Raw genomic sequence first — 55,641 nt, forward strand, 5'->3', positions numbered from 1 at the left:
GACCTACTGCTTAGGAGGCAGTCGCTCTATCCACCTGAGCTATGAGGGCGGTGGGTGTTTCAGTGTCCCAAAGATTGTTTGGGCACGTTTTGGGAACACGTCCGAAGTGGTGCTCTAACCGTTTCCGAACACGAGACGGCCTATTGTCGCCAAGGTCCGAACGGAGAGCAATACGCTGAAACAGCAATGGGAACGGACAACCGAAGCGGCTACCTCTCACGGTGCGCTTCGGTCCACTCCCGCGATAAGCGCTGGGCCTCCGCGATTTGGTAGTGGACGTAGCTTCGGGCCAGCCCTACTGCTGCCAAGAAAACATCATAGCCCACCCTTTCCGCCCCAGCAGTTACTGACGCGTGGGCTGATTTGAAGTTTCGAACGAAAGAGACCCGTCCCCGCCATTGGTGGGACCGGGGTTTTTCGGCAAGCAAGACATGTGCGCATCTGGTCGAGCTGGATCGCTGGGCGTGGCTGGGTGCCGGGTGTTCAGGTCCCTCCTCTGCCAAGGGCCTTTTTCGTTCTCTCTTGCAGCCACCTTCCTGACCGACATCTCAGGTAGAAGCCCAACGCCCCCCGATCGATTCGACCGGGGGGCGTTGTTCCAGCGTGACAGGGCTACCGGTAAATGCTGGGAGCCCCCTTTACGTCATGGATGGCCAGTCACTAGTTGATGTTGTCATGCACGGTGTGGCTTCGGAACAGCATGCGGTCACCACAGTTCGTCACGGGTGCATCCTCAGGAGTCCCTGCGGCCCCAGCTGTTCTTGAGTCGAGATAACTGGCCAGCGCGCCTCCGTTTTCTCCAATGATTCTGATGCCGACCCCGGAGTTCATCTCGGCATCGGCTCTCGGCCCCAGCCACCTCTGAGAGAAACCGCGATGGTTTCGATCGCCCTCCGCTCGAGCTCCCGCGTTTATGTTGGCGAGCGTGTTGAAGAGGTCTTCGACCGTGTTTCCAGGTTTCAGTTCGCAGGCTCGGTACGTGGACAGCGTCGAGTCAATCATCCCGCCCTCGTATGGGTTACCCTGATCATCGATCGCCCAGTCTCTCATGAAGCTTCGATTGCCGTCGTCACAGTCTAGCATCTGAGCGAGAAGAACCGACGCATTCGAATCCCTGTCGCGAACATACCTCTCCCAGTGGGCGAGATTCTCCCACCTTACCACTCGCACCACTTGGTTCGGCTCCATTTCGCCGTTCCCGGCGACAGGCACACGGTAACCGATCCATCGAGGCGCGTCCGAGCCGTCGTACGACATTGAGCGCGCCACCTCCAGCACGTCGTCCATCGAATACCCGTGGGCCACGGAGCACCACGTGTTGACGATCAGTGTAGGGGTAGGCATAGACTGTGCGAGTAGCGCCGGGGCGGTCAGCCCCAGCAGTACAATGGTCAAGGTGGCATTCCATCCTGATCGCATGCTATCTCTCCAAAGTATAGGTGTCCGCATGTTCGGCAGCATATCTGCCGTTCTAGGATCGCCGAGTATTCGTCGGAGCTTCTTCGCAGTCAAGCCCCGTGGGTGCTCTCGGTGAAGGGCCGGGCAGGGCTACTGTCGCGGCCCGTGGGACGAAGGACTGCGTCTACTGGAAGGTCGATCTCAGCGCTGATCTCGAAGCCGCGGACGCACCCCAGATCTGGTTCGACATCCCCGCTCGATACGGCGCCTGTGAGGGTGGACTCGACATCGCAAGTGACGGAGTCCTCCTGGCCATAGAGGCATTCGACGAAGACATAATGGCTCCTGACGTTCCCAAGGAAGTCAGGGGGGTCTAGCACCTACTCCGGCAAGGCCTAGCCGGAGTATATTGCCGGCCTCTCGTAACTCATTCGGATGGGTATCATGCTCGGCACTTTCCTGTTGGCCACGGTTCTTCAGTTCGTCCCCCAGTCGCAAGAACTCGCGCCGGGCACACGATACGATCCGTCGATCCCGACGCTCGAATCCGTCGTAGGGCACGACGTCCGGGAGGAGATCACTCCGCCTGACCAGGTCGTACGCTACTTCGAGACTTTAGCCGATGCCGCGGCAGACCGGACGCACCTGATCCGGTACGCGGAGAGCTGGGAAGGACGACCGCTCATCGTCCTGGTAATTGGCTCACCTGAGCGAATTGCGGCCCTCGACGACGTGAAGGCAGGCCTGACCCGACTCGCCCATCCGGCAGGCCTCTCCGACGCGGATGCCGAGGCCCTCATCGCAGAGCTTCCCGTGGTCACAGCGCTGATGCACGGAGTACACGGCAACGAGATCAGCTCGAGCGGTGCGGCGATGGCCGAGGCGTATCACCTGCTGGCTGCAATGGACGATCCGGCGGTCGATCTGATTCTGCAGGAGTCACTAGTCCTTATCGACCCGGTAGAAAATCCGGACGGGCGAGCTCGTTTCGTACAGCAGAACAGGATGGCGAGGGCTCGCTGGCCAAACGAGGCGTCTTATTCGGCCGAGCACGACGAGCCGTGGCCCGGCGGCCGAGTGAACCACTACCTCTTCGACCTGAACCGCGACCTGTTCATCCAGAGTCAGCCGGAAACTCAGGGAAAGGTCGATGTCTTTCTGGCCTATTGGCCGCACATCGTGGCTGACCTGCACGAAATGGGTGGAAACTCCACGTACTTCTTCCCCCCCACTGCCCCACCCTCGAATCCATGGTACGGCGAGCGCCAGGTGGCCCTGATGGACGTGTTCGGCCGGGCCAACGCTACGGCGTTCGACCAGCGCGGCTTCGCGTACTTCAACCGCGACGTGTACGACCTGTTCTATCCGGGCTACGTGGATATGTGGCCCATGAGCCACGGGGCTCTTGGAATGACGTACGAGCAGGCTTCGGCACGCGCACAGGTGCTGCGGCGGTCAGACGGTGATCTGCTCACCTATGGAGACGGCGTCCTGCATCACTTCACCGCGGCGATCACTACTGCCGAGACCTCCGCGAGGAACCGCGAACAGATCCTCCTTGATTACTTGGCATTCCGGCGCGACGGCATTGAGCGGGGACAGGACGGCCCAGCGGAATACGTGCTGCACTCTGCGCACGACCCGGGGATGGCCCGGCGTCTCGCCGCCATGCTCGTGCAGAACGGGATCGATGTCCGAGAGGCAACAGGCCCCGTGACGCTAGACGGACGACAGCTGTCCCCCGAAGGCACGTTCATCGTGCCCATGGCTCAGCCAGCTCACCGTTTCGTCAGGAACCTCCTCGACGCGCACGTCCCCATGGATGACGCGTTCATCCAAAAGCAGATCGATCGTCGGGCGCGCCGCCAATCCGACCAGATATACGACCTGACTGCCTGGAGCCAATCGCTGCTCTGGGACGTCGAGGTCATCGTTGCAGACGATCCAACCGGGGCAGCTGGCGCGGCCTTCGAAGAGACCAGCACACCTTCCAGTGTCGTTCTGCCTGAGGCCGTTGTTGGATACCTCATGCCGTGGGGGACGAGCGCAGCGAGTGCTGTGGCCGAAGCGCTTCGGGACGGCATCCGGGTTCGGGCCGCTGGGGCCAGCTTCACACTTGGCGGACGGGAGTACCCCGTCGGCACGGCGATCGTCCGGACTGCTGAGAACGACTCGGACCTTCGGCAACGTCTCGGTAGCATCGCCGCCTCCCACGGAGCCGAGGTAGTGGCTGTAGATGATTCCTATGTCCAAGAAGGCGCATCGCTTGGCAGCAACAGTGTGAGGGCCCTGAGGGCGCCACGCGTACTCCTGGTCTACGATTCGCCTGGCAGCACCAACTCCGTCGGCTTCGCGAGATACGTCTTAGAGCAGCGCTACGCGCAGCCTACGGTTGCCGTCCGGGCTTCGAGCCTGGGACGTGCAAACCTCTCCGACTACGATGTCATCGTCTTCCCGAGCGGCAACTACTCTGGAGCCGTAGGCGCCGGATTGGTCGCCGAACTGCGGAACTGGATGTCCAACGGCGGAACGATGATCACGATGGCGGGATCGAGCGCTTGGGCAATCCGCGCGGGCCTCCTCTCGACCACGACCGAACGACGAGGAGGACGCGCACAGGGCGAAGACCCACCTAAGGGCAGCACCCCGGATCAGCCCATCGAGTACCTGGAGGAGATCGTACCGGACGACGAGAGCCCTGAATCCGTCCCTGGTGTCATCTTGCGCACCATACTGGACACTGAGCACTGGATGTCTTCCGGGACGGACGGGGAGATCGGTGTTCTTGTCCAAGGCAATCGCGTCTTTACACCAATGACGCTCGACAACGGATCCAACGTTGGCCGCTACGCCGAACTCGACGACCTGGTCCTAAGTGGTGTCGTTTGGGACGAGGCCCGTCCGCAGCTCGCGAGCAAAGCATTCTTGATGATCGAGTCTTATGGCAGCGGACAGATCGTGTCGTTTGCGGAGGACCCAAACTTCCGCGCGTACACGGAGGCCACTCAACTCCTCTTCATGAACGCGGTACTCCTCGGGCCGGGACGGTAGGGCCGAGCGACCTCCTAGAAATCCGCCCCTGAGGCATCGTCCTCAACCCGACGCCCGGCCAGGTAGCCGACACAGTATCCGCGCAGGGTCGTTTCGAACTTGTCCATATCCGGCGACGACCTGAGCCCTGCCTCTCCCTTGCCCTTCAAGGCCTCGGCGAGCTTCCCGACCTTTTGGGCGAGATCCATGACATAAGGGTCTCCTCCCATGACGAGTTCTTCCGGCTCTATATGCTCGTCGTCACCCATTCCGGTTACGACACCGCCCGCCGATTCGAATTCAGGAAGTCCTGACTCGTCTTCGACCGGATCACGATGAGGAATGGGCTCATCGGGGGAGATGAACGCGTCATCTACTTGATCGTGGCGCTCTGGCATGGGCTCGTCCGGGGAAATAAAGCCTTCGCCCAGCGCATCAGCAGACGACTGATTCCAGTCGTTGTCCCTCGCTTGCTTGCGGGACCCCGGCGGAAACGCCGGCGGCGGAAGCCTGCTCCCCATACTCTTGTCGCTCATTCGCTCGACCCCCATCAAGGGATACCACAGTTGTGCCCTCCGAATATACGGCCGGGGCGCGCGGCAAACAGGGTTTGGCCTAGAGCACCATCTTGATCAAGACGAAGCCAGCCACCAGTAACACGCCAAAGACCGTCACAAGCCAATTGAAATAACGATCAATGAACCCAGCGATCGGCGTCCCGAACTTGTAGATCAGCGCAGCCAGAATGAAGAAGCGCAGGCCACGGCTCAGTACCGAGGCGATCAAGAAGATCCCGAAGTTGATCGAGAAGACACCAGCAGACAGCGTGAAGACCTTGTACGGGATCGGTGTTAATCCAGCGAAGAAAATCGCCCAGAAATCCCAACGGTCATAAAGCGCTTGGACACGGTCAAACGCATGCGAACTCACCCCGGGCACGTATTGGAAAAAGAACGGCTCGAGAACCTGCCAACCTCCTGCCCCGATGCCGTACCCGATCACACCTCCGATCACCGACGCCGCTGTCGCAATCGCAGCGAAACGCAGGGACTTCGTGGCCGCGCCTAGACACAGCGCAATGAGGAGCGGATCTGGCGGAATCGGGAAAAACGACGATTCGGCCATCGCAAGTAGGAACAACGCCCCTACCCCGTAGGGAGTCTCAGCCCAGTGCAACACCCAGTCGTACAGGCGCCGGACTAGGCCCGGACGCGTAGCGTCTTCGCTCACCCCGCCTCCGACTTCCAAGCGAATTGCCCCAACAAGGGCACAAATGTGACCGTATCCTTTACGACGTCTTCCGTCACGAGAAAGCCCGTCTTCTGCACATGGACAAGTTCTTGGCCGTCCCGAGAGCCGACGGGAATGAGCATGCGCCCGCCGTCTGCGAGTTGATCCACCAGCGCGCCAGGGATCGATGGCCCACCGGCCGACACAACGATGACGTCGAATGGCTGATACTTCCGCCAACCAATCGTCCCGTCTCCGACGAGGAGCGCGACGTTCTGCACGCTCATCACGTCGAGCGCCTTCCGCGCCCGCGAGGACAACTCCCTGATTCGCTCTACCGAATAGACCCGGTCCGAACAAAGAGCGAGTAGCGCGGTGAGAAATCCGCTTCCGGTTCCGACCTCGAGGACCTTCTCGGTAGCCGTCGGCTTCAGCAGTGACAGGTAGTACGCCTGTAGGGACGGCTGCGATGCAGTCTGTCCGAACCCGATGGGGATCGGCGCGTCTTCATACGCCCGCGGCCAAACACCCTCCGGCAAGAACACGTGCCTGGGCACCATATCGAAGTACTGAAGCGTCTCGAGATCGTCGATGCCGCGCGCACGAATATCTTCGATCAGCTTCCGTCGATATCCGACGAAGCGATGGTCATCGATCGGGTCTATAGATCGAGGTTCCAAGCGCGGATCTCCTCGAGAAGCTTGTAGTTGGTTAGGTCCAAGTGCAGTGGCGTGACTGAAACATAGCCGTCTTCCACCGCTTGAAAGTCAGAGTCGGCATCCCCTCTCCAGATGACATCCCCACCACCGATCCAGAAGTACTCTTTGCCGCTCGGATCGTTGGCACGCGTGATGGAATCCGCATATCGGCGTCGGCCGAGCGAAGTCACCTTCATCCCCTTTACCTCGGATGGGTCAACACTCGGCAGGTTCACGTTGAAGAGCGTGTCTTCCGGGAATCGGTCCTGACGGAGAATCGACTCCAGCACGGAGCGGACCACCGGCTCCCAGCCGGCCAACTCCTCGTGCTTGCGGCCCACGTAAGAGAGAGCGATCGCGGGGATCCCGATCACGGTCGCCTCCATGGCCGCGGCCACGGTGCCCGAATAGAGCACGTCTTCGCCCAAGTTCGGGCCATGGTTCACGCCCGATACACAGACGTCCGGGCGGTCCTCGAGGAGTTCGTTCACAGCGAGAATCACACAGTCGGTCGGCGTACCGTCTACGACATAGGCGCCGTCAGGAGTGCGCCGCGCGCGCAGCGGGTTGTGCAGGGTGAGCGAATGGCTCGTGGCGCTTTGCTCACGATCGGGAGCCACGACGGTCACGACTCCGAGCGACGATGCAGCCGACGCGAGGACACCGATGCCGGTGGCGAGGTACCCGTCGTCGTTCGTGCAGAGGATCTTCATGGACACGGATTATTCGTCTTCGAGGACGGAACCCGGTGTGAGCACGTTCTTCAGCGCCTCCAACTCGGACTTCATACTCAAGAGGAACTCGGGCCGGAGGACCTCTTGGCGCTCTTCGGCCAGCTCGCCGGACTTCCGCATCTCGATCAGTCGCTTGTTCGCACCTTCGATCGTGTACTTCTCGTCGTAGAGAAGGTGCTTCACGAGGAGAATCACCTCGATGTCTTTCGATCGATATACGCGATTGCCGGCCCTGTTCTTGGTCGGATTCAGGACGTCGAACTGAGACTCCCAATACCGGAGCACGTGGGGCTTGAGCCCCGAAAGGCCACAGACTTCTCCGATCGAGTAGTACACCTTCTTCGCGATCAACTCGTTCATCACGACTCCTCTGGGGCTACGCCAACGGATCTTCTTCATCTGTGGATCCCACGCCGCAATCACTGGGCGTAGGGACTGTTCTTGTTCACTCATGACCACTTTTCCGGTCTCGGCGCTCGAAGCATCAGGTCCGTAAGCGCCTCCGCGGGGCTCTTTCCTTCGTGTACGATCTGGTAGACCTGCTCCGCGATCGGCATCTCAACGCCGTGCTGCTTGGACAGGTCATGTACCGCCTCGGCTGCCTTCAGGCCCTCGGCCACCGCGGTCATGTCACCGAGGATCGCTTCCAAGGGCTCTCCCTGGCCGAGCCGGAACCCAACGGTACGATTTCGGCTCAGGGATCCGGTGCACGTCAGCACTAGATCCCCCATTCCGGCCAGTCCTGAGAAAGTACTCACCTCAGCGCCCATAGCGACCCCGAGTCGAGTCGTCTCGGCGAGTCCTCTCGTGATCAGGGCAGCCATCGTGTTGTGGCCGTACCCCAAGCCCGCTGTAATGCCCGCTGCGACCGCCATCACGTTCTTCAGCGCACCACCCAACTCAACGCCGACGACGTCTGTGTTGGTGTATACCCGAAAATACGGGGTCTGGAACGCCAACTGAGCGACCGCGGCTGCCTCTGCACTGCGACCAGCAATGACAACGGCGGTTGGCGACTCGGATACCACCTCTGTGGCAAAACTCGGACCGGAGAGCACACAGAAGCGATCCATGACTTGAGCAGGGAGAATCTCATCCAACACTTGGTCCATCCTCAGGAGCGTCGACAACTCGATGCCCTTTGAAGCGCTGACCACAAGTGCCTCGTCCGACATGTACTTCGCTGCCCCCGTCATGACATCTCGGACGAAATGAGACGGGCTAACCGAGAGAACGAGCGTCGCCCCGTCCATGGCCTTGGCGAGGTCGGTGGTCGCTCGAAGGGTCTCGGGAAGCACCGCCTGGCCGAGGTAGGGATTGATGTGCTCGGTATTGATGGCTTCAGCCACACCAGCCTCGTACGACCACATCGTTACATCGTGCCCGCACTTGGAGAGCAGCGCTGCGAGTGCGGTCCCCCAGGCTCCAGCCCCCAGAACCGCAACCTTATGCAGGCTACTCATTAGTCTGCACCTGCCGCTTTCTTTGAACCAAATCGATTCTCCGTGCCTTTGAAGAGGCGTTTCACGTTCGATCTGTGCGCCCAGATCACGAAGAGTCCCAGCGCGGCCGTGAACCACAGCACGGAAACACCGCCTCGGTGTGGTACAAGCGCCACAAAAATCGGAAGGGTCGCGGCTGCACCGATGCTGCCGAGGGACACATACCCGGTCGGAATCGTCAGGAGAATCCACACGACGAACGATCCAAGCACAGCCCAGGGCGCGATTGCCAAGAAGACGCCAGCGCTCGCGGCGACTCCCTTCCCTCCCTTGAATCCGACCCACATCGAGAAGATGTGCCCGAAGATCGCGGCGGTCCCGAAAGCGAGTGTCCAGTTGAACCCAACACCAGCGATGTCCGCGAAGAACCAAACCGGGACGAACCCCTTAGCCACATCGACGATTACCACCGGAAGCGCCCATCTCGCGCCCATCACGCGGAACGCGTTGGTCGCGCCGAGATTGCCCGAGCCCTTTTCGCGCAGATCAATGCCGTGGAACGCCCGCCCGACCCAATAGCTGGTCGGCGTGGCGCCGAGCAGGTAGGAGAGGGCTAGGAGCGCATAGGTCATCAAATCTGTCTATTCCTTGTCGTGGCGGTCCTTACCGGCGCGGGGACGCAAGCGGATCGGGGTCCCCATGAACGACCAAGCGTGCCGGAACCCGCTTTGAAGGAAGCGAATGTAGCTGTCTGGCAACGCCTTCGGGTAGTTCGTGAAAATCGCGAAGGTCGGCGGACGAACAGTCACCTGCGTACCGTACTTGATCTTCACCCGATGCCCACGGTGAAGCGGCGGCGGCTGACGGAACAGGAGCTTCTCGAGCACCCGGTTCACTTCGGACGTGTCAATCCTCCGATGCCGCTCCTCGTGCACCTCGAGAATCATGTCGAGACACTTCCTGACGCGCTGCCCAGAAAGCGCCGACACGAACACGATCGGAACCCATTTGAGGAAGGGAACTCGCGCCTGGATCTTCTTCGAGAAATCGATCGACGTCATCGTGTCCTTCTCCACAAGATCCCACTTGTTTGCCAAGAGGATCACCGCTTTCCCAGCCTCCCACGCGGTCCGAATGATCTTGACGTCCTGGGCGTGTAGTTCCTCGTCACTGGAGTCGATCAACACGACGCACACATCAGACCCGTACACCACGCGCTCGGTCCGGATGGTCGAGTAGTACTCGACGTTGTCCTTCACCTTGGACTGTCGCCGAAGACCCGCCGTATCCACGAAGACCATGTTCTTACCGTGGTATTTGAACGGCGTATCGATCGGGTCCCGCGTGGTGCCGGCCACCTCGGACACGACGACCCGTTCTTCCCCGATGAGCCGATTCACAAAACTCGACTTCCCAACGTTCGGCTTCCCGACCACCGCGACACGGATCGTGTCTTCCTCGTAAACCTCAGCGGCTCCCTCAGGGATGGCCTCGAGCACCAAGTCCAGCAGATCTCCAGACCCCTTACCAGACAGGGCGCTCACCGGAATCGGCTCACCGATCCCGAGCGACCAGAACTCCTGGTGGTCCTGGTTGTAGGGGAGGTTGTCCGCCTTGTTGGCCACGAGCAGAACGGGCGTCTGTGTCTTGCGCAGGACCTCGGCCAGCTTTTGGTCGAGCGGCTGCACGCCTTCTTTCGTATCGACCAAGAAAAGGATCACGTCGGCTTCAGCCACCGCCAGCATCGCCTGCTGGCGGATCGCCTTGTCCATGGTCTCGTCACTGTCTTCCACAATCCCGCCGGTGTCGACAATGAAGAAGTGATGCCCGGCCCAGTCGGCCTTGGAGAAGTTCCGGTCGCGCGTGACACCAGGCTGATCGTCCACGATCGCAACCCGCGATCCAACCACCCGATTGAAGAAAGTCGATTTGCCCACATTAGGGCGACCAACAACTGCGATTACAGGGAGCCGCTCGCTCATGACGCGCCTAATGCCTCGGTGATTTCGTATCCGGGGATGACATGCGCCGGCCCCATCGCTGCCTTAAAGTCCAACATGGTCACATTGTCGATGAAGGCATTGTCGGCGTTTAATGCTTCGGCGGGCAGGACCACGACGTCACCCTCGTTCGAGTCTCCGAGCGCGCCGAGGATATCCTGGCCTCCCAGCAGTCCTGCGATCGACACGCTCTCTCCGAAATAGTCGTTCCGTACCACGACCACTTCCACCTCGGCCCCGGTTGCCTCCGCCAGCGCCACGGAACGTTCCTGAATGAACGGCGCCATCGATCGCCCCGTTACCAGCCGAATCCTCTTCCCGGCATAGCTGGGCACGTTCGGGAGTCCGGCGGCGAATCGGTCGACGAAGTGGCGAACCGCACCAACCCCGTTCTCATAGAGCGCACCGTCATCGTAGTACTTCACGTCGGGAATGGTGCGACCCGCAATGAGGTACATCTCATCTGCGGAATAGCACCAACCCGAGTCTCTCTCACTGAAGCCGCGCTCGCGAGCGCGATCGACTTGGTCGATCGACTGCCCTGCTTCCTCCGCCGTCAGATGTCGGACCGGCCGATTCACGTTGTACTTCGTGAGACCCACGGGGACGACGGAAAGTGAAGTAATCGCTTCACCGAGGCCCCAGAGGTCTTCGATCGTACGATCGAGATGATCTCCGTTATTCCACTCCGGACATAGAACGATCTGAGTGTGAACCTCCAAGCCGCCAGCAATCAGTTGGCGTAGCTGTTCCATGATCAGTCCGGCACGCTGGTTGACGAGCAAGCGTTCTCGGACCTCGGGCTCAGTCGCGTGCACGCTGACATAGAGCGGGGAGAGCTGCTGGTCGATCAGCCGCTGGAGTCCCTTCGGCCCAAGATTCGTGAGTGTGACGTAACTGCCATAGGTGAACGACAACCTGAAATCGTCGTCACGAAGCCACAGCGTGGGCCGTGCGTCCTTCGGATTCCCATCGATGAAGCAGAAGACACACTTGTTGGCACACTCGCGAATCGCATCAGGAGCCGGGACGATTCCCATGGGGGAGCCCGGGTCCCGCTCGATGTCGTAGATCACGGTCTCTCCCTCCGGGGAGAGAGTCTCCATTTCGAAATCAGTGTCCGAGAGAAGGAACGTCAGATCAATGCCGTCACGTACCCGCTCGCCATTAATGCGAACAATACGCGTGCCGATCTCGAGACTGAGCTCGTCGGCAATACTGCCAGCTTCGATTTCGGCGATTCGTACCACGATTGGGCACTCTCAGGGGAGAAATATTTGGCGCATACGGCGGGCCGGAAACCTAACCGAGCCCAGTACGCCCTACAATTTCCGCCTTGACCACCTACGCAGGGTCTCGTCAGCTTCGGGGCGGAGCAATGCGGAGCGATCCCACATAGAGGGAACGGATGCACGAACAAGACCGATGGTATTCGGGGGGGTGGTGACGAGGCCGATGCGTGGACGGATCGCGAGGGCGACTGCCGCCCTATTGGCGCTGACCTATGTGGCGGCGTGTGAAGAGGTCGAGCAGGTACAAGACCGCTTCCGCGAGCATACGCCGCATGAGGAATATCGGGCGTCGCTCGCCGACGCTGGGCTCGACCAATCCGCCTTAGGGCGCGACTGGGTCCTGGCGGGTCGCCAATCCATCGAAGATGCTGCGGTGGTGTCTCTTCCCTTCCAGGAAGAGGGCTTCATCACCGCCGAAGAACCGGGCGCGATGGCGTACCGGATCACGATCGGGCATGGCCAGAAGCTGTCGGTGGAAGTGGCCCTGTCGACGGACGAGGAAACTCGGCTCTTTGTCGACTTCTTCCGAGTACCCGAAAACGAGAACGATCCCCTTAGGCCGGTCGTGTCCACAGACTCGATCCCTGGCAGCTTCGTGCACGAGCCGCAGCGCGAGGGGGACTACATCCTACGCATTCAGCCGGAACTCCTGCGGGGCGGTAGCTACAACGTCACCCTGAGGCTGGGCGCTCAGCTGTCCTTCCCCATCGAGGGGTACAACATGCGAGCCGTTCAGAGTCTCTGGGGTGTAGACAGAGACGGAGGCAGAAGGACACACGAAGGAGTAGACATCTTCGCACGCCGAGGAACTCCGGTTCTTGCCGCCTCCGCAGGCGTGGCGAATCGGGTGGCTGTGACCAATCTCGGCGGAAGGGTCGTCTGGGTCCGCGACAACGTACGGAATGCCAACATCTACTACGCCCACTTGGATCAGCAGAACGTGCGGAACGGCCAACAAGTGGAGGTCGGAGACACAATCGGTTTTGTGGGCAATACCGGGAATGCCCGCACAACTCCGCCCCACCTCCATTTTGGGGTATACCGCCGCGGTGAAGGTGCTGTAAACCCGTACCCGTTCATCCTTCCGCCTCGAGGCACTCTCGCCGAATTGACCGCGGATCTCGACCAGCTCGGCGGATGGGTACGTTTGCGAAATGACGGTATCCGGTTGCGCGCCGCCCCAGGGAGCCGAGGCGAGGTAATTCGGGAGCTTGGGCAGTACACACCGCTCCGTGTGTTGGGCGGGTCCGGCGAGTTCTTCCGCGTGCGCCTGCCTGATGGCGAATCCGGCTATGTGGCTGCTCGGCTCACAGAGCCGGCAGACTCACCCCTCATGTCTCAGGTCGCGTCCGCATTGACCCCTGTCTTCCTTATCCCGAACGACACGGCGTTGATCATCGACCAGTTGGGGGCGGGCGCTGAGGTGCCCGTGTTAGGCCGCTATGAGGGATTCCTGTACGTCAGGACACCAGCCGGCCACGTCGGGTGGCTGGGCGCCCAGGATCAACAGCAGTAGATCTCGAAGTCGGCAGTTGACCGCCACGCTTCGTAAGCTGCGCTTTGTGACAGCCTCGTCGGATTCGTCCGAGAGCCTGCAGATCACGACGGCAAGACCACTCGATGGGCGGGTCAATGGCAAGAACATCGTGCTGCGCGCAGACGGAACCGTGAATCTCGGCGGAGACACGCCAGCCAGTAACGTCTACCAGAGGTACAAGGCGATTGATCTGCACGATTGGACCAACCCACAAATCACGTTTTACGCAAACGGTGTCGGCACACCCAAGAACAAGTATTGGCGTGCCGTGTCCGGCGCCGTCGGCTTCGGGTTCTGACAAAACTTTTCGACATCTACGAATTCTTGGCGCGTGAGTATGAGCCCGACGACAAGGTTTTCATCTTCGGGTTCAGCCGCGGGGCGGCGAGCGTTATCGCCCTCGCAGATGTTCGTCGATAAACGCCAGGCTCTGGTCGATGGCATCGGACAACACGTCGAAACCAACGCCACTCAATCCGTGCCCCGCACCCTCCACGGTGACGAGTTGGTGGACGACGCCGTGGCGCAATAACTCGGCGGCGAGACCAGCGGACTCCGCGTACGCCACGTCCTCGTCGTTGGTGCCGTGCACGAGAACGGTCGGCGGGAAGTCGCCATCTACATTGCGCACGGAGGCGAACGAATCGAGCTCACGCTGTTGGGTGAGGGGATCGAGACCGCTGACTTCCTCGAGCCACAAGCCCTGCTGTCGCAGGTAGAGATAGTACGGCCAGCGGCCGTCCATGCCCGGGCCGGTTGCGGTGAGCACCTCGCCGCCAACTGCGGCGAATGCATCGGCTCGATTGACCAACGGCGATGTCGAGCGGTAGAACTCCGACGGCTCGGACTCAAAAGGCGCGTCGGCCGCCCCGTAACCCCAGAACGACGCGATAGCGGTGGGCCGTGGCGTCACACGGAAGCCGCTCAGCAGTGCCAGGTAGCCACCCGCCGAAGCGCCGGCCACTACCAGCTTGTCGGGATCGGAGCCGAAGAGTTCGGGCCCTTCGTGGCGGATCCAGCGGATCGCGTCCTCTACGTCGCCGACGATCTCGGGGAGCTTCACCTCAGGCGCGAGGCGGTGATCGATCGACACCAAGACGTAGCCGCTCGTCTCGGCGAAAGCCTTCATCTGCGGCGGCGTGCCGGATCGGCTGCCGAAGATCAGCGCACCACCGTGGATCCAAAGGATCACCGGACGCGCGGTATCATCGTCGGCCCGGTAAACGTCGGCCTCTATTCGCGTTTCACCCACCACCTTGTAGGTCAGTGTGCGCTGGATGAACTCGGCTTGGGGCAGGGCGGCGATCGACGTCACCGGAGCCACAAGTCCTGCAGCAAGACACAGTGTCAGAAGCAGGGCACTTCGGATTGAGACTCGTTTCATAACCTCCTCCTCGCGACGGCGATCGTTACGCAATTCGAACTCGAGCGCTGGGAACCCGGTTGCCGGTGTCCATCAGATGCTCCCCTCGATCAGGGCGGTGACCCCATCCATGCGGTCCGTCAATCGACGAATCGCCTCTAAATAGCGTGTCTCCCACTCGGGCACGTCAGCGGGATCGTCCGTCTCGATTTCGTAACGCAGACCTGGGAGCATCCACGAGGCGTACCCGCTGAATGGATCGGGGGACACGTACAGCGACCGGCTCCATGGACGATCCTGAAGACCACGGTCATCCAGCCATGCCTTTTCGAGCCCAATGAATGCCGCGTTGATCCGCTCGGCTTCCACCGACGGGACCGGACCCAGGGCGACTCGAGTACTTCGTGCCGCATCGAGAGCGGTCGCGGCGCGTGCCAAGTCCGTAGTCGCCGTGACTAATCGACTCAGATCGACCTCGATCCGCCGGTACTCAGCGACCTCGAGTAGCGTGTTCACATGCATCCGCGTGTCGACGGCATATCGAGTCACGTCGTACGGAAGGAGATCAGCGTTCGCGAGCCGAAGCGACAAGAGGCCGTCTACCGTCGCTACCATGGGGCCGTAAATCCACTCGGGATCTCCGAAGCGTTCGAACCAAGAAAAGTTGTCGTAGTTGGAGTGGGCAACTCCACTGCGTCCCCCTGCCCCCGAGGTGATCCCCGCAGACGGGATGCCAGCATGGGTGTAAAAGGCGATGTGATCCGAGCCTCCGCCGAGGTCCCCGAGGACGGGTGTGCCGCCCTCTGAACGTTCGGCCCACCAGTCGTAAACGCTACGGCCTTCCTTGGGATAGGGAGTGTCGCGGATCGCATCCAAGATCGGCTGCTTTAGCGAGGGAGATGCCGAACCGCCGAAGAAACCACCCGAGACCGCGGCGTCAGCGTTGATGTAGGCGACTGCACCTGTCGTGAGCGGCTCGAGGAACTCTTCGACCCATTCAGTGGAGCCAATGACGCCGTACTCTTCGGCATCCCAGTGCGCGATCAGAATCGAGCGGCGGGGCCGGCACCCCTCTTCTGCTAGCTCTCCGAGTGCCTCGGCGAGCGTGAGAAGCATTGCCGTGCCACCGTTGGGATCGACCGCACCAAAACCCCACGGGTCGTAGTGCGCACCCAGAATCATCCACTCGTCGGGGAAGTCGCTACCCTCGAGCGTCCCCACCACCATCGTGGCCCGAGTCAGCGCCTTTGGCTGGTTTACGCGGACACGGACGGTGAGTTCGTCCCCACCCGTTAGGCGGTAAGGCATGGGCAGGCCACCCTGCCACTCGCCTGGCGCCATTTCGCCCGTCATCCTGGACAGGATCTCGGACGTGGCCGTGTACCCCAACGGAAGCACGGGGATGGTATGCAGCCCCACATCGTCTGGATCGAGTCGATTCACCTGAACGGGGCCATCGACTGGTAACGCAGGTTCGAACGGCGTAAGCGGGTCACCCGTCCAAGCGAGGGTCAGTACCGAGCCACGCTGGATGATCTCGCCATTCAGCATGGGGCCCTGGGGATAGGGATCTTCCTCCACTGCCGGGGCGTCATTGAACATGATGACCCCGGCCGCCCCACGCTCCTCCGCGAAGAGGACTTTGAATCCGCGAAAATTCCCGCCGTAACGTGCAACGACAATCTTCCCCTCGAGTGAGATGCCCATGGAGTCCAAAGCCCTATAGTCGGCTCGGGTTCCGTAGTTCGCGTAGACCACTTCACCGGTCACGTCTCCGCTTCCGGAAAAGGCATTCCACCCGTTCAGCAAGTCGGGGTGCCCGGAGAATCGATCCTCGGGCAAAGCGGGCTCGCGGTTGTTCAGCCGCATCGAGACCGGCGTGACGATCTGGGCTTCGACATCGTCCGTGAGTTGTGGCAGATACACGTCGTACGGATGGTCGCGCACGCTGAGACCGGCGGCCCTCATGACGCGACTCAGATAGTGGCCAACCTCCACCTGTTCGGGGGAGCCAGTCGGATGCGGATTTGCTGTGATGATCCGCAGGTGTTCCCGAAAGGAGTCGCCTGAAGGCAGGCCGACGAACTTCGCCTCGCAATACGATTGTCGCGCTGCGCTCTCGGCAGTGAAGCCGACAGGGGCGCTGATTTCCACCGAATTCTGTGCGGATGCGGCCTGGACCACACCGGGCAAGACACGCGCCGCAGTGAGGGCGAGGAATAGGAAGAGCGAACGCGAAACGAGCGAAGGCATTCGAAGCTGCGACTCCATTGGATTTCCTCTGAGTTTTCTGGCCGGCTTGAAGATGCTCGCCCCACGCAGGGACGAGTAGGGACAACCAGCGTGTGGCACCGAAACGCAGGGTAGGATAGGGTACGCGGGGCAGCAAGAAGTGGGTCGATATCCCGTGGATGACCGGCGCCCCCCTCCCCGCCCGAAACCGCGGCCCTGACACCACCGGAGACATGAGTCCCCTCCGACCAACGAACCCCACCTCCCGGAACAAGGGGATGGTCACGGCCATCGTCTCTGCAGCAAAAACGACGAGAAGCCCCGCAACGCCGAAAGACGTTGCGGGGCTTCCTGTTCCTCAAAAGCGGGAGACCGGGTTCGAACCGGCGACCCTCAGCTTGGGAAGCTGATGCTCTACCAACTGAGCTACTCCCGCGAAGAGTGCAAATCTAGCCGAGGCATCAGGTCGGTCAAGAAAGAGCCCACGTCCCCGGGGCAAACCACCGCAAACCCCTGAACGACGAAGCGGGCGGCCCCCGAAGGAACCGCCCGCCGCGTTGTCAAAACCAGCTTGGCACTGGAAATCAGCCACCCGTGAGGGTGTAGCCGTAACCGCCGACCTGGTCCATCGAGCTGAACTCGACCTGGAAGATCTCGGTCATGTTCTCGCCGGCCACGGAGACCGTGTGGGCGACCGTGCCCATCGCATCACCAGCGGCGGTATAGAACGTGAAGTTGAGCGTGACGTTGGTGCCCTGGGCCAGAGACTTGTTCGTGACCGAGCCACTCAGAATCGCGCCGCCCGCGCCCATGCGGGTGATCTGCATGTCTTTCACATCAACCGTAAGAGCGTCGATCGCCCCAATCATCTCCCGGGCTCCGTCCTCATCTCCGTTGATGTTCAGGGCCTGAGCGGACACCAGATATGCGTTCTGGTTATAAGGATCGAGTTCGATCCACCGGGCTGTAACCTCTGGAATTGCCGCATAGGCAGAGTCCAACTGGAGCGAACGCGCCCACATCTCGATCGCGTCACGATCTTTCGTGTTAATCTCAACCGCACCGGAGAAAGCCGCGATGGCACGCCCGTACTCGCTACCGGTGTAGAAGCCCACTCCGATCGTGTAGAAGTCCGCCGCGTCGAGTCCTGGGCGGGCCAAGATCTCATCATACACGTCGAAGGCTTCAGCCTCATTCCCCATCCGTATGAGGACGCCAGCCAGGTTGCGCATGGCTAGGACGTCATCAGGATTGGCATCGGAGATCGCGCGGAAGCCCACCGCCGCTTCTTCGAAGCGACCCGCGCCGGCAAATACCTGAGCCTTCAGCATCGGGAGATCGGCTGCCTGCTGCGTCCACGTCGCCGCCGTCGCCGAATCCATCTCGTTGATCTTCTCGGAGCCGATGATCGCAAGCGCGCGATCCGCGTTTTCGATGGCAGCGTCATGGTTACCGAGCTGGGCGTGGAGCTGTGCCAGAGTAACCATCGCCTCAGGGCGTTCGTCGTAGATCGCGTTGGCGTCCTCGAAGTGGCCGACCGCGGTCTCGTAGTCACCCCCATTCACCGCAGGGATAGCCAGCCCGTAGAGCTCGATCCACGCGCGCTCGCGGATCCCTATATCCTCGAACTCGTAAATCGGACGTAGGCCGGACGCATGATCAAAATGCGCGCCGGCGGCCGTGTAGTCCTCGAGCGCGAGGTTGATCAGCGCCGCCTGGCGGTGTGCCAGCGGATTGCGACCATCTTCGGCGATCGCGGCCATCGCGGCTTCGAGCGCCTGCTCATAATGCATCCGGGCCTCTGCGGGATCTTCCGCAGCATCGCCGGCGTCAATGTGCCGTTGCGCGGCACGGGTGTTCTCCGTCTGACGAGGGCGCTCACCTTGAGCGAGGGCCTCGCCGCCGGGCACCGAAGGGCGCGCACCCGAGGCCGAATCACCGCTCGCAGCACCACCGCTTGCACAACCGGCGGTACCGAGACCGAGAGCCAACATCAGGACGAGTCCGAAACGGATCTTCATCCGGGGATCCTCCATTGGGGTCAAACACTTCATTGGGTAGACCGAATAAACTAGAAGCGGGCAAAAAGCACGCCAAGGGGGTATCAGCGTTGATTCGAGTAGACAGTTTCCCCTTCAACCCGACTCCTTTGCCCTTGTCGGTGCAAGATACGCTGAAAACCAAGGTTCTTACAGACGTTTTTCCGACGCTTTTTGTGAATTCTGAATTTGGGTCACCGGCCGAGATAAGTCAGGATCCGGCTGGCCAGCGCCTGGGAAAACCCAGGGACCCTGGAGATCTCCTCTTTCGTCGCCTCCTTCACACCCTTGAGCGACCCGAATCGCCTCAAGAGCGTGCGCTGACGCTGTGGCCCGATGCCCGGAATCTCACCTAGGTCGCTACGGATCGTGTGCTTCTTTCGGAGTTTCCGGTTGTAGCGGACCGCAAAGCGGTGCGCCTCGTCCCGAATGCGCTGAAGGAGATGCAAAGCGCGGTTGCGCCGGTCGAGGAGAATCGGGTCCGACGAACCCGGCATGAAGACCTCCTCCTCTCTCTTCGCGAGCGCGATTACCGCCACGTCGCCCAGCCCCAACGAGGCCAAGGCTCCGACCGCCGCGCTCAACTGGCCCTTTCCACCGTCGACAACGGCGAGATCCGGCAGTGGCTTCTCTTCATCGCGCCGCCGCCGGAAGTACCGCTGGACGGCTTCCTCCATGGAGGCGTAGTCGTCGTTCCCCCATTCGCCTTTGATGCGCATGTGACGGTAGGCCGCCCGCCGGGGCTCGCCATTCTCGAATACGACCGCGCTCGCCACCGTGTCAGAGCCCTGCATGTGGGATACATCGAAACACACCATGAGTCGGGGCACGACCTTCAAGTCCAACTCGTCCTGCAAGCTGAAGAGGGCATCATCCGCCCGATCCGCTGCGTAGGACATCGCTGCGACTTTGTCCTCTAGCACCTGCCGAGCGTTCTCCTCCGCCAGTTCGATCAGGCGTCGTTTCTCGCCCCTTTGCGGCTCGAGCACGGCGACTTTCCGTCCCGACGCCTCACTCAGGATCTCCGCCAGCAATTCACCGTCGGCGAAGGACCCCGGGAGGAGTACCTGACGCGGTAAATCAACCATGCCCGCTTCTCCGGTTCCCAGGTAGTGCCGAGACACGAGAGAACTCAGGATGTCTTCGTCAGACTCGTCCATGATTTGAGCGAAACGCTGCGCACTGCGTCCTAGGAGCAGCCCGGACCGCACCTTGAGCACGACCCCCGCACCGAGGTCCCCATCACGCGCCAACGCCACAATGTCGAGGTCTCCTCCTTGAGCGTTGTGGACCCGCTGCTCGTTGGCCAGCGCATCGAGTCCCGCAATCACGTCCCGCATTTGCGCAGCCTGCTCGAAGTCCAATTCGGACGATGCTTCGTGCATACGCACTTCGACATCACCCCGTAGCTGCTCAGTGTCGCCCTCCAAGATTCGGAGAATCTCGTCCACCATCCCGCGGTAGTCGGCTTCGGACTGGAGCCCCACGCACGGCGCCTTGCAGCGCCCGATGTGATAGTCCAGACACGCGCGCTCTGGGCGGTCCTTTGGAAGGTTGTAGCGGCACGAGCGGACCGTGTGTAAGCGCTTCACGACCTCGAGGGCTTGGCGCATTGGACCCACGGCCGTGTACGGGCCGAAATAGCGTGCACCATCGTTGATGACGCGCCTCGTCACATACACCCTGGGAAACGGCTCGCGCACTGTCACCTTGATGTACGGGTATTTCTTGTCGTCCCGCATGAGGATGTTGAATCGAGGCTTGTGTTCCTTAATCAGGTTCGCCTCGAGAATCAGCGCCTCGGCTTCGGTGCCAACGACTAGGGTCTCGACCGAATCGATCAGACGAACGAGCTCGCGATTCTTCGGACTCAAATCCACCTCTCGCTGGAAGTAGCTGCGCACTCGGCTGCGAAGCACCTTCGCCTTGCCCACGTAGAGCACCGTGCCGCCGGTGTCTCGGAATAGGTAGACGCCCGGCTTCCTCGCGAGAGCCTTCAGAATTGCAGGAGTTACTGGCAAAGCAGATCTACCGAACGGTGGAGGTGGCGCGCCTCGCCTCTTAAGAGCGTCGGACCGAGATCCCTTCTCCCAGCATGCTCGAGACGATGAGGTAGACTACCCCAAACGGAAGCAGCGTTTCCAGAGCCAGGACTGTGGTACTCACATCGGGCGCCGTGAATTGCAGTAGGACAGCGACCCCACCCGCTACCGAAGCGGCGAGCGTCATCCTCAGCACTGGAGCCAACCCAGGCCCATGGGGACCAATCCTGGCTCCTAGCTTACGCCGCAGAAGCGCAAACTCTACCCAGGCAGCGACAGAAGCCCCGAGGGCCAGCCCTGCGGCTCCGAGGCGGAGCCCAGAGAAGCCGTACTCGTCCAGCGGAATCATCGCGGCCACACCCACGACCAAGGACACGACCACTCGCACGTAGGCGATCCTGGCAGGCGTCTTGGTGTCGCGCAGCGCATAGAAAGCGGACGAAAGCGCGCGCGAACTCGCGGTAGCTGGCAGCCCGAGCGAGAACGCACCCAGCACCCCCCACGTGACCAGCGTTTGCGTCTCACCGAACTCACCCGTTTCAAAAAGGGCCGCAATGGCGACGTCTCCGAGCAACAGGTAGCCCACGGCCGCCGGAATGAGGAAATACGCGATGCGTTTCAGAGCACGGGCCACGCGCTCACCAAGGAGCGCCCGGTCCTCTGCCCTCATCTGTGACATCTCCGGAAGCTCAGACGCAGCGATGCTGATTCCGAACAGGGAGATCGGAAGTATGTAGAAGGTCTGGGCATAACCCATAACGGCCACCGATCCGCTGGAAAGCAGACCAGCCAGGAAGATCTCGAACCAACCACTGAGGTTCACGACGCCGCGTGCCGCAACGACGGGAACGAAGTTTCGGATCGCTTCGGGCACCCCCGGGGCATTGCGATCGAGGGAGGGTCGAAGCCCCGGCAAGTGCTTAAGGGCAGCAGACGCCTGAATCCCCAACTGGACGAAGCCACCTGCTAGAGCACCCCAGGCCAAAACCACGACTAGGTCGCGCTGCCCGAGTCCCCAAAACATCCCGCCCGCCACCATCACGCCGATCAGCGCCACGTTCCAGAATGCCGGAGCGACATAGGACACGAAGAAGCGTCTGTGGCTGTCCAACACGCCCATCGACCACGCGGCGAGGACGAAGATGCCGCTCATCGGGAAGAGGATGCGCACGAGCGTCGTGGTGATTTCCTGCTTCTCCGGGGTCCACTTGGGGAAGAAGGCCTGAACCAATAGAGGGGCGACCAAGACACCAGCCAGCGCAATTGTCCCGGACACGACGGCCAAAAGGCCGAGCACGGCACCCGCAAACCGTTTCGCTTTCTCCTCTTCGCCCTTTCCCACGAACTCCGAGTACACGGGGATCATGGAAGCCGACAGCGTGCCTTCACCCAGGAGATTACGGATCACATTAGGGAGCCGCAGCGCGGCTCGCCACACGTCGGCGAAGTCGCTGGACCCGAAATAGTGTGCGAAGACGCGGTCGCGCACGAAGCCCAAGACACGGCTCACGAAGATGCCGGCGCCGACCCTCGTTGCAGCACGGATACCCTTACCCGTGCCGGCTCGAGACTGCTTAGATGGAGTCGTCACCCGGGGGGAGTGCGGCCTCGGAATCAGACCGTTCGCTGAGGAGTTTGGTCACGAATTGCCCCTCTTCGTCGAGTCGCGAGATCTCGCTGGTGAGCCGCTCGACTTCCCCTTCCAGGTATGCAACGCGTTCCGCCATCAAGTCCGATGGCCCGTCAAGGCTTCGTCGCTCCAGCCTGGACGCCAAGGCGCGGCCGAGTTGCGAATCGAGAAGAATCGCAAGCAGCGGAATGAACACGACGAGAATCAGAACGAGTTGTAAGAACATCAGCCGAAGTTAGAGGTCGAAACGGACACCACACAACAGATCATACGCGACGCGATCAGGAGAGGTTCACACGAAATGCGTCGTAGAGCTCATCAAGAACCGCGCCACCGTACCGCGTCAGGAAGTAAAACGGGTTTTGCACCCGTTCGGCAGGCTTCCCTAATGGGAACAGATGGACCTGCGCCTTCTCCAATTGCCCCAGAGCGATCTCATTTTCTCGCTTGAGCGCGTGCACGATCTTCTTCTCGAGCTCGTCGATGGCAGCAAACGACTGACTGCGAATGTGTTGCACCGGCCCTTTCAGCGTAGGATCAATGGGCTTCACAGCTTGCGTTAACTCCCCAACGCTCTTTCCGATCGCACCCCGCAGTCCACCCAAGGCTTTCCGGGCTTCCGGTGGCACCTCATCCCGAGCGATATCACCTGCGATCTCGTGGAATGGGCGGTGCAGATCTGACACCTGCAAGTCGAACTTGTCGAGGACTTTTCGGATTTTCGTTTCGACCGGAGCCGCCGAGAAACGTGGGAAGATCACCGGCATTTCAATGCCGTGCGCAGCGAAATAATCTTTTTGTTGTGCGAAATACGCCATCTCGCCGGGTCCGCCCACATAAGACAACGTCGGGAAGACCGAACTTTCAACGACCGGGCGGAACAGCACATTCGGGCTCAAGACCGTCGCGTCTTCGCTCTGCGCAGCTCGAATCTCCTCCCTGGTCACGTTGGTCTTGGAGGTCCGCTGCTGAAAGGCTTCCCCCTCGCGATACAGCCGCTCCCGGCCTGCGGGGCCATCGAGGAACAGGTTCACTCCCCCAGGAAGGATCGGAACCTGAAGAGCGAATCCCCCGGCTTCCAGTGCCTGGGCGGTCTCCGTGAGAACGTTCTCCATCTCCTCGGAACGGTCCAGCTCCACCAAAAGTGCGTCCGCAGAATGCCTCTTGAGCGCCGGATTCGCTGCATCCGTAAAGAACAGCCCGAAACGCCCAAGGAGCTCCTGAACGACCTTATGAAAACCATCAGCGAGCGTCGCATCTGGCGAGAACGCCCCGCGAATCAACTCGAAGTATTCGGCACTAAAGTCTGTCTGTGGAAGAAGTTGCAGAAACTTATCTACTTCTACTGTGATCGCCTCACCCGTGGGGATTCTGTGAATCGCCGGGTGCACGGAATCGTCCGGTGCAGCCAATTCGACTCGGTGCAGCTCGTTGTCGGTCCCGATCACATCTGCGTGGTTGGCCTCCGCCCAGTCGTGATCCTCGGAGGCTACCCAGAAGACGGGAATCACCGGCTTTCCCAGAGCTTTTTCGAGGGTCTCTGCGAGGCGAACCGCGGTGAGCGCCTTGTGGATGGAATAGAGGGGGCCACCAAAGAGGCCGGGCTGCTGGCCAGTTGTGACCATATAGCCCCCCTGCTCCACAAAAGCCGTCAGTCGAGCGGCATCTGCGCCAGGTGGCACGATGAGTGCCTCCACAGCCCGCTCGCGCGCCTCTCGATCGAAACGACCATCGACTTCCTCTGCCTTGGACCTGAAATCATCCAAAGACGCGAAGTGTCGTCCGAAGAACGAACAGGCAGCCTCGTCACCCTCGATGTAGCCGCGAACGACATCCGAGCCACCAGGACGTCCGACAATCCATTCCATGTATTTAGCCTTTGTGATACGGCTCACCGCGCAAGATCGTCCCCGCGCGGTATAGTTGTTCAGAAAGCACGAGTCGAGCGACCTCGTGCGGGAGAGTCATCTTGGAAAGCGACAATCGACGACGCGACCGAGCGATCACACGCGGGTCGAGACCATATGCACCGCCGATCACGAACGCCACGCCCGGGGACGACCGCACCGCATGTTCATCTAGGTACCCGGCCAGTTCCCTCGAGTCCATCGATTTTCCGTCCCGGGTAAGCGCCACAACGTCTACCTCGGCTGGGACGCGCGCGAGGAGGCGCTCCGCTTCAGCACTCATGACCGCTTGAGCGTCCTTCGATCCACTCTTAGTGCCAGCCGGAACCTCCTCAACGGAAAGCTTCCAATGATGGCTGGCACGACGTTCATAATCTGCCACAACTGGTGCGAGGGCACCTTTGACGGCCCCAACAGCGACGATCAAGACCTTCACTGAACGGGCCCGGCGGAGAGAGTGAGGAGCACCTCGATATCTTCTCGTCCTGACTCGAAATAGACCTCCTGGTGCAACACGCGGACGTCGCCGAGACCGTCGGAGTAGGGCCTGAGTTTCATGGAGTCCTTCTCCGTCACGACGATGACTCGCCCCCCTGCGATCCTCTGTATGTGATCAACGTCGGCCGCATCGTATTCGTGATGGTCCGCGAAGGCCAACAACTCGACTTCCTGGCCACTTTCCCAGGCAACCACATCCCAGAACGCCTGTGGTCTCGCGATCCCGGCTGCGACGAGCACGGCCGTGTCTGGAGCCTCAGCCGTCTCACCGGAAAGTGTCGTCCACCCGGAGGGCCTGAGATGCACTAGGGCAATAGCCGAATCGGGCGCCCATCGTCGTGCCTTCTCAATGAGTCCCTGGGCGGTCTCGCGAGACGCTACTTTGCGCGTCACGATTATTCCGTCCGCCCGTGACAACCCCCGCACGGACTCCCGATAGGGCCCAGATGGAAGCAGATGGCCCGGGAACCGGTCCTCGGCTGCCAGCAGCACCAGATCGACATCCCTGGCCAACCGGCGGTGCTGGAAGCCGTCGTCCAAGACCACAACGTCCGCACCCTGAGCCGCCGCCTCCAATGCACCGGCAACCCGATCGGGATTGGCAATCACTGGAGTGCCTGGGTGCCACGAGGCATGGAGAGCGATCTCATCGCGACCGTACCCACGCGCAACTACGGCCGGCCGATGCCCCTGCCTCAGAAGCTGCTCGACCACCCAACCGGCCACAGGCGTCTTTCCGGTCCCTCCCACTGCCAGATTGCCTACCGAGACTACCGAGACACCTTCTGGCCGTATGGCACCGCCCCAGTCCAGAAACTGGTTTCGAACCCCCACCGACCCCCCATAGATCCAAGAGATTGGCCGAAGCAGCACAGAAACACTCTGGTACCCCGGTTCACCGTCCCACACCTGCCGGGCGATGGCCTCGAGTGCCCCGCTCACTGATTCTCGCCCGGGCCAGACTCGGATGCAGACTCGCGCGGCGGGTCGGTTACTTTCGGATTCAAGCGAGCGGTGAGGGCATTGAGGTCCTCTCCGATTTCGCCGCCGATCCGCTCGAGATCCTCACGCGTCGCTCCACGCCCAACGAAACGGGGCGGCAAGTACTCGAGCCGGATCTTCGAGAGCGGCCTCGGAACCAGAAACCCGTCCCAACTCCGGAAACGCCAACTGGACGAAGTCCCCAATGCCAGAGGGATCACTGGGAGCCCTGTCATCTGCGCCACAGCCAATGCACCCGCCTTGAAAACGCCCTGTGGGCCCTTCGGTCCGTCTGGAGTCAGAGCCAGGTCTTTTCCCGCTCGAGCGGCGCGTACGAGCCCTCTCAGGCCTCTCTGTCCACCGCGAGTACTCGAGCCTCGCACGGTCGCGAACCCATTTCGCTGGAGAACACGAGAGACGTATTCTCCGTCGGTGTGGTCGCTCACGAGGGCGACAATGTCCTCGCGCCTGTGATAATGGATGAGCGGGAGCAGTTGCCCGTGCCAAAACACAAAGATCACGGGGGTGCCTCGTCGCCGAAAATGCAGGTATGACTCCTCGCCCACCCGCTTTACTCGGGTGGTGCTGAAGAGCGCGCCCATCAGACCCGCGCCCAAGACTCCGGCTGCCCCGAATTTCAGATCGTTCACCCGCGCGCCTCCAGCAGGGCGACGCCAAGATCTGCCACCCGGGCGGAGGCGCCTGGCTCACCCAGACGGGCACGGATCTTGGACAGCCCTTCGACCTGCTTGAGGTGTTCACTCGACTCGATGTCCATCAGTGGAATCAAGTGCTCCGCCATGCGTTCTGGAACCATCGCGTCTTGTATGAACTCGGGCACCACCTCCGCGCCGGCGACGAGGTTCGTCAGGGACACATGTTCAATGCGGAGAACTCGCTTCACGATCGCCCAGGAAAACGCCGACGTCTTGTAAGCGACGATAAAGGGCGTGCCCTCCAAAGTGGCCTCAAGCGTTGAAGTGCCCGACTTCACGAGGCCTGCACGGGCGTGCCTCAAGAGGCTGCGTGTGTCCTCCACCACCGCAAAATCCAGTCCGGAATACACATCAGCGGGCAGGGTACTGGCCCTCCCCACGACCACCTGGGTCTCCGGACGGGCTTCGACGACCATGTTCGCAGTGCGCACAAAGGCGTCCATATGCCGGGCCAGTTCCTGGCGTCTCGAGCCGGGAAGCACCGCCAGAATCGGTCGGTGGGCATCCAGGCCCCACGCTTCATGGAAGTCCGGTGCGCTCGCGACGTCGTCTGGGCGATCGAGGAGCGGGTTGCCCACGAACGTCGCGCGCGCTCCGGCAGCCTCGAGCATCTCCACCTCGAAGGGGAAGATTGCCGCGACGTGATCCGTCGTGCGGGCCAGCTGTGTGGCCCTGCCCGCACGCCAAGCCCAAAACTTCGGCGAGACATAGTAGACAACGGGTCGCCCGGCTTCATGAGCTGAACGGGCGATCCTCATGTTGAAGCCCGGATAGTCGATCGGAATCACAAGATCTACGGACCAAATGAGCTCTGTGACCTTCCGTTCGAGTTCTCGAAAGAAGTCCAGGTGGGATACGATTTCGGCGAAGCCCATTACCGCGAGATCATCGAGCCCCGCAATCAACTCGACTCCGGCCGATGCCATGAGTGGTCCACCCGTCCCAACCAAGCGGACCCCGGGAAGACGCGCACTGAGGGCGCGGGCCACATCGGCACCGTATCGGTCGCCGGACGCCTCCCCTGCGAGGAGAAGAACGGTGGTTGGTTTCACGTTAGCCGGCTGACACCGGTGCGATCAGAACCGTGATCCCAGGTACCAGATCATTAGCAGGGTGATCACGAGCAGCGTCACGAGCCGGGAGTGCGGCATACCCTTCCGTGCGTCGATCCAATTCTTCTTTCGGGCCTGGCGTATTTTGATCAGTGACATAATTCCTCTCGTCAGAGCGTGATGCCGCGCTCACTCCCTCGGATAAACTCGAGGAGGTGCCGCACTTCGGGAATGGCGGGCACTTCCTTTTCGGCGCGTTCCAAGGCTCGAGAGACGTTTTCGCTCGATTGGAACAGGATACGGTAGGTCTGCTTGAGCCCTTTGCGGACGTCTTCGGAGAAACCGCGACGGTCGAGGCCAACCGAGTTCAAGCCATAGAGCTTCAACGGGTTGCCAGCTGCACTGCAATACGGTGGCACGTCTTGTGGCACACGAGAGCCGCCGCCCACAAAGGCGTGCGCCCCGATCCGGACGAACTGATGGATCGGCGTGAGACCACCCACGATGACCCAGTCCTCAATGACAACGTGCCCAGCCATGTTTACCGAATTGGCGAGGACGACGTGGTTCCCCACCTCGCAGTCATGAGCTACGTGCGTGTAGGCCATGAGCAAGCAATCGCTGCCCACCACAGTCACGCCGGCCGCGGAGGTCCCGCGATTCAGCGTGGCGAACTCACGAATGACGGTCCGGGCGCCGATTTCAAGCGTGGTTTCTTCGCCCTGGAACTTGAGGTCCTGAGGGTCCGTCCCGAGAACAGCGCCATTCGAGATGTTGCAATCCTCACCCAGAGTCGTATCTCGCTCAACGAGCACGCGAGGGCCGATCTGGGTGCCATCGCCGACTACGACACGCGGACCGATCATGGCCCACGGCCCCACAGTGACCCCGGCCCCTAATCGCGCCGCAGGATCGACGAGCGCCGTTTCGTGAATCTGCGTTTCACCACGAGTCCCGATCGTCAGGCCGCTCACTTGTCGACGATACTCGCCATCAACTCGGCTTCTGCAACGAGTACCCCATCTACGAATCCCTTCCCTTTCATTTTGCACACACCACGGCGGAACTGGAGCATCTCCAATTCGAACACCAGAGTGTCTCCAGGTGTCACGGGGCGTCGCCATTTCACGCGGTCCACTGACATGAAATACACGACCTTGTCTTCTGGCTTCTCGACCTGATCCATGATGAGGAGGCCGCCACACTGAGCCATGGCCTCGATGATCAGTACACCGGGCATGATCGGATGTCCCGGGTAATGACCTTGGAAGAAGGGTTCGTTGATCGTGACGTTCTTGATTCCAACGAGCCGCTTGCCGGGCTGGTAGTCCGTGATGCGATCCACGAGCAGCATCGGATACCGGTGCGGCAAATGCTCCATGATTTTCGTGATATCCACACGAGCCGCCCTACTCGACTGGCGCACGTGGGTCTCGATGGCACGAGCCAGAGCAACATTCCCGGAATGACTCGGACGTTCAGCCACCACATGCGCCTGGAGGCGCCCGCCCAGGAGCCCAAGGTCGCCCACGAGATCGCCAGTCTTATGGCGAACGAACTCGTCGTCGAATCGAAGCCCGTCATTCATGACCCCCGAACCATCGAGGACGATCGTATTGTCCAACGAAGCACCCAACGCGAATCCTTTTGTCCTGAGCGCCTCCGCATCGGCTTCGAACCCGAAGGTGCGCGCCGGTGCCAACTCCGTTCGAAAGGTCTCGGCGTCTACCAAGAACGAAGCGTACTGACGCCCAATGGCCTCATGCTCAAAGTCGATCGTGGCAGAGATCGTAAGTGCAGAGCTGGGAGCCGCGATGTACGACTGTCCATCTTTTCCAGAGAAATGGACGGGGCCGCTCAATTCGATAATCCGGGCTTCAGCCTCCTGGTCCTCGGTGCCGGCGCTCTGAATTGCCTCGAAGTAGTCTCTGAATGACCCATCACGAATCGGAATCTCAGGGCCACCCACCTCCACGAGGACATTGTCGATGCCCCCGGCATTGAGCGCGGACATCAGGTGCTCGACCGTGAGCACCTTGGCCTCGCCAAGCCCGAGAGAAGTCCCGAGCTGGGTGTCAACGACATTCTCTAGGACCGCTGGAATCTCCGGGGCGTCATCAAGGTCAACACGACAAAAGCGAATCCCATGATCCGCGGGCGCCGGCTTCAAAGTGAGAGTTGCGGCTTCACCCGAATGGACGCCGTGGCCGTCGAGCTTGATTTTCTTTCCGATCGTGCGCTGATGGGGACTCATGTATACCTCATCGAGGTCCTGAAGATGTCGAGATCCCAGGTCGTTCAAGCGTCATAAGTTACCGCTCTGACTCTATCCGCTCCACTGCCCCTTCCACGGCCGTGATCCGGTCCACCAACTTCGACAGCCGTCCCAAATGCGCCTGCCGTCGCAGTTGCTCTCTATGAGGGCGCGACGGATGACCCGACATTGTCACTCCAGCCGGCACATCCCGCATGAGTTTGGTGGCAATCGCGAGTCGCGCACCGTCCCCTATCTCTAAGTGATTGCTCACTCCGACCTGGCCGCCCATCCAGACGCCTTCGCCAATGCGGGTAGAGCCCGCGACACCGACCAGGGCGGCGAATAGAGACAAGGCACCGACTTTCACGTTGTGCGCCATATGGATGAGGTTGTCGAGCTTGGAGCCCCGCCCAATGACCGTGTCGCCCAACGAGCCGCGATCGATCGTCGTGTTCGCCCCGATCTCCACGTCGTTCTCGATCACGGCCCTCCCCACCTGCGGCATCTTCAAGTGGGCGCCATCAACGAATGTAAAACCGAAGCCATCCGAGCCAATTCGGGCCCCGGCGTGAACGACCACGCGGTCGCCAATCACGCTCTCGTGATACACGACCACCTGCGGGTACAACAGGCAGTCCACTCCGATCCGCGTTTCTCGCCCAATCACGCAATGAGCGCCGACGCGACTCCGGTCACCGAGCTGCACATCATCTTCGAGCACAGCATACGGGCCTACGGAGACGCCTTCGCCCAGTTGCGTGCCATTTCCGATGATCGCCGTAGGATGGATGTCCGCCTGCCACTCCCTGGACGGGTGAAAGCGGCCCAACAGAGTCCGAAGCGCCGGATGCGGATCTTCGACCACCACACACGGCACACCTTCGGGGACATATCGCTCCAAGGCGGGCGAGACGAGGTACGAGGTCGCCTGACCCTCGGGCACATACTTGGTGTAACGCTTTGCTGCCAAGAAGGCCATTCCACCGGGTTGTACCTCGTCGACCGGGCCAACGCCAGCCACCGGAATCGAGCCGTCGCCACTGACCGATCCCCCGACCAAACGAGCGGCGTCCTCCACGGTGAAGTCACTCTCTTTCGCATTCATGCCGATGTGCTCCAAAAGAAAAGGGGCCCACGGTCGCTGCGTCGCGCCGTGGGCCCCATTCTACATCCTGTGAAGGGCGTAGACGCTAGTTCAGGCCTCCGGGCGCAGCGGCCGCAGCGGCCACCAAGCGACGGAGCACCTCTTGTGTCAGATCCAGGCTCGGGTCCGCGGAGATGATCGACCCCGCGGCGGCGTCCAGGATCAACGCATAGTTGCCCTCTTCCCGTATCGTCTCGATGACCGCCGTGATCTCGTCCATAATAGGCTGGACGAGTTGCGCACGCCGCGAATTCGCGGACGTCTGCAGCTGCTGAACTCGGTCCTGGTACTCCTGAACCTTCATCTGGAACTGCTGCTCGCGATTGGCTTTGGCTTCCGGTGAAAGCGTAAGCGCCTGCTGTTGGAGCGCCTGCTCCATATTGGTCAACTCATTCTCGAACCGCGTGATCTCGTCCTGAGATGCCTGCAGTTCGGCGTCGAATTGGGCCTGCGCTTCAGAGGCTCCGGGGGCTTCGTTTACGATCTCGGCCGAGTTGATGTACCCGATCTTGAGCGTCTGCGCCTCCGCAGCCCCAGCCGTAAACAAAAAAGCCAGCGCGAGGGGTGCGAGCGAGGTGCGTCGCATAATCCTGAACTCCGTCATAATGATCGTTATGTAGCTTAATAATGTCTAGAAACCTGGGCCCATTTTGAAGTGGAGCTGCCATCCAGGTGTCGTCTTATCAAATCCATACGCATAATCGAGGCCAATGGGTCCAAAGGGTGTTACCAACGAAAGCCCGATTCCCGCACCTCTGTACAGTATTGTTGGGTCGAACTCGCCCGGCTCACGCCAGACATTACCCGCATCGAAGAACAATGAGATACCGATCTGGTCGCTCATCCGCAGCGCGTATTCCGCCGTAATCGTAAAGAACGCATCACCGAGTCGGTCGATGTCTGTGACGCCCCCGGCTCGCTCGGCGAAGTAGCCCAGCGGTGTGATCGACGTCTCGTCGTAACCACGGAGGTTCTGACCGAACTGCACGCCACCCATCCAGAATCGATCGAACGGGAAAGCGTCGGCATTACCGAACAGCGCCCCCCCCTTAATTGTCAGGCCGAGCGCGGTCCGAAGGCCGCCGCCAGGAGCTGCGCCCTCTTCTCCACCGCTAGAAGATCCGATGGGCACCCACCAGGTCGCATCGGCAAGGATCTTCGTGAACTGACCGTCACCACCCAAGAGTCCCCCGTTGGCCTCAATGTTCACGTTCTGACGCGAACCCGCAGTCGGAAAGAGTGGGTGATCCAGCGTTTGTCGGGTGATTCCGAACGTCGCCTGGCTCTGCACGCCCGGCGGACGACCAAAGAGAGACGTGTCATCCTGGTTGTTGAACAACTCGTACTTGGTCCGCGAGATGCCATAACCGGCAAACATCCGCGTCACCCTCGAGGCGGGCCACGGGAAACCGAAGCGCGTAGTAGCACCAACACGGCGACGACGGCCTGACGAGAATTGGAAGAAGCGGTCACGCGAGTTGAAGAGAGACAGCGATCCGGAAACGAGACTCTGGAAGAGCGCCGGATCCGTGTAGCTCGCCTCGAAGCTGTTGAGGTAGGTCCCGAAATCCCACCGGAGGCTACCCGCCTTTGCCTGCCCGAAGAGGTTCGGCTGCTGATACCCGACAAAGCCGGACAGTCCGACTCCACCACCAACGGAGGTTCCGAAGTTGATCGAGCCGGTCTGCTTTTCGACAACATTGAAGGTGATATCAACGTCGCCATTTTCCGTAGGCTCGATGTCCGGGAACGGCATCGGAGCTTCGAAGAAGCCCAGGCCGGAGATATTCTGATAGCTGCGCAGGACTCGATCTTGGCTGTACACATCACCAGGCAAGACGAAAATCTGGTTCCGAATCACCCATTCATACGTGTATTCGTTCCCGCCAATCGACACCCGATTCACGAGCGCAGGCGAACCTTCTGAGATCTCCCAAGCGACGTTGACGGTCGGGGCGGCACCGTCCGATCCGGGCACCTTTTGGGTGACCGGATTGATTCGGGCGTAAAGATATCCTTCGTTCCGATACAGCTCTTCGACGGTAAGGATCGCCTCCTCAAACGATTCGGAATTGAAGACCTGTCCCTCGGCGCTCCTCACGTCACCACTGCCGCCAAACCCGAGGCTACGGAGAATGCCGCCTTCTTCCTCGGCGAAGAACGCTTCCAGCTCTTCTGTGGTAAAACGACTGGCGCCATTCACCGCGAACGTACCGAGTCGGTATTGCTCACCCTCGTCGACCTCGATAACCACCCGGGATTTACCCGTCATCGGGTCAACCACGATCGTATCCGTAACGACCTCGAAATCGAGATATCCTCTGGCCGCATAGAAGGTCGGCAGACTCAGCTCGAGATCTAGATCAAACTCAGCTTCGTCGAAGCTCCCGGACCGGAACCACCAGAAACCCTCTGGCTTCACGGACATTGCTCCACGGAGCTCTTCGTCGGTGAAAACCTCGTTCCCAGTGAAGTCCATCTCAGCGATCGTCACGCGCTGTCCCTCGACCACGTCGATGACGACATCGATCTCATTCCGGTCGCTGTCGATTTCTACCAAGCGATCCGTGATCTCGGCAAATGGAATCCCGTCGTCGGCAAGCTCCTCTCGAATGAACGCCTTGGCGTCGAGAATTCTTTGCGGGTTGTAAGGGAACCCAGGTCGAAGTCCTGTCGTGTCCCGAACCTCTCTGGCGGAGGTGCCGTGTTCAAGACCCGTGATATCCACGCGGCGAACCGTCGGCAGCTCTTCCACTGTAACAACGAGCTGAACCGGATCCGTACCGAGCGCACGCACAACGATGTCTTTGAACAGGCCCGTGTTTAGGAGCGCCTTGATCCCTCGCTGGACGTCACGGTAGCTGACCTCCTGCCCGACCTGGATCGCGAACACCGCGACGATCGACTGCGACTGAACCCGCGTGCTGTTGCCCTCAACGAGGACGGTATCCACGCGTACCAGCTGCCGTTCGGTCTGCGCCTCTGCTGTCGTAGGAGCACAGAGGGCCATGACGGTGAAGAAGGCCGCCGCGAACGCGGGGGCCTTCCCAACCAACCGGGGAGTTGTCTTCAAAAGTTGTGTCACGTCTTCGTCGCCGATTCCGCTCGGAGGTTCAAGCCGTCGCCATTCTCGTTCGCATCCACTTCGATCTCATCTCCATTGCTGAACTCGCGCTGCAGGATCATTTCAGATAGCGGATCCTCCAAGAACCGTTGTATGGCTCTCCGAAGCGGCCGCGCGCCGAACTTTTGGTCGTACCCCTCATCGACGAGGAACTGGATCGCCGAGTCGGTCAGCGAAATCGTAATATCCTCTTCAGCCAAGCGAGTCCGCACGTCGGCAAGAAGGATGTGTACGATCTCAGAAATCTCGGTCTTGGTCAGCGGGTGGAAGACGATCGTGTCGTCTACCCGGTTCAAGAACTCCGGGTTGAACGCACGCTCGATCTCCTGCCGCACCTTGTCCTTCATGATCTCGTAACTGGTCTTCGGGTCCGCGGACTGGAAGCCGAGGCCGCCTTTCGAAATATCCCGCGCGCCCAAGTTGGACGTCATGATGAGCACGGTGTTCTTAAAGTCGATCACCCTGCCGTAGTTGTCCGTCAGGTGACCTTCATCCAAAACCTGCAACAATACGTTGAAGACATCCGGGTGCGCCTTCTCGATCTCGTCTAAGAGGACGACTGAGTACGGGCGACGCCGTACAGCCTTCGTCAGCGCACCGGAATCTTCATACCCCACGTATCCCGGAGGGGCACCGATCAAGCGAGACACGGAGAATTTCTCCATGTACTCGCTCATATCCACACGGATGAGCGCATCACGATCGTCAAAAAGGAACTCGGCCAACGCACGCGCCAGCTCGGTCTTACCGACACCGGTCGGCCCGGAGAAGATGAACGACCCGATGGGACGCTTTGGATCCTTGAGTCCGGCTCGGCTGCGACGGATCGCACGACTGATCGCGCCAATCGCGTCCTCCTGGCCTACGATCCGCTTGTGGATCTCCTCTTCCATGTGCACGAGTCGGTCCGACTCGGTCTGCTGGATGCGCATGACCGGAATGCCCGTCCACCGGCTAACGATGAACCCGATCTCTTCTTCGGTGATCTCAGGACGATGCTGCTTCCGCTCTTCTTCCCACGTGTCCTGCTTCTCACGGATCGCCTGGCTGAACTCACGTTCTTCGTCCCGCAACTCAGCAGCTCGCTCGAAATCCTGATTGCCAATCGCGTCTTCCTTCCGCTTCGCAATCTCAACGAGCTGTTCCTTGAGCTCTTCGACTTCAAGAGGCGGCACCTGGCTCGCAATGCGTGCCCGCGCGCCAGCCTCGTCGATGACGTCGATGGCTTTGTCGGGAAGGAAACGGTCGGTGATGTAACGGTCGGCGAGCTTGGCAGCCTGTTCGAGCGCCTCGTCCGGGATGATGATCCGGTGGTGTTCCTCGTAATGGCCTCGGAGCCCCTTGAGGATCTCAACGGTTTCATCAACGGCGGGCGGATCTACAATCACCGGCTGGAAGCGCCGTTCGAGCGCGCCGTCCTTTTCAATGTATTTGCGGTACTCGTTTAGCGTCGATGCCCCAATGCACTGCAGCTCCCCACGCGCTAGAGCTGGCTTGAGCATATTCGAGGCGTCAATCGCCCCCTCGGCCGCACCAGCGCCCACCAGCGTGTGCATCTCATCGATGAACAGGATGACAGTTTTAGCCTGGTGGATCTCGGTCATGACCGCTTTGAGTCGTTCCTCGAACTGCCCGCGGTACTTCGTACCCGCGATGACAGCCGCCATGTCCAAGGCGAGCACACGATACCCACGCAGCGCCTCAGTAATGTCTCCGCGCGCAATCTGCTGTGCCAATCCTTCTACGAGCGCGGTCTTACCGACACCGGGTTCTCCGATAAGGACCGGGTTGTTCTTCTTCCTACGGCACAGGATCTCCACGACTCGTTCGATCTCATCGGTCCGACCAATCGTCGGATCGAGTTTTCCCTGCTTGGCGAGCTCGGTGAGGTCGCGGCAGAAATGATCGAGAGCAGGCGTCTTCGACTTCTTCTCGCCTTGCTTGGCCGATGGCGTTCCCGGAGTCCCGCCGCCAATGCCAGCAGGCTCAGACGGTGACACGTCGGACCCGAGCACCTTGAGGGTCTCGCCCCGTGCCTCTTCCAGAGTGACGCCAAGCGAGTTGAGCACCTGGGCCGCAATGCCCTTCTCTTCCCGCAGAAGGCCGAGCAGAAGGTGCTCCGTGCCCACATACGAGTGATTGAAATCTCTAGCTTCCGCCATCGCGAACTCGAGGACCTTCTTAGCCCGCGACGTATACGGCAGTTCGCCGAGCGCGATGGTCGCCTTTCCCTTTCGGACGGAGGCGTCCACGCTCTCGTGAATCTGATCCAGATCCACGTTCAGGTTCGTGAGAACAGCCGCGGCAACGCCCTCACCCTCACGGATGAGGCCCAGGAGAATGTGCTCGGTTCCGACATAGTCGTGCTGTAGGCGAATAGCCTCTTCGCGGGCCATCGCCAGAACTTTTCGCACGCGGTCGGTGAAGTTGTAGTTCATCGTCCGTCAGGATCGGTCGAAGGGGTCGTTTCGTCGGACTGATCTTCGTCCGATTCGATCTCCCCTTCTGTAGCAAGGATACGCCTTACGTACGTCGCGCGCTGCGCGTCGCTTTCCGGCGCGGAAAGGTCGTAACCCGCGGCCTGCTCAAGGTGAGCAGGCTGCGTGAATATCATCATTTTGTTCAGCGTGTATACACGGAGTCCAGGGAGTAGTTTCAGGCTCAATCCCAGGCGCACGCCCGAGAGGAGATTCATCAACTCCTCGAAAGGTAGCGACCTCGCGTAGCGGAGCAGACCGTACGCTCGCCATATCTTGTCCTCCGTGACTCCGCGCGCATCGCGAAGTAGCACCTGCCGTGCCTGTAGCTCATACTGGATGACCTGTCGTGCCACCTTGTCCAGATGATCGACCAAGTCTTCCTCTGTCTTTCCTAGTGTCGTTTGATTGGACACTTGAAAGAAGTTTCCGACGACTTCGGACCCCTCACCGTAGAGCCCTCTGAACGTCAATCCGACCTGACTGAGGCCCTGGAGGACCTTCCCGATCTCTTTGGTAAGGACCAGTCCGGGCAGGTGCATGAACACACTCGCCCGCAATCCGGATCCAACGTTGGTGGGACAGCTCGTCAGAAATCCGAACTCGTTGTGGTATGCATAAGGCAAGTCACGGCCCAACTCCTCGTCCAGCCGATCGACGAGTCTCCACGCCTCCTCGATGCGGAGCCCCGACAGGAGGCTCTGCACGCGGAGGTGGTCTTCCTCATTGACCATCACACTTACAGGATCTCGGCTCGACAGATGCACTGCAGTGCCGAGAGCGGGCGTCGTCCCCACTTCACCGAGCAGATCACGGGTCACCAATCTTCGCTCTAGGAGGATCTCCCGAGTGCGGGTGGCGACGTCCGGCATCTCAAGCAAGGAGCCGGTGGCGAAGCCCTCGGTGCCCTCTACTGCCGACTTGAACCGTTTGAGCACAGCCTCACGATCATTGATCCTAGCTCGCGGCCCGAACGCATGGCCCTGGAGATTTCGGGCAAGACGCACGCGCGTGGACAGGACGATGTCCGCATGGTCACCACTGGCCTCAAGCCAACTCAATCCGTAGTCCGGAATTGTCGAGAAGTCGCTCATGGTTACACCGGCTCCAACGACCGGATCTGGTCTCTCAGTTCGGCTGCCCGCTCAAAATCTTCGGAATCGACCGCTCGGTGTAGCCTGCGCCGAAGTCCCTCCAGCCTCTTTCCCATCTCAGAAGCCGTCGGGTCGGGCGGAAGATAGACCTTCCCCACATGCTTGACCCCGCCGTGAATGCGTCGCAGCAGGCGGCGGAGGTGGCTCTCGAACGTCTCGTAGCAGTGCGGGCAACCGAGCCGACCCGTTTCGCGGAAGGCCTTGAACGATAGACCGCAGAACGAACACTCGAGATTTGGAGTGGTGTCGCTTTCGCCGCGCTCATCGCCCATCTGGGCGAGAAAATCCGTCAACGGGAAATTGGCCGCCTCCGGCGCGGTCTCGACGCCCTTCTCCGCTGCGCAAGTCTCGCAGAGGTGGTAGGTCGACATTTCGTTATTCACGATCTGCGTCAGCCGCATGACCGCTTCGTTCGAGCCACATTTTTCGCAGATGTGATTGGACATCTAGACGACAGCCGATGGGGTTCCGCTACGGTTTCGCACCTGGCTACACCCGAGTCGCGGGTTGGAGCCCACCCGATTCGAGAACGAGCTCACGGTCCGCACGAGCGGCGAGGTCCTGGTTGTGCGTCACAATGACCATAGACAGGCCTCGCTTCTCCTTCAGATCGAACAGCAGGTCGTGAAGTCTCCCGCTGGTCTCGCTGTCCAAGTTTCCGGACGGCTCATCCGCCAACAGTACAAGAGGTTCGTTCACCAGCGCCCTCGCCACTGCAACGCGCTGTTGCTCCCCCCCGGAAAGCTGTCGTGGCTTGTGCCCCTCTCGGTGATCGACGCCTACATCCATCAACAGTCCGCGCGCACGATCTCGAGCGGTCGACATATCCACACCACTGATCAGGGCCGGCATCATCACGTTCTCGAGCGCGCTGAATTCTCCGAGGAGGTGATGGAACTGAAAGACGAACCCGACATGACGGTTACGGACGTCCGCCAAGTCTTCGTCCGAGAGGTTCGCCACATCTCGTCCACCGAGCAGCACCGCACCGGCCGAAGGCCGATCCAAGGCTCCGAGCAGATGCAACAGAGTCGATTTCCCGGCTCCACTCGCGCCCACGATGGCTACCGCTTCGCTGGAGGCGAGCGTGAAGTCGATCTCCTTCAGGATGTGGAGATCCGTGCCATCTCCGGCACGAAAGGCCTTACTGACCCCCTCGGCCGTCAACGGGGCATGGTTGGTGACGTCAGTCATGACGGATCGCATCCACCGGCTCGAGGCGTGACGCCTGGATCGCCGGGTAGATCGTCGCCAAGAACGCGACCACGATACTTGCCACGACGATCTTCCCGACGTCGTCCAGTTGCAGCGAAACCGGCAAGTGGTCCACGAAATAGACATCGGGTGGAATCTTGATCAGTTCGTAGCGACCAAGGATGAGCGCAAGCGCCACCCCGAGCACTGTGCCGAGCGCCGTCCCCATCACGCCGATCCACGCACCCTGCAATACAAAGACGCGGAGGATGCCGGCGCGTGTCATGCCCATAGCCTTCAAGATCCCGATTTCCCTGGTACGGTCGGCCACGACCATCACTAGCGTGCTCACGATGTTGAACGCGGCAACGAGCACGATCAGGAAAAGAATCAGCCCCATAGCGATCTTTTCAAGCTTTAGGGCGCTGAAGAGGGCACGATTGGTGACCTCCCAAGACTCCACGTAGTAAGGGAAGCCGAGTCGGTCCTGAATCGCTCCGGCAATCTCAGTCGCCCGGGACGGGTCGACTGTGCGAACCCCGATTCCTCCGGCGACAGACGGATCGTCGATTCCCACGAGCTCTTGGGCGTGGGCCAAAGTCGTGTAGACGTTCTGCAGGTCGTAGTCGTACATCCCGGTCTCGAACGTGCCCGTCACCTGAAAACGGCGCAGCGTGGGCGCGAGTCCGCCCATCACGTTGGCACTCAGATTCTCGAAAGATGCCACGACCACAGTGTCACCGACGAAGAGCTGCATTCGGTCCGCCAGGAGTCTCCCCATGAGAAGCGGAGGAAGGTCGGAGTCCACGCTTTCGAGACTCGCCGCACCTTCCATAATGCGACGCTCCATGTCAGTGGGCGGGGTCTGGGTGGTGTCGAGCTGGACACCGAAGAGACTCGCGGACTGCGGATAGAACGACTCGGTACCAGAACGCACGACCGACACGCTGGAAAGGACCCAAGGAGCCGCGCCAACCACACCCTCCACCTCGAGCACGTCCTCGACGACCTGTTCCCAGTTGTTCAAGCGGAGACTGGTCCCCGCTTCAAGGATCCGGACGTGCGCTGTCGACTCGAGAATCTTCCCCTGCAGGTCCTCCTGCATTCCGGTCATGACCGCGATCACGATCACCAGAGCCGTCACTCCGACGGTCACTCCACCCAACGCGATCCAGGTGATTAGCGACAGGAGCCCACGACCACGTCCCGCTCCCAGGTAGTGACGCGCGATGAACCAATACAACTGTCCGCGTCCCTTCGAGCGCGGGGATCCCGTCACTCTTCGTTCCGGAGGATCGGGAAGAGAATCACATCGCGAATCGACGCCTGGTTGGTCAACATCATCACCAGCCGGTCCACGCCCATCCCCACGCCTCCGGTTGGCGGCATCCCGTACTCCAGGGCGCGGATGTAGTCGTCGTCGATCTGCTGGGCCTCATCGTCACCGGCCTCCCTAAGCGACGCCTGTGCCTCGAAGCGTTCCCGTTGATCGACAGGGTCGTTCAACTCGGAAAACGCATTGAAGATCTCGGCGCCCGCCATGTACATCTCGAACCGCTCCGTAAGACGCGGATCGTTCCGGTGAGGCTTTGCCAACGGGCTCAGCTCCTTCGGGTGATCGATCACGAAGGTCGGCTGAATGAGACCGGGCTCCACGAGTTCTCCGAACAGCTTGTCGATGAGCTTCCCTCGCCCTGCACCGTCGAGATCAGGGACCTTCAGCTCTTCGGCCTTGGCCCGCAGGTCTGCATCACTCATTTCGTGAACATCCATCCCCAACGCGTCGGACAACCCCGACACCAAACCGAGACGCTTGAACGGGGGGGCGAAGTGGATCTCGTGCTCACCGTGCTGGACGGTCCGACTGCCGATCACTGTGTCCAAAACGTGCAAGACCATTCGCTCCACGAGGTCCATCTGGTCTTCATAGTCCGAAAACGCCTGGTACCATTCGAGCATGGTGAACTCAGGATTGTGAACCTTGCTGAGCCCCTCGTTCCTGAAGTCCTTCGAAATCTCGTAGACGCGGTCCAAGCCGCCGACGATCAGGCGCTTCAGGTACAGCTCGTCCGCAATGCGGAGGTACATCTCTTGGTCCAAAGCATGATGCTTCGTAACAAAAGGCCGAGCAGACGCACCACCATAGAGCGGCTGGAGAACCGGTGTCTCAACCTCGAGAAAGCCCTCTCCATCCAAGAACGTGCGTAGCGCTGTGATGATCCGTGAACGCGTCTTGAACACCTCACGAACGTCCGGATGTACAGCGAGATCCGCGTAGCGCTGACGGTATCTAGCCTCCTGGTTCACAAAGCCGGAGTGCACCGTACGCTCACCCGTCTCGGAATCCGTTTCGACCTTCCCGAAGGGCAGCGGCCTGAGCGACTTGGTCAGGAGGGTGTAGGACTCAGCGCGGATCGTGACCTCACCTGTCCGTGTCCGGAAGGCAGGCCCTTCGACTCCGACCCAGTCTCCAAGATCGATCAGATCCAGCTCTTCAAAGCGCTCGTCGCCGATCACGTTCTTTTTGAAATAGACCTGCACACGTCCGTGTCCGTCTTCGATGTGGGCGAAGGCACTCTTTCCATGCCCCCTCCATCCGACGATTCGGCCCCCGATCGACGCCCGAGGTCCATCCCCATCCTCCGTGAGTGCCTCGGCTTCCTCAGCGGCCTCGAACTCAGTGACGAGCGCAGCGGATGCATGGGATGGGGAAAAATTGTACGCGAACGGCTCGATGTTCTGCTCACGCAACGCGTCGAGCTTCTCCCGGCGAACGCGGAGTACCTGGCTTAGATCTTCCATATGTTTTTCCTGGGCGGTCAGAGGACTAATCCTCCGACGGAGCCCCGATCATTTTCAGATAGGCTTCGATGAATGGATCGAGATCACCGTCCATCACTCTTTGGACGTCGGTGAGCTTCAACTCGGTGCGATGGTCGTTCACCATCGTGTACGGTTGGAACACGTAAGAGCGGATTTGGCTCCCCCACCCGATATCCTGCTTGGTGGCTTCTAGGACAGCTCGCTCTTTTTCTTTTTCCAGGAGCGCGTGCTGATAGAGCGCGGCCCGGAGCATCTTCATTGCAGTCGCGCGATTCTTGTGCTGAGAACGCTCCTGCTGACAGGCAACCACAATACCCGTTGGGCCATGCGTGAATCGCACCGCCGAGTCGGTCTTGTTGACGTGCTGCCCACCCGCACCTGATGCCCGATAGGTATCAACTCTGAGGTCACCTTCGTCGATCTCGATCTCGATGTCGTCATCCACCTGCGGGTAGATGAAGACGCTCGCGAACGATGTGTGGCGCCTGGATTGTGCGTCGAAGGGCGAAATCCGCACGAGTCGATGGACTCCCCCTTCAGCCTTCAGAAACCCGTATGCACTTTCCCCGTTGATCTCGAGCGTCGCCGACTTGATTCCACCTTCCTCCGCGGGCTGGAGGTCCATCACCTCGACGGAAAAACCGCGGCGCTCGGCCCAGCGGCTGTACATGCGCATCAGCATCTCAGCCCAGTCCTGGGATTCTAGGCCACCGGCGCCGGGGTTGATCGTGATGATCGCCTCACGGTGATCATCCTCCCCCTGAAGCATCGTTCGGAGTTCCAATGACTCGACCGCGACCACCTGGGCTGCCAGCTCTTTCACGAACTCGGCCTCGAGATCCGGGTCCGCCTCTTCTTCGAGCAACTCAGCCATCGTCTTTAGGTCAGCCACACCCTCGTCGAGCGCGTGCCAGGGCTCGACCCACGCTTTCAAACGGTTGGACTCGTCGATGATCCCCTTGGCGTGCTCCTGATTGTCCCAGAAGCCCGGCTGGGCCATCTCCTGATCGAGGATCGTCAGGCGTTCCTGGCGTGCAGAGAGGTCAAAGATACCCCCTGAGCTCACTGACCTTATGGTCGAGCTCTTCGAGCTTCTGCTTCTGCTCTCTGTTCATGGTCGGGGCTTGCCGAGGGGTAGTGCGGATCGAAACGAGGCGGGGAAACAGACAGGAGGGGCCGTCCGCAACACGGACGGCCCCTCCGCTGCCCCACAGCCCGGAATATACCTGGCCGGATTAGGCCCATCAACGGCGGAAAGCCTAGAAGATGGACTCTCCCTCAGCCAACACGTCGTTCAGAGCTTCGCGCCAGAAGCCCTGGCCGTCGCCCTCCGCCATTTCCGGGCCCACCTGCTCGACGTATTCCTTCCACGACTTGTCGATTTCTTCCTCAAAGTCCTCTTTCAGCGTCCCACTCGCTACGGCGTTCATGTGCCGATCCGCGTTGTAGCTGATCATGTCTGAAACCAGCACCCGAGCGAGGCGTTTCGCCTTCTCTTTGGGATCCCGTTTTCCGAACGTGAAGCCCCTGACTGCAGGCGCTGCCTCCTCCGGTTCTGGGGCGGCGACATCTTCAACGACGGAGACCTCGCCGAACGACGGCAATTCGTCTGCGGGCTCCTCAGCAACGGGCTCCGCGCCGAATGATGGCAGTGCTTCTTCACCCTCCGTGACAGGCGCTTCTCCGAACGAGGGCAAGCCGTCGTCGGAGTCATCGACCGCCGGCTCGGCACCGAACGAGGGAAGGTCCTCTTCTGACTCCGCCGCGGGCGGTTCGCCGAACGACGGCTCCGGGGGAGCTTCTTGTGCAGCCGGTTCCTCGGTCGCGGATTCACCTCCGAAGAACCGCCCCGAAGACATCGTGTCTTCAGTCAGGGCGGTCTCCACATGGAGATGGCGAAATGGCATCCGACCTCGGCCCTCGGGACTGATCTCGACATCATCCGGATCTACCGACACTTCGGGCTCGATCACCCAATCATCGGGCGAGTCCACGATGCCACTGTCTTCGTCCGGGGGCGCGTCCTCGGTCACCGGGTCGACTACGGCCTCGATGACCTCCGGCTCCGAATACAAGGCAGGCTCGGACTCACGGTCCACGCTGGAAGGTGCTTCTGTCACGACTTGAGCCTCGTCAGCCAGCTCAACCTCGTATGCCGCTTCTGCCTCCGGTGCCTCCTCCACGACAGGTTCCGGCTCGGGCTCGGGTTCCGGCTCAGCTTCAGCGATCGGTTCGGGCGTAGCATCGACCGCGACCTCCGGTACGACCGGCGCCTCTTCAACAGGCTTCGGACGCTCGACTCGAATCACGTGACCGCACGAACTACAACGCGCGTTGACGCCCGCTTCCGGGATCTTGTTCGGGTCTACTGGGAATGTGGCACTACAAGTCGGGCATTCGACCGTGATGACCATGACAGGCTCGGTTCAGGTGTTCGCTTCTGCAGGCACAGTCGGACTCGGCGATCGCGCCACTGACTCCGCCTCCGTCGCGGCGGCGGTCTCCAATGTCGGCGATTGGTGCCGCTGGTCAACCACATACTTCGATCCGGGCAGAGATTTCGCGTACGTCTTCATCTCCGGGGCCAGCTCACCGATCATCGCATCGAGGCCCGCATAACACACGTTGAACTTCTCACCCACACCACGACGTTTTCCCACGTCGAGAGCGATGTGGTTCGTGCCCGGCAGGCGTGTCGTCGGGTGGACCGACACGTCACGGTCCGTACGCTTCAGGACCTGCTCGAGTCGCAGTTTTCGTTCCCGCTCGGGAAGCGAGTCCTGCACGACCTCGCCGGCTCCGGCCTGCAAGAGGTCAGCCGACCGTGTCGTAGAAGCGTCTCCACCCACCAAAACGACGAGCGGGATAATACCGGTGAAAAAATCTTCCTTCAACATTTTCACCAGAGCTACCATCTCCCCATTCTGATTCGATGTCTCAAGAAACAGACAGGCGGGCATGGTTCGATTAAGCAGCGCGCGTACCTCGGCAGATTGCTCAATGGACACGACCTCCAGTTCGTTCTCGGCTGCGAAATCGGAGACGTGAGAAGACGGGCCTGAGCGACCCCTTCCGTAATAGAGAACTGTCTTGTCGGAAGCCATTGAAACTCGCGCGGAGGGCTGCGCCGGAGGCTGAGGCGATCCGATCGCGGACGCGTGCGTCAATTCGTTGATGTGCCACTGCTTATCAGCATGAAGTCCACCTGGCGGGCCTCCTTGTCGACGCGCGCTACCTGAACGCTCACTCGATCCCCCAACCTGAACCGCCGCCGCCCGCGTTCACCAATCAACGCATGCGCTTCCGCATTGAGTCGATAGAAATCGTCTCTGAGCGAGTTCACGTGGACTAGGCCATCCACGAAATATCGATCGAGCGTAACGAAAAATCCGAACGCTGCGACGCCTGAGATACGACCGTCGAAATCTTCACCAAGGTGACGCTCCATGAACTCGACCTTCTTCATGGCCACGGAGGCGCGTTCCGCCCGGACGGCCGACTGCTCTCGCATGCTGGTTCGATCCGCCAGGGACCGGAGTTCGTCCGGATTCCAGTCTCGCGCCGGCTCTCCCTCCACCAAGGACGCAATGACCTCTCTGTGTACCATGAGGTCTGGATAGCGTCGAATGGGACTCGTAAAGTGCAAGTAGGCCTCCGAGGCCAACCCGAAGTGGCCAAGGTTGTCGGGATCGTACCGAGCCTTGGTCAACGAGCGGAGGACGACGTTCGATACGAGATCCGCCTCCGGCTTCCCTTCCACAGCTCGCAAGAGTCCCTGTAAATCGCGCGGCATGAGCGCCTTCCTTTGGGACAGCCCGTGGCCGAGTCTCCCGAGGAGTTCGCGGAGCTCCTCGACCTTCCCTTCGGGCGGCGGCTCGTGGATGCGATACAACGCTGGGATCTTCTTAGTATGTAGGTCTTCTGCCACCGTCTCATTTGCGAGAATCATGAAATCCTCCACGAGCCGATGGCTTTCGAGCCGCTCTCTCCTCTGGATATCGACCGGAATGCCGCGCTCGTCGAGGATGACCTTGGCTTCGGGTAAGTCGAAGTCCAGCGCACCACGCCCTAGCCGCACATCACGGACCGCCCGAGCGATGTCGTCCAGTCGGCGTATTGCTGCATCAGCATCCGCACCCACGCTGCCTTCGCCGTCCAACACCTCTTGGACATCCTCATAGGCAAAGCCGTGGGTGCATCGAATCATGGTCCGCTCATACCGACGGCTATACACACGACCCGAAAAGTCGACCGTCATAAAGAGAGACACAGCGAAACGCACCTGGCCCTCCTGCAGCGAGCACACCTCGGCCGAGAGTACTTCCGGCAACATGGGCACGGTGCGATCAACGAGATATACGCTCGTGCCCCGACTTACCGCTTCGAGGTCGACCTCCCCTCCTTCTTCCACGAAGTGGGAGACGTCAGCGATGTGCACACCAACTTCGAAGCGGTTGTCGCCGAGATCGATTATTGAGAGCGCATCGTCATGGTCTTTCGCATCGGCCGGGTCGATGGTGAACACGAGCAAGTCGGTACGGTCTACACGATTCGCCCCCGGCTCATCCATGCCCAAACGCGCCGCCTCAGCGGCCGCCTCCGTCACAGAGGGCGGAAAGTCGAACGACACCCCGAAGCCATGGCCAACCGCGAGCACATCAACGCCGGGGGCGGTCAACGCTCCGAGCACCTTCTCGACCAGCCCCACGGGACCCAGTCGACCCTCCCCGTAGGATTCAATCCGCACGACGACGATGTCGCCGTCCTCCGCTTCGCCGGACGCCCCCTCTGGAATCAGCACGTCCTTGATCAGCCTACCATCCATCGGCACGACGAAATCGAGACGGCCGGCTCCATGGAACGTCCCGACAATCGTTTCCCGCGCGCGCTCCAGAATTTTGATGACCCGAGCAACGGGGTTGCGGTCCCTCGGTCGAGCCTCGATTCGGGCGACCACACGATCTCCGTCCATCGCAGTCGCCAGTTGCTGCCCAGGAACAAAAAGATCGGATCCACCGGAGTCGGAGCGCACGAAACCGTCCCCGCTCTTGGTGATCGAGATCACCCCAGGGGTAAGCTCCATACTTTCCGGCACCCCGAAACGGTGTCCCTTCACACGATAGATCTTCCCAGCCCGCTCGAGCCCCGCAAGCATCCGCTTGAACCGCCGGTAGTCATTCGTGGGAATGCGCAGCGCCTTAGCGATTTCTTTCGGCTTCATGGGCCCTGATGTAGACCCGGCCAAGAGACCCAAGACGCGACCCTCATCTCCGGGACCCTTTCCAAGGCCCCTTCCAGGGCTCTTTCCGGGGCCCTTCCCGGGGCCCTTTCCGGGGCCCTTTGATCGCCGACGAGTCATCGGCCCACCGGAACGTGCAGTCGAGCCGACCAGCCGACCCCAGTTCGTCCCTGGGCAACACCGAAGTCCAACGGCGTAACACCCGAAGGACTGTGCCGACCCAGGAATGCGTCCACGGCAGAAACGAGATGGTTGGCGATGACAACTCCCAAGACAGTTGTGGCCTGACGGAAGCGGTCATCACTTGCTTCGATGCGGCCACTCAACTCGGCCTGCCCCGCAGCATCATCGGACCAATCCCAAAGGAAGCCGTTTCCGTAGGCGTTGTCTTCATAATAGGCCCGCGCCTGTTCGAAGCCGGGATCACCAACTTGCCCCGGCGTGCCTCCCAGGAATAGGCCCTGCGCCCTCGCCCATATCGTGCCGTTGTAACTGCCCGCATCCGCCTCGGGCTGAAGACCTGGTTGAATCGGGTCGGAGTCGAACGCACCTGAGCGAGTCCACTTCGTCAGGGTCTCGTAATAGTCGAAGTCCCCGTCCACACGCGATCCGGCCTGAAGCCTTCCGTTTGACCAGGCGAAGTCGCGGTACCCCGTCCGGAGATCGTTTCCCGACGCACGACGTTCGAAAAACACCGCCCAACCCAGAACTTCGACAGCGCCGAACAACCACTTCCGCGCGCGGCCTTGCCGGTGCTGCCCGAGTCCTGGGACAAACAGAGACAAACCCGCGGCACGCGCGGCTTCCGACTCCGATCCTTGCAGCGTCGCGGCCGCCGCCCCGCCGCCGTCCCTAACGACCGCACTACCCTCAGGCCACTCGGGCACGGGCCGGACCTGTGCGTTCGCGAAGCCCGGAAGCACGACGCACATCAGGAATAACAAGCCGGATGGGCTGCGCATCAGAACCGAATGGAGAAGGTGACGTGAACGGGCTCCGATTCAGCGGTCAAGATCGAAGTTGCAAGAGACTTCGCGATCGAGAGGTCGAATTGTTCGTAGCGTAGCCCCAATCCGACCCGGGTCCCGTCCCGATCCTGATCGCCCAAGACGTAACCCGCACGTAAGTACATGGCGTCTTCGATACCGGCCGTGAGTTCTCCGCCCACGTAGAGCGACAGGTTGCCGGGGTCTCTCAGTCGATCCTGCACCTCGACTGCGATCCAGCCAGACAACTCGGGGTCATCCGTCAGGGCACTCACGAGATCATACGCCACAGCAACTCTGACCCTGGTTGGGAGCGGATCGGCCTGTTCTGCGTTGAGCACCTGGAGAGCCGGACCCAGGTGTGCGACCATCGCCGCGATTCGTAGACTCGGAGATGGCCTGATCTGCAAGCCGGCATCCATCGCATAACTCGTCGCCGTCGTGCCAACGTCAGGACAGAACGTCCCACGACACGCTGTTCTGAACTGGACCACCTTGAAGTTCACTCCCGCGTTGACCCAATCCAGCAGTCGAGCTGCCGCAGATACCACCCCGAGGTGATTCCTCACGGTCAACGTGCCCAGAAAATTGCCGTTCGAATCCGTCAGGTCCTGGTTGCCTACATCATGGAGGAAGTACGAAGCGCTGATCGCGCCCAGGCCAGATTGAGCCAAAACCGTAGAAATGGCTGTGCCGGTGCCCGCAACGTTGTCCCCGCGGTACAAGACGAACTGTCTCTCATCGACGTCCGCCAGCCCTGCTGGGTTCCAGAACACCGATTCCACGCCCCCCATAGCGGTCATCGCCCGCCCCAGAGCGACGCCCTTTGCCCCGATCGGCAACAACAGGAACAGTGCCCCCTCTGCGGAGGTCGATCCATGGCCTTGTGCTCGGACCGGCATCGGCACTGAGGCCAGACAGGCCACCAGAAGCACGAGAAGATTACGGAAGAGAGCTGTCATTCATCCTCAGGAATGCGAAAGCCGAGTTGATTGAGGTGTGAACGGTTCTTACGCCACCCCTTGAGTGGCTTTACCCATAGGTCGAGGTACACACGCTCGCCAAGAAAGTGCTCGATCTTCTTCCGTGCGCAGGTGCCCAGGGCCCGGATTGCCGCGCCCTGATTTCCGATGACGATGCCCTTCTGGGACTTTCGCTCCACAAAGACGTTCATCTGGATGTAGACGGGGTCCCCGCCCTCACGGAACTCCTCCACCTGGCACATCACAGAATAGGGAATTTCCTGATGATACTGCTCGAAAATGCACTCTCGTACGAGTTCGGCCACGAAAAAACGGACGGGGTCGGACGCGATATCGTCCTCAGGGTACAAAAAGGGACCGGCAGGGAGTTTTTCCCGCACCTCGGCCAAGAGCGCCTCAGCCCCATCACCCTCGAGAGCCGAAATGTGATGGACCGGGCCCTCGACGTTGTCCGCCAGCCAGGCGTCCCACGCAGCAACCATCGCGACCGGCGCCTCGTCGATCTTGTTCAACGCCACGACGATTGGAGCTCGTGCTTCTTCCAGCGCCCGCTCTATGCGTGCCGTCTCCTTGGTGTCGGGCCGCCGGCCCGCGTCGATCACAAGCAGGACAACGTCCGCCTCTGAGAGCGCTTCGAGGGCCGCGCCTAGCATGGCGCGCTGAAGGAGGTCTTTTGCCTCCAGTAAGCCCGGGGTATCTAGAAAAATGAGCTGATCGGAGTCCACGGTGAGGAGCCCCGTCACCCGTTGCCACGTCGTCTGGGCCTTCGACGTCACAATAGAGAGGTGTTGGCCAATGAGTCGGTTGAGCAGCGTCGACTTTCCGGCGTTCGGTCGCCCAAGCAGCGTGACGTACCCAGTCCGGGTAGCACTCAACTCGGAGTTCGATAGTTCAGAGACAGTCATAGCCCAATTCTAAGCGATTCTGGGGTGTGCCCAACCCGGGCTGCCGAATTCACAGAGCACCCGGGTTCCTTATCATGGGCGGGTGACCTCCGTTTTCTTTCCATCGGCCCTGCGCGGCCGGGCAGATTGGCCTTCCCGGAACATCGAATCGCCCCCATTGACGTCCTCGGCGCGGAATCGAATAACTGCATGAACGAACTCCCCAGCTTCTCGAAGAGCGACACCGACCGAATCCTCAGAAGGGCCGCGGAAATCGACGGCTCAGAGGAAGCGGGACCCGTGTCCGTCGAAGAACTCCGTTCGATTGCTAGTGAGGCAGGTTTCGGGGCTCAAGCAGTGGAACGGGCCATCGCAGAAGCCCAACGGGCAGCTGTGGCCACAATCCAGCGGAATCCGGTGCAAAAACCCGGCCTCGTATGGGTTTTCATGTCCACCACGCGGACGATTCCTATAGAGCTGAACTCTGAACAGCTCATGTGGGCCATTCGGCTCTTTGCGCCCTACCGGGAGGGCCCGCCTCAAGTGAACCTCGAGGCCGACCGAATCACCTGGCGCGAACGAAAGGGCCTGCGATTCACCGTCACGCCTGGTGGAGGGGTAACGGAGGTCAGCGTAGTGATCTCCCGCCCCCTGATCCGACGCAGACGTATGAAGGGCTGGATTAGCGACGCCGCCGACCGGCTCGAGTCGCTGATCTTAATGGTCGCGGCACTGGATCAGAAAACCGGCAATCCCCTGCTTCCGCCAACGACCTGACGTATCGCACGACACAGTCGGCCCTATATTACAGTGATATAACCACTTAGCGGCTTCTCGATTGCTCTCCCAATACCAGCTGAAGGGACCAATTCGTCCCAACGAAGAAAGCCCCCGGAATCCAAGATTCCGGGGGCTCTCCGTTAATAAGTCGGCGACGACGTACTCTCCCACCGGGCGACCCCGGCAGTACCATCCGCGCTGTAGAGCTTAACGGCCGTGTTCGGGATGGGAACGGGTGTAGCCTCTACGCCATAGTCACCGACAAAGGTGATAACAGAGGTCGAGAGAGTGAGAGCCTAAGCCATAACGGCGGCTACGTCCCCGTGGAACGCGGGGTTTAACCGCGAACGGGGCTGTAGCATGGTAAAACTGACCGGGTGGAGGAGCCGGTCAAGCCTCACGGGCGATTAGTACAGCTCGGCTTCACATGTTGCCACGCTTCCACCTGCTGCCTATCAACGTGCTAGTCTCGCACGGCCCTTCTGAGAGTCCGAAGACTCTGGGAGTATTCATCTTGGAGGGGGCTTCCCACTTAGATGCTTTCAGCGGTTATCCCTTCCCGACGTAGCTACCCGGCGATGCCCCTGGCGGGACAACCGGTACACAAGTGGTCAGTCCTTCCCGGTCCTCTCGTACTAGGGAAAGCTCTCCTCAATACTCCAACGCCCACGACGGATACAGACCGAACTGTCTCACGACGTTCTGAACCCAGCTCGCGTGCCGCTTTAATGGGCGAACAGCCCAACCCTTGGGACCTTCTTCAGCCCCAGGATGCGACGAGCCGACATCGAGGTGCCAAACCCTTCCGTCGATGTGAACTCTTGGGAAGGATCAGCCTGTTATCCCCGGGGTAGCTTCTATCCGTTAAGCCATGGCCCTTCCACTCGGGACCATAGGATCACTTTGGCCGGCTTTCGCCCCTGCTCGACTTGTCTGTCTTGCAGTCAAGCTCCCTTATGCCAATGCACTCGACAGGTGATTACCATCCACCTTGAGGGAACCATTGCGCGCCTCCGTTACTCTTTCGGAGGCGACCGCCCCAGTCAAACTGCCCATCATGCGCTGTCCCAGTGCTTGCTCACTGGTGAGGAGTACAAAATTAGAAATGGGGTATTCCACTGGCGGCTCCCCACAACCTGACGGTCATGGTTCAAAGCCTCCCCCATATACTATATAACTAATCACATACGCCAGCGCAAAACTGCAGTAAAGCTCCACGGGGTCTATTTGTCCTGCTGCGGGTAGGCCGCGTCTTCACGGCCATCTCAATTTCGCCGAGTCCTTCGTTGAGACAGTGCCCAGATCGTTACGCCATTCGTGCGGGTCGGAACTTACCCGACAAGGAATTTCGCTACCTTAGGACCGTTATAGTTACGGCCGCCGTTCACCGGGGCTTCAGTTCTGGCCTCTCAGCCATCTCCTTAACCTTCCGGCACTGGGCAGGCGTCAGCCCCTATACATCCCATTACTGGTTCGCAGAGACCTGTGTTTTTGTTAAACAGTCGCCTGGGCCTGCTCACTGCGGCCCTCGCGATGCTCCACACGTAAAGTGCTTCACTCACAAGGGCGCTCCTTCTCCCGAAGTTACGGAGCTATTTTGCCGAGTTCCTTAACGAAGGTTCTCTCGTTCGCCTTACGGTACTTACCGTCGCCCACCTGTGTCGGTTTGCGGTACGGACACCATATGCACTCGATGTCGATGCTTTTCTAGCCAGCATGGACTCAACAGAGTCGTTTTGACCGAGGTCTCCACTGCCCCCCACACCCTCCGCTTAACCTGACAACGGATTTTCCTATCGTCAGACGCCTACGGTGTAGGGACGGACCATGTCCACAGGGCCCGCTCTGTCTATCCTTCTGGGTCACACCTCACATCTCAAACGCCCATATGGTGGGGCAGGAATACTTACCTGCTGTCCATCGCCTACGGCTCTCGCCCTCGGCTTAGGCCCGCCTAACTCTACGCGGATTAGCTTTGCGTAGGATCCCTTGGGCTTACGGCGTTCAGGGTTCTCACCTGAATTTCGCTACTCATGCCAACATTCTCACTTCTGTACGCTCCACTGACGGTCACCCGCACAGCTTCATCGCATACAGAACGCTCCTCTACCGACCGCTAAAAAGCGGTCCCCTAGCTTCGGTACCATGCTTGAGCCCCGTTACATTGTCGGCGCCCGGCCACTCGACCAGTGAGCAGTTACGCACTCTTTAAATGATGGCTGCTTCTAAGCCAACATCCTGGTTGTCTATGCAACTGGACATCCTTGCACACTGAGCATGGATTTAGGGACCTTAGCCGGGGGTCTGGGTTGTTTCCCTCTTGACCATGGAAGTTAGCTCCCACAGTCTCACTCCCGCGTTCTAATCTTCTGGTATTCCCGGTTTGATTGGGTTTGGTAAGCGCTATGCCCCCTAGTCCATTCAGAGCCATACCCCCAGAAGAAAACACACGAGGCTGTACCTAGATACATTTCGAGGAGAACCAGCTATCTCCGAGTTCGATTGGAATTTCTCCGCTACCCACAGGTCATCCAACTGATTTGCAGCTCAGGAAGGTTCGAGCCTCCACGGGGCATTACTCCCGCTTCACTCTGCCCATGGGTAGATCACTCGGTTTCGGGTCTACGTCCAGCCACTTTCGCCCTCTTAAGACTCGCTTTCGCTACGGCTCCACGACTCTCATCGCTTAACCTTGCCACTGAACGTAACTCGTTGGCTCATTCTTCAATAGGCACGCTGTCACCAATTCGCGAACGAACTGGCTCCAACTGCTTGTAAGCATGCGGTTTCAGGAACTATTTCACTCCCCTTTCGGGGTACTATTTCACCTTTCCCTCACGGTACTATACGCTATCGGTCGCCTGGAGTATTTAGCCTTGGAAAGTGGTCTTCCCAGATTCATACGGGATTTCTCGTGTCCCGCACTACTCAGGATACAGCTCGGAGTTGTTTCAATGTCACTTACTGGGCTGTCACCATCTGTGGCGCGCCGTCCCAGGCGCTTCAGTTATCGAAACAATTTGTAACTCCATATGAACTGTCCTACAACCCCGCCTTCCGCAGAAGACGGTTTGGGCTGTTCCCCGTTCGCTCGCCGCTACTAAGGGAATAATCTCTATTCCTCAGGGTACTTAGATGTTTCAGTTCCCCCGGTTCCCTCCATCTGATTTATGTGTTCAATCAGCGGTAACTCAAAAAAATTGAGCTGAGTTGCCTCATTCGGATACCCCCGGTTAAGCTCGCTTGACAGCTAGCCAGGGATTTTCGCAGTCACGCCACGTCCTTCATCGGCTCCAGGCGCCAAGGCATCCACCACACGCCCTTAGTAACTTGACCCTCCGTCAAGCTCGCTCCACATCTTATTCGATATGACTCGACGCTTGCAGGATTCCCTAAATCTAATTATCACGTCAGGTAAACCTGGGTGATTTAGATTTAGTTAAATATTTTGTGTTATCTACTAATTGCTTGTTTGCTTGGATGCGCACTCTTCTGACCTAAATCAAAAGAGATGACGCAATCTTATGCATGCTGTCCTTCAATAAATTGAAAGACAACATTCTCTATCAACATTACCTCTCGTAAGAGAGATAACGCTGTGTTTGCAGTATATATGCAGTCTTCAACTTGAAAAGTTCCGTACCAGATCAACACTGGTATACACAAACGACCATGTGGTCGATAGTGACGAATGGTTTAAATACCTCGCGAATGGCAGTTGTGGTGGAGCCAGAGGGTCTCGAACCCTCGACCTCCTGCTTGCAAAGCAGGCGCTCTCCCAACTGAGCTATGGCCCCTCTTAAACAACTTACTTCCCAAAAGTTTCGATCGGGAAGCCAGCTCACAGCCTGGTGGGCCATGGTGGACTCGAACCACCGACCTCAGTCTTATCAGGACTGCGCTCTAACCACCTGAGCTAATGGCCCAGCGAGGCAGTGTCACACATGACACGTACCTTAACGGCTGGAGAGCAAATAGAATTCCTCGCGTGAATCCATAACGAGATCTGTAAAACATTTCATACCTAGGGACAGATAACCCTATAGATTTGGTATGAACCGATCGATCTGAAGCCTGTCATCTAATCAATCAAGACAACGTCTTGAAGGTTGGTGTGTAAAACGAATTCTACAAACCAAATAGATGTGAAATGGCTCCTTTAGAAAGGAGGTGATCCAGCCGCACCTTCCGGTACGGCTACCTTGTTACGACTTCGTCCCAGTTACCAGCCCCACCTTGAGCGCCTGCCTCCCGAAGGTTGGCTTAGCGATTTCAGGTGTTGCCGACTTCCATGACGTGACGGGCGGTGTGTACAAGGCCCGGGAACGTATTCACCGTAGTATGGCTGACCTACGATTACTAGCAACTCCGGCTTCATGCAGGCGAGTTGCAGCCTGCAATCCGTACTGAGGATGGTTTTGTCCGATTAGCTCCACCTCGCGGTATCGCGACGGTCTGTACCATCCATTGTAGCGTGCGAGTAGCCCAGGACGTAAGGGCCATGCTGATTTGACGTCGTCCTCGCCTTCCTCCTGGTTTCGCCAGGCAGTCCCGTGTGAAAAATACAACACACGGCAAGGGTTGCGCTCGTTGCGGGACTTAACCCAACACCTCACGGCACGAGCTGACGACAACCATGCAGCACCTGTGATATGGCCCGAAGGAAACTGACTTTCACCAGCTGTCCATATCATGTCAAACCTTGGTAAGGTTCTTCGCGTAGCTTCGAATTAAACCGCACGCTCCGCTGCTTGTGCGGGCCCCCGTCAATTCCT

The 55,641-nt window shown here is 60.1% G+C and carries 45 protein-coding genes, 3 tRNA genes and 3 rRNA genes; 5 read left to right on the top strand and 46 right to left on the bottom strand.

The genetic code is table 11. From position 1 onward, the window contains the following. Window positions 1-660 precede the first annotated feature (660 nt). A complete protein-coding gene (locus tag P8L30_02255) occupies window positions 661-1,395 on the bottom strand; it encodes a hypothetical protein (protein ID MDG2239006.1) in 735 nt (244 codons plus the stop codon). 122 nt (window positions 1,396-1,517) lie between these two features. Between P8L30_02255 and P8L30_02260 the strand changes: the two genes are divergently transcribed. Both P8L30_02260 and P8L30_02265 read left to right on the top strand, forming a co-directional pair. Next, window positions 1,518-1,775: a hypothetical protein gene (locus P8L30_02260; protein ID MDG2239007.1), complete on the top strand. Its 258-nt coding sequence runs from the start codon at window positions 1,518-1,520 to the stop codon at window positions 1,773-1,775. Between the two features lie 67 nt (window positions 1,776-1,842). Then, the gene (locus P8L30_02265) at window positions 1,843-4,449 is read left to right on the top strand and encodes a M14 family zinc carboxypeptidase (protein MDG2239008.1); all 2,607 of its coding nucleotides are present in this window, start codon (window positions 1,843-1,845) and stop codon (window positions 4,447-4,449) included. A 14-nt stretch (window positions 4,450-4,463) separates the two neighbouring features. On the opposite strand, the gene P8L30_02270 is transcribed toward P8L30_02265, so the two are convergent. From P8L30_02270 to P8L30_02310, 9 genes are all read right to left on the bottom strand, one after another. Next, window positions 4,464-4,964: a hypothetical protein gene (locus tag P8L30_02270; GenBank protein MDG2239009.1), complete on the bottom strand. Its 501-nt coding sequence runs from the start codon at window positions 4,962-4,964 to the stop codon at window positions 4,464-4,466. A 79-nt stretch (window positions 4,965-5,043) separates the two neighbouring features. Continuing rightward, complete coding sequence (locus P8L30_02275) at window positions 5,044-5,658, bottom strand: VTT domain-containing protein (protein MDG2239010.1); 615 nt, start codon at window positions 5,656-5,658, stop codon at window positions 5,044-5,046. Then, window positions 5,655-6,338: a protein-L-isoaspartate(D-aspartate) O-methyltransferase gene (locus tag P8L30_02280; protein ID MDG2239011.1), complete on the bottom strand. Its 684-nt coding sequence runs from the start codon at window positions 6,336-6,338 to the stop codon at window positions 5,655-5,657. The genes P8L30_02275 and P8L30_02280 overlap by 4 nt, the downstream gene beginning before the upstream one ends. Next, the gene (gene surE / locus P8L30_02285) at window positions 6,320-7,069 is read right to left on the bottom strand and encodes a 5'/3'-nucleotidase SurE (protein MDG2239012.1); all 750 of its coding nucleotides are present in this window, start codon (window positions 7,067-7,069) and stop codon (window positions 6,320-6,322) included. The genes P8L30_02280 and surE overlap by 19 nt, the downstream gene beginning before the upstream one ends. Before the next feature lie 9 nt (window positions 7,070-7,078). Then, entirely contained in the window at window positions 7,079-7,543 is a 465-nt protein-coding gene (locus tag P8L30_02290) for a MerR family transcriptional regulator (protein ID MDG2239013.1), read from the bottom strand. Continuing rightward, the gene (locus P8L30_02295; GenBank protein ID MDG2239014.1) at window positions 7,540-8,553 is read right to left on the bottom strand and encodes an NAD(P)-dependent glycerol-3-phosphate dehydrogenase; all 1,014 of its coding nucleotides are present in this window, start codon (window positions 8,551-8,553) and stop codon (window positions 7,540-7,542) included. Before P8L30_02295 ends, P8L30_02290 begins: the two co-directional genes overlap by 4 nt. Next, window positions 8,553-9,164, bottom strand: a complete 612-nt coding sequence (plsY, locus tag P8L30_02300; protein ID MDG2239015.1) for a glycerol-3-phosphate 1-O-acyltransferase PlsY — start codon at window positions 9,162-9,164, stop codon at window positions 8,553-8,555. Before plsY ends, P8L30_02295 begins: the two co-directional genes overlap by 1 nt. A gap of 9 nt (window positions 9,165-9,173) precedes the next feature. Further along, a complete protein-coding gene (gene der / locus P8L30_02305; GenBank protein MDG2239016.1) occupies window positions 9,174-10,514 on the bottom strand; it encodes a ribosome biogenesis GTPase Der in 1,341 nt (446 codons plus the stop codon). Beyond that, window positions 10,511-11,782, bottom strand: a complete 1,272-nt coding sequence (locus P8L30_02310) for a DUF512 domain-containing protein (protein MDG2239017.1) — start codon at window positions 11,780-11,782, stop codon at window positions 10,511-10,513. Before P8L30_02310 ends, der begins: the two co-directional genes overlap by 4 nt. A gap of 205 nt (window positions 11,783-11,987) precedes the next feature. Here P8L30_02310 and P8L30_02315 point away from each other — a divergent pair, with 205 nt between their 5' ends. Both P8L30_02315 and P8L30_02320 read left to right on the top strand, forming a co-directional pair. Beyond that, window positions 11,988-13,340, top strand: a complete 1,353-nt coding sequence (locus P8L30_02315; protein ID MDG2239018.1) for a M23 family metallopeptidase — start codon at window positions 11,988-11,990, stop codon at window positions 13,338-13,340. Between the two features lie 16 nt (window positions 13,341-13,356). After that, window positions 13,357-13,659, top strand: coding sequence for a DUF2235 domain-containing protein (locus P8L30_02320; GenBank protein ID MDG2239019.1), 303 nt, complete (start codon window positions 13,357-13,359; stop codon window positions 13,657-13,659). Window positions 13,660-13,752: 93 nt separating this feature from the next. Here the strand turns inward: P8L30_02320 and P8L30_02325 are convergent, their stop codons facing one another. From P8L30_02325 to era, 31 genes are all read right to left on the bottom strand, one after another. Then, window positions 13,753-14,745 carry an alpha/beta hydrolase gene (locus P8L30_02325; protein MDG2239020.1) on the bottom strand — a complete coding sequence of 331 codons (993 nt, stop codon included), beginning with the start codon at window positions 14,743-14,745 and terminating at the stop codon, window positions 13,753-13,755. Window positions 14,746-14,817: 72 nt separating this feature from the next. Further along, complete coding sequence (locus P8L30_02330; protein ID MDG2239021.1) at window positions 14,818-16,995, bottom strand: M28 family peptidase; 2,178 nt, start codon at window positions 16,993-16,995, stop codon at window positions 14,818-14,820. A 324-nt stretch (window positions 16,996-17,319) separates the two neighbouring features. Further along, window positions 17,320-17,392, bottom strand: a tRNA-Gly gene (locus P8L30_02335). A 148-nt stretch (window positions 17,393-17,540) separates the two neighbouring features. Beyond that, entirely contained in the window at window positions 17,541-18,977 is a 1,437-nt protein-coding gene (locus tag P8L30_02340) for a tetratricopeptide repeat protein (protein ID MDG2239022.1), read from the bottom strand. A 212-nt stretch (window positions 18,978-19,189) separates the two neighbouring features. Continuing rightward, a complete protein-coding gene (gene uvrC, locus P8L30_02345; protein ID MDG2239023.1) occupies window positions 19,190-21,016 on the bottom strand; it encodes an excinuclease ABC subunit UvrC in 1,827 nt (608 codons plus the stop codon). Between the two features lie 40 nt (window positions 21,017-21,056). Further along, entirely contained in the window at window positions 21,057-22,628 is a 1,572-nt protein-coding gene (murJ, locus tag P8L30_02350) for a murein biosynthesis integral membrane protein MurJ (GenBank protein MDG2239024.1), read from the bottom strand. After that, complete coding sequence (locus tag P8L30_02355; protein MDG2239025.1) at window positions 22,612-22,893, bottom strand: hypothetical protein; 282 nt, start codon at window positions 22,891-22,893, stop codon at window positions 22,612-22,614. Before P8L30_02355 ends, murJ begins: the two co-directional genes overlap by 17 nt. 55 nt (window positions 22,894-22,948) lie before the next feature. After that, window positions 22,949-24,562: a bacillithiol biosynthesis cysteine-adding enzyme BshC gene (gene bshC / locus P8L30_02360; protein ID MDG2239026.1), complete on the bottom strand. Its 1,614-nt coding sequence runs from the start codon at window positions 24,560-24,562 to the stop codon at window positions 22,949-22,951. After that, window positions 24,540-25,010, bottom strand: a complete 471-nt coding sequence (locus P8L30_02365) for a 23S rRNA (pseudouridine(1915)-N(3))-methyltransferase RlmH (GenBank protein ID MDG2239027.1) — start codon at window positions 25,008-25,010, stop codon at window positions 24,540-24,542. The genes bshC and P8L30_02365 overlap by 23 nt, the downstream gene beginning before the upstream one ends. Next, window positions 25,007-26,014, bottom strand: a complete 1,008-nt coding sequence (lpxK, locus tag P8L30_02370) for a tetraacyldisaccharide 4'-kinase (GenBank protein ID MDG2239028.1) — start codon at window positions 26,012-26,014, stop codon at window positions 25,007-25,009. The genes P8L30_02365 and lpxK overlap by 4 nt, the downstream gene beginning before the upstream one ends. Continuing rightward, the gene (locus P8L30_02375; protein ID MDG2239029.1) at window positions 26,011-26,703 is read right to left on the bottom strand and encodes a lysophospholipid acyltransferase family protein; all 693 of its coding nucleotides are present in this window, start codon (window positions 26,701-26,703) and stop codon (window positions 26,011-26,013) included. The genes lpxK and P8L30_02375 overlap by 4 nt, the downstream gene beginning before the upstream one ends. Beyond that, window positions 26,700-27,821, bottom strand: coding sequence for a lipid-A-disaccharide synthase (lpxB, locus tag P8L30_02380; protein ID MDG2239030.1), 1,122 nt, complete (start codon window positions 27,819-27,821; stop codon window positions 26,700-26,702). Before lpxB ends, P8L30_02375 begins: the two co-directional genes overlap by 4 nt. A gap of 24 nt (window positions 27,822-27,845) precedes the next feature. Continuing rightward, window positions 27,846-27,980, bottom strand: a complete 135-nt coding sequence (locus P8L30_02385) for a hypothetical protein (GenBank protein MDG2239031.1) — start codon at window positions 27,978-27,980, stop codon at window positions 27,846-27,848. A gap of 11 nt (window positions 27,981-27,991) precedes the next feature. Continuing rightward, entirely contained in the window at window positions 27,992-28,795 is an 804-nt protein-coding gene (lpxA, locus tag P8L30_02390; protein MDG2239032.1) for an acyl-ACP--UDP-N-acetylglucosamine O-acyltransferase, read from the bottom strand. Next, complete coding sequence (locus P8L30_02395) at window positions 28,792-30,075, bottom strand: bifunctional UDP-3-O-[3-hydroxymyristoyl] N-acetylglucosamine deacetylase/3-hydroxyacyl-ACP dehydratase (GenBank protein ID MDG2239033.1); 1,284 nt, start codon at window positions 30,073-30,075, stop codon at window positions 28,792-28,794. The genes lpxA and P8L30_02395 overlap by 4 nt, the downstream gene beginning before the upstream one ends. Window positions 30,076-30,133: 58 nt before the next feature. Further along, window positions 30,134-31,183 carry a UDP-3-O-(3-hydroxymyristoyl)glucosamine N-acyltransferase gene (gene lpxD, locus P8L30_02400; GenBank protein ID MDG2239034.1) on the bottom strand — a complete coding sequence of 350 codons (1,050 nt, stop codon included), beginning with the start codon at window positions 31,181-31,183 and terminating at the stop codon, window positions 30,134-30,136. An 85-nt stretch (window positions 31,184-31,268) separates the two neighbouring features. Beyond that, complete coding sequence (locus tag P8L30_02405) at window positions 31,269-31,808, bottom strand: OmpH family outer membrane protein (protein MDG2239035.1); 540 nt, start codon at window positions 31,806-31,808, stop codon at window positions 31,269-31,271. A 45-nt stretch (window positions 31,809-31,853) separates the two neighbouring features. Further along, complete coding sequence (gene bamA / locus P8L30_02410) at window positions 31,854-34,295, bottom strand: outer membrane protein assembly factor BamA (protein MDG2239036.1); 2,442 nt, start codon at window positions 34,293-34,295, stop codon at window positions 31,854-31,856. Between the two features lie 8 nt (window positions 34,296-34,303). Beyond that, on the bottom strand, window positions 34,304-36,784 hold the full coding sequence (locus tag P8L30_02415) for an ATP-dependent Clp protease ATP-binding subunit (protein ID MDG2239037.1): 2,481 nt from the start codon (window positions 36,782-36,784) through the stop codon (window positions 34,304-34,306). Beyond that, entirely contained in the window at window positions 36,781-37,917 is a 1,137-nt protein-coding gene (locus P8L30_02420; protein MDG2239038.1) for a protein arginine kinase, read from the bottom strand. The genes P8L30_02415 and P8L30_02420 overlap by 4 nt, the downstream gene beginning before the upstream one ends. A gap of 2 nt (window positions 37,918-37,919) precedes the next feature. Further along, window positions 37,920-38,423, bottom strand: coding sequence for a UvrB/UvrC motif-containing protein (locus P8L30_02425; protein MDG2239039.1), 504 nt, complete (start codon window positions 38,421-38,423; stop codon window positions 37,920-37,922). Window positions 38,424-38,466: 43 nt separating this feature from the next. Further along, window positions 38,467-39,171: an ABC transporter ATP-binding protein gene (locus tag P8L30_02430; GenBank protein ID MDG2239040.1), complete on the bottom strand. Its 705-nt coding sequence runs from the start codon at window positions 39,169-39,171 to the stop codon at window positions 38,467-38,469. Then, window positions 39,164-40,450: an ABC transporter permease gene (locus P8L30_02435; protein MDG2239041.1), complete on the bottom strand. Its 1,287-nt coding sequence runs from the start codon at window positions 40,448-40,450 to the stop codon at window positions 39,164-39,166. The genes P8L30_02430 and P8L30_02435 overlap by 8 nt, the downstream gene beginning before the upstream one ends. Next, window positions 40,447-41,973: a lysine--tRNA ligase gene (lysS, locus tag P8L30_02440; GenBank protein ID MDG2239042.1), complete on the bottom strand. Its 1,527-nt coding sequence runs from the start codon at window positions 41,971-41,973 to the stop codon at window positions 40,447-40,449. Before lysS ends, P8L30_02435 begins: the two co-directional genes overlap by 4 nt. Window positions 41,974-41,998: 25 nt before the next feature. Continuing rightward, complete coding sequence (gene prfB / locus P8L30_02445) at window positions 41,999-43,060, bottom strand: peptide chain release factor 2 (GenBank protein ID MDG2239043.1); 1,062 nt, start codon at window positions 43,058-43,060, stop codon at window positions 41,999-42,001. Between the two features lie 193 nt (window positions 43,061-43,253). Further along, a complete protein-coding gene (locus tag P8L30_02450; GenBank protein MDG2239044.1) occupies window positions 43,254-44,408 on the bottom strand; it encodes a zinc-ribbon domain-containing protein in 1,155 nt (384 codons plus the stop codon). Between the two features lie 12 nt (window positions 44,409-44,420). Further along, window positions 44,421-45,098 (bottom strand): hypothetical protein, encoded by a 678-nt coding sequence (locus tag P8L30_02455; GenBank protein ID MDG2239045.1) that lies wholly within the window; start codon window positions 45,096-45,098, stop codon window positions 44,421-44,423. Window positions 45,099-45,157: 59 nt separating this feature from the next. Further along, window positions 45,158-47,353, bottom strand: coding sequence for a ribonuclease R (gene rnr / locus P8L30_02460; GenBank protein ID MDG2239046.1), 2,196 nt, complete (start codon window positions 47,351-47,353; stop codon window positions 45,158-45,160). Continuing rightward, entirely contained in the window at window positions 47,350-48,195 is an 846-nt protein-coding gene (locus P8L30_02465) for a hypothetical protein (protein ID MDG2239047.1), read from the bottom strand. The genes rnr and P8L30_02465 overlap by 4 nt, the downstream gene beginning before the upstream one ends. Continuing rightward, window positions 48,195-49,181 carry a hypothetical protein gene (locus tag P8L30_02470; GenBank protein ID MDG2239048.1) on the bottom strand — a complete coding sequence of 329 codons (987 nt, stop codon included), beginning with the start codon at window positions 49,179-49,181 and terminating at the stop codon, window positions 48,195-48,197. The genes P8L30_02465 and P8L30_02470 overlap by 1 nt, the downstream gene beginning before the upstream one ends. Next, on the bottom strand, window positions 49,178-50,107 hold the full coding sequence (gene era / locus P8L30_02475; GenBank protein ID MDG2239049.1) for a GTPase Era: 930 nt from the start codon (window positions 50,105-50,107) through the stop codon (window positions 49,178-49,180). Before era ends, P8L30_02470 begins: the two co-directional genes overlap by 4 nt. Window positions 50,108-50,296: 189 nt before the next feature. On the opposite strand from era, the gene P8L30_02480 reads away from it, so the two are divergent. Continuing rightward, complete coding sequence (locus P8L30_02480) at window positions 50,297-50,863, top strand: hypothetical protein (protein ID MDG2239050.1); 567 nt, start codon at window positions 50,297-50,299, stop codon at window positions 50,861-50,863. A gap of 149 nt (window positions 50,864-51,012) precedes the next feature. Here P8L30_02480 and rrf read toward each other — a convergent pair. The 5 genes from rrf to P8L30_02505 all read right to left on the bottom strand — a co-directional run. Further along, window positions 51,013-51,129: ribosomal RNA gene (gene rrf, locus P8L30_02485) — 5S ribosomal RNA — on the bottom strand. Window positions 51,130-51,252: 123 nt separating this feature from the next. Further along, window positions 51,253-54,202, bottom strand: a 23S ribosomal RNA gene (locus P8L30_02490). 385 nt (window positions 54,203-54,587) lie between these two features. Further along, a tRNA-Ala gene (locus tag P8L30_02495) sits at window positions 54,588-54,663 on the bottom strand. Between the two features lie 52 nt (window positions 54,664-54,715). Beyond that, window positions 54,716-54,792: transfer RNA gene (locus P8L30_02500), tRNA-Ile, on the bottom strand. A 237-nt stretch (window positions 54,793-55,029) separates the two neighbouring features. Continuing rightward, window positions 55,030-55,641 (bottom strand): 16S ribosomal RNA (locus tag P8L30_02505); the annotation flags it as partial.

Source organism: Longimicrobiales bacterium, from assembly GCA_029245345.1.
GTDB lineage: Bacteria > Gemmatimonadota > Gemmatimonadetes > Longimicrobiales > Gaopeijiaceae > CALFPJ01.

Coding starts and splice junctions, on each gene's coding strand:
- P8L30_02265 (MDG2239008.1), top strand. CDS start 1,843: ATGCTCGGCACTTTCCTGTTGGCCACGGTTCTTCAGTTCGTCCCCCAG.
- P8L30_02270 (MDG2239009.1), bottom strand. CDS start 4,964: ATGAGCGACAAGAGTATGGGGAGCAGGCTTCCGCCGCCGGCGTTTCCG.
- surE (MDG2239012.1), bottom strand. CDS start 7,069: ATGAAGATCCTCTGCACGAACGACGACGGGTACCTCGCCACCGGCATC.
- P8L30_02290 (MDG2239013.1), bottom strand. CDS start 7,543: ATGAGTGAACAAGAACAGTCCCTACGCCCAGTGATTGCGGCGTGGGAT.
- P8L30_02295 (MDG2239014.1), bottom strand. CDS start 8,553: ATGAGTAGCCTGCATAAGGTTGCGGTTCTGGGGGCTGGAGCCTGGGGG.
- plsY (MDG2239015.1), bottom strand. CDS start 9,164: ATGACCTATGCGCTCCTAGCCCTCTCCTACCTGCTCGGCGCCACGCCG.
- der (MDG2239016.1), bottom strand. CDS start 10,514: ATGAGCGAGCGGCTCCCTGTAATCGCAGTTGTTGGTCGCCCTAATGTG.
- P8L30_02315 (MDG2239018.1), top strand. CDS start 11,988: ATGCGTGGACGGATCGCGAGGGCGACTGCCGCCCTATTGGCGCTGACC.
- P8L30_02325 (MDG2239020.1), bottom strand. CDS start 14,745: ATGAAACGAGTCTCAATCCGAAGTGCCCTGCTTCTGACACTGTGTCTT.
- P8L30_02330 (MDG2239021.1), bottom strand. CDS start 16,995: ATGGAGTCGCAGCTTCGAATGCCTTCGCTCGTTTCGCGTTCGCTCTTC.
- P8L30_02340 (MDG2239022.1), bottom strand. CDS start 18,977: ATGAAGATCCGTTTCGGACTCGTCCTGATGTTGGCTCTCGGTCTCGGT.
- P8L30_02355 (MDG2239025.1), bottom strand. CDS start 22,893: ATGTTCTTACAACTCGTTCTGATTCTCGTCGTGTTCATTCCGCTGCTT.
- P8L30_02385 (MDG2239031.1), bottom strand. CDS start 27,980: ATGTCACTGATCAAAATACGCCAGGCCCGAAAGAAGAATTGGATCGAC.
- P8L30_02395 (MDG2239033.1), bottom strand. CDS start 30,075: ATGAGTCCCCATCAGCGCACGATCGGAAAGAAAATCAAGCTCGACGGC.
- lpxD (MDG2239034.1), bottom strand. CDS start 31,183: ATGAATGCGAAAGAGAGTGACTTCACCGTGGAGGACGCCGCTCGTTTG.
- P8L30_02405 (MDG2239035.1), bottom strand. CDS start 31,808: ATGCGACGCACCTCGCTCGCACCCCTCGCGCTGGCTTTTTTGTTTACG.
- P8L30_02415 (MDG2239037.1), bottom strand. CDS start 36,784: ATGAACTACAACTTCACCGACCGCGTGCGAAAAGTTCTGGCGATGGCC.
- P8L30_02420 (MDG2239038.1), bottom strand. CDS start 37,917: ATGAGCGACTTCTCGACAATTCCGGACTACGGATTGAGTTGGCTTGAG.
- P8L30_02425 (MDG2239039.1), bottom strand. CDS start 38,423: ATGTCCAATCACATCTGCGAAAAATGTGGCTCGAACGAAGCGGTCATG.
- P8L30_02430 (MDG2239040.1), bottom strand. CDS start 39,171: ATGACTGACGTCACCAACCATGCCCCGTTGACGGCCGAGGGGGTCAGT.
- lysS (MDG2239042.1), bottom strand. CDS start 41,973: ATGGAAGATCTAAGCCAGGTACTCCGCGTTCGCCGGGAGAAGCTCGAC.
- P8L30_02450 (MDG2239044.1), bottom strand. CDS start 44,408: ATGGTCATCACGGTCGAATGCCCGACTTGTAGTGCCACATTCCCAGTA.
- P8L30_02455 (MDG2239045.1), bottom strand. CDS start 45,098: ATGGCTTCCGACAAGACAGTTCTCTATTACGGAAGGGGTCGCTCAGGC.
- rnr (MDG2239046.1), bottom strand. CDS start 47,353: ATGACTCGTCGGCGATCAAAGGGCCCCGGAAAGGGCCCCGGGAAGGGC.
- P8L30_02465 (MDG2239047.1), bottom strand. CDS start 48,195: ATGCGCAGCCCATCCGGCTTGTTATTCCTGATGTGCGTCGTGCTTCCG.
- P8L30_02470 (MDG2239048.1), bottom strand. CDS start 49,181: ATGACAGCTCTCTTCCGTAATCTTCTCGTGCTTCTGGTGGCCTGTCTG.
- era (MDG2239049.1), bottom strand. CDS start 50,107: ATGACTGTCTCTGAACTATCGAACTCCGAGTTGAGTGCTACCCGGACT.
- P8L30_02480 (MDG2239050.1), top strand. CDS start 50,297: ATGAACGAACTCCCCAGCTTCTCGAAGAGCGACACCGACCGAATCCTC.